The sequence below is a fragment of the Prochlorococcus sp. MIT 0603 genome, from assembly GCF_000760215.1.
In the GTDB taxonomy this organism is placed as follows: Bacteria; Cyanobacteriota; Cyanobacteriia; order PCC-6307; family Cyanobiaceae; genus Prochlorococcus_E.
The window spans coordinates 227,079-279,607 of the sequence record NZ_JNAW01000002.1; the positions used below are offsets into that span (position 1 = coordinate 227,079).

Here is a 52,529-nt window from a genome sequence, read left to right on the forward strand (position 1 = left end):
AATCAAGTTGCTTATTGTTGGATAAGTGCTTAAGAAGACTCGTCCTTCGCCACCTTTATTGGTGACGAGATTCACAGGAGCGCAATCTGGTAGATGCTCCTTAAAGGCTTTTTCTGCTTGGTTAACAAGGGCAGTTCGATCGGCTAAGAACAAGACTCTTTTGACCCAGTTGCATCGAATTAATAGATCACAGAGACTAATAACAGTTCTTGTTTTTCCTGTCCCTGTCGCCATGACAAGTAGTGCTTTTCGTTTCTTTAATTCAAAGGATTCAGTTATACATCTAATGGCTCTTTGCTGGTAATCCCTTCCAGTAATGCTTTTGCTGATCTTTGTATCTTTAAGTGGCTTTAGGCTTTCTCTTCTACGGATCAATAGCTCCAGTTCATCTTTTTTGTAGAAACCTTGAACATCACGACGCGGATAGTTGTGGTCATCCCATATCAAATGTCGATAGCCATTGGATAAGAAGATGATTGGTCGTTGACCAAATTGAGTCTCTAAGCAATTTGCATATAACTTTGCTTGCTGTTGTCCGATGATTGGATCTTTGCTTGTCCTTTTGGCTTCTATTAAAGCAAGTGGCTTTCCATCGTCACCCCAAAGAACATAATCAACAAAGCCAATACCTTCATTGTTTGGCATTCCACTAACTTCTACTTCGTCAGAGCGACCCTTGCCTAGTTGCCACCCTGCTTCTTCTAAGTAGTGATCGATATAGAGCTTGCGAGTTTCAAATTCAGTGATGTCTTCTTCTGGTTCTTGCGTCGCTTTATTTGCCTTCTTGATCTCTGCTAGTTCTTTACGTAAACGCTCTAATTCGTCTTGATGAGAAGTGTTTTTAGCTTGTGCTTCTCGCAGTTCTTTATCTCTTTGGCTTAATTGATCAGCAAGAGTGGCTATTTGTTGTTTGCTTTGTTCAGGGACTTCATTGCCTTTTGGTAAAAGGTTTTTATCAAACTTAAGTCCTTTAACAGCTTGAGGGCTTCGCCCATAGGTAAGAGCAAACCAACGAAGAATTTGAAAGAGTTCTGATGCTGCAAGGACCGCATTCCCTTGACTGATTGGGTCGTTTCTATGAACTGCCTTATTCCCTAAATCCTTTAAGAGCTTGAATTTTCCTAGCAGCTGTTCCCCAACTAATTCTCTGAAATCAAAGGCATGAATCAGATTTGATAGTGATGATTCATATGGACGTCTAAGTGTGTTGTCGTGTTCATAAATCCATTCGATGACTAGTTCTGTTGTACGACGAGAGTAGAAACATGCTGCTCTTGGGTCTACTAATGTATTTTCATTTACTTTCGAAACTGATTCTTCAAGCCAAAGGAAATCATGTATTAATGGTTTTAGTTGATTATTCATCTTATTAAAGAGCTATATAGGCTAGAGCTAAATTCTTTATTTAACTGAGATATAGAATCAAGTTTGGCTGATAACTCCCTACAAATAAAATATATATTTGATATTTTATTTTGAATATTCATTGGTGGAAGAATTACAGGTAATCTCAAGACGCCCTGTTGATCTATTGTTGTCATTGTTGATGTTTTGGATTCTGAAATTGCAATTTTTCGCATGAAATTAGTCCTCAGCCATAGATTTAGAAAAACAGGGTTTATTTTTTTTTGGTCGACTCTTAAACGAATTGTATGACATTCAAAAAGTGCATTTCCGCTATCACCTAGATAAATATTAGGAAATGCAATTCCCTCCCTTTTTAGAGATGATCTGCAAAATAAAATATCTCCATATTCCAAGGAAAACTGATTTACCTCCTTGTTGTTTACATTAATATAAGGACACTCATTGGTGTTAATTGCATAATCTGTAAAAAGATTTTTAACCCAAACGACTGGTAATCCTTCTTTGGTTTTTAAATATTGGTGATTCTTTTTAAAAATCCCATTACTTAATTTACTAGTTGCAACTTCTTTTAGCGGTATTAAATTCCAGTTCCAATTGTTTGATGTGCAATCTCTTGTTACCTCACCTAAGTAGCTAAATATAGATTTAAGGAGAAGACTTTTCCTTTTAAGATAGCTTTCTTTTGATTGATTTGTTAGGTCCAAAATCTTCGCAATTCGCCGCTGCTCATCGAGCGGGGGGAGAGGTATTTCTAATTTTGCCAATGCATTTGGTGAAATTCTTGGAAGATTTGCACCAGTTGACAAAGAGTTAGCAATGGCAACATATTTAGGATGAAGAAGCAAATATCTTAGGAATTTAATATTCAAATCTTTCTTTGCTCGTATTGGCAAAATATCCGTACTGCAAATACCAAAAACCCCAGGCAAAGCTACTTTGGCTAAATAAGGTCGTAATTTTCCGAAAAGAATATGTTCAGGAGAAAATTTAAACTTATTGCTTGCTAGCTCACCATTTTCTACTTTCTTCCCACCAAGGAATTTCCCACCACTTTCAATATGTTCTAATCCTACATAAAGTGTGTGATTAGAGATTTCACTAGGACATATCGATTCCCTATCAATAGTTGCTACATCTTCTAAAGGCACTAAATCCCAATTCATCTCAGCATCTCCTCTAGCTCATCCATACCTTTTGAAATCTCAGATTCAAGTTCTCTTAATTCAGCAAGCAGTTCTAATGGTGGACGATGCTCTACTTCTTCATAGACGATCTCTTTATAGCGATTCAGGCTTAAGTCATACCCCTGTTCTTTGATCTCCTCTTTGCTGACACAAAAACTCTGTTCTGTTTTGGGTCGTTCTTGTTCTAATCCTTTGCGCTCTGCCCAACGCTTCAAGCAATCAGGGAGATTGTTTTTCTTATGTTCTCCTTCTCCTAGCTCAGTCTTTGGAGTAGGTCCAATCTTTTCAATTGGCAGTAATGGATTGCGCTTGTCATCCAAGCTCCATCCATCAGCTTGCATGTCATAGAACCATACGCTCTCTGTTCCACCCTTTCCTGTTTTAGTGAATAGCAAGATTGCAGTGCTGACGCCTGCATAAGGACGAAAAACACCTGAGGGTAAAGACACGACTCCTTCAAGAAAATGATCTTCTACTAATGAACGTCGTAGCTCTTTATGAGCTTTTGATGAACCAAATAAAACTCCATCAGGAACAATGACAGCTGCTCTGCCACCAGGCTTGAGCAGCTGTAAGAACAAAGCGACAAATAACAATTCTGTCTTCTTTGTTTTGACAACTCGTTGAAGCTTTTGAGAAGTCGCCTCGTAATCCAATGACCCTGCAAAAGGTGGATTGGCCAAAATCAAGGTGTAACGATCTTCTCTGTCAGAAACCTCATCAGAAAGAGAATCGCGATAGCTGATATTTGGATCTTCAACACCATGGAGCAACATGTTCATGCTGCCAATACGCAGCATTGTTGAATCAAAATCAAACCCATGAAATAACCCATGGTTGAAGTGATTCCTTTTTTCCGGATCAGTTAAAAGAGTTGGATCGGACTTGCGTAAATATTCACCTGCTTGAACTAAGAATCCTGCTGTTCCACTGGCTGGATCACATATGACATCTTTAGCTGTTGGCTGAGTCATCTCAACCATTAACTGGATGATGTGACGCGGCGTACGGAATTGACCGTTGGTCCCTGCGGTTGCAAGTTTGCCAAGCATGTATTCATAAATATCCCCCTTCGTGTCTCTCTCTTGCATCGGGACCGCATCAAGCAGATCAACGACTTTGGAAAGCAATGCAGCTGTTGGGATCGTGAAGCGAGCATCTTTCATATGCCCTGCGTATGTACTGCCTTCTTCCCCTAGCTCTTGCAGAAAGGGAAATACTCGTTCTCCCATGATGGAGAACATCTCAGCAGGACTTTTTTGTTTAAAACGACTCCAGCGAAGATCGTCCCATAATCGACCTTCTTCATTTTTACCTTCCGGAAAGATTCTTCGCTCTATTGGTTTCCCCGTTCTATTTGCTTTGTTTTCTTCTAGAGTTTGTAATTCATCCAATCGACGAATGAAGAGTAAATACGTTAATTGTTCAAGAACTTCTAATGGATTTGATATTCCACCACTCCAAAAGGCATCCCAAATGCCATCGACCTTATTACGAAGATCGCCTGTAAGAACTGATTCTGCTGTTACCCCTGGGGCTAGTTGCTCACTCAAGGAAGTTAATTAAACATTGTCTATAGCTTGCCTCAATATTCACTTTTTGTGTGTTTTTTGTCTTTAGACCCTATACCCCCTATGTAGGAAAAGTCCTTGCTCCATAGAGCCAAAGTGGTCTTCCTCCGGCTGATGGCTTCTTCTCTCTTGCAATTTCTCCTTCAAGAAAAAGCTTTTTGCAAATACGCCTTGCATGTTCTGGATTAGATCCAATAGCTAATGCAATTTCATTAGCAGTTCTCTGCTTTCTATCTGAATCAAGAAGCTGAAGCTCTAAAAAGCTAAGCTCCTGCTTTTCTTTCATAAAAAAGACAAGGGGCCACCATAGCCCCTTGTCGCCTTGTCCTCAGTGATCCCAATCACCCAGTATTAGTAAGCTTTATGCTTTAACTGCTTCTTTCTCGACTGGGGATAGTGCTTTGAGCTCTTTCTTCAATTCAGTTTCACGTTCATCAAGAATTTTGATGCGTGATTGATAGTTAGCCTCAAGATGCTTGCGTGATTCAACGAGGTTGTCGAGTTCTTCTTGATTCTGCTTCTGCTTAAGCTCCTCTAATTGACTATCAGAGACGACATAAACAGTCCGATGAGGAGCAAAGAAAGAATCAGAAAAGAAGCTATCAAAGAGTGACGTATACATGGTGGCCTTTGCGAAGTACATAACTACTTTGCACCGAGTTGTTCGAATCAAGAAGGATGTAAACCGAAAGTTTCTATTCGGTCTCTACTACTTAGATCGGTTGCTACTACTATAATGTTGGGTTTGCCGAAACGATGATTGATTTAATGATCTAGATGACTCTTCTTTAACCAAAAGCTTCTTTGGATGCCCTTAAAAGTTGTTTGATGATTTCTGATTTCTCTCCCAATTCACTTTCGGTAATCCTTAGTCGATATTGTGAGTATCTCTTGGAATACTCTAAGCTAGTTATGCCAGCATCATTAATAGCAGTATCGTTTTCTTCTGTTTTAGGTAACCTAACTTCAAAAGCTATAAATCCTTTTTTTGGGCTAAAGATTGCATAATTATTGGGCCTTCCGTTTACCTTTAGCCCTATATAAAATTTGTTGGAGTTCAGCTCTGCTCCAGTCTCAAATTCCAAGATATAGGAAGGTAAATTGTCTGCTATTGCAACTATCTGAGGAGTACCGCGCTTTAACCAATAATCTCTATTTGTTACCTCAGCGATTTCTTCATCCTCATCTAATAAACCAAGAGTCAGAACGTCCAAAACTTTGGTGAAATCAAGACCTACTCCATCACTGGTCTCAATCGCTTTTACTTGAAGGGCCATTAAGGGGATAGAACCATTAAATAAGCTGATGACATATAAGAATCTGCTGGTTATATCCTCGGCAATGATCACTGCTGTGTGGTTGTATTACGGGTAGCGTTTCCTTTCAATATCCCAATATTCAATTGTTCTAATAATGTGAGATTCATCAGTTGTACCTAATTGAATTTCCACCTCATATCTTCCGCTACCATCTGCATCCTGAAGCAAAAGATCCAATCTTCCTGCACCTTGATGGATTCGCTCTTTGTCCTTGAGGATTATGTCTCCTATGCCCAAAATGCATGGGTTGTCAGCAATGATGTCTTGCAACCATCTTTCAGTAAGCTCAGGATGGTTTTAAGTTGAGTTGTTTTAATTGAACGTGCTTCATTTTTGGCTGGCCATCTCATCTATTTCTCAGGTGTATCATTCTCACCCTTCCTAACTAATAGGTTTTTATGGAAAAACGTAACTAAGCGGCCAAAAAAAATAACTCCCTAGCAAGATAAATCCTCCACCTAAGAGGTAAAGAGGATTGGCTTGTATAGAGGTTGCAAATATCTGGGTCATTTGCCGATTAAATATAATCAGGCTCATCCCCATAAAGCTTCTTTTTAATTGATCTAGCTTTTTTATAGAGTTCCATTGTCTCTCTTCTGCCTAAAGCCTCAGCGGCTTCATTCATGGTCTGCACATACTCTTTATTTAATTGTTTTGTGGTCATTAAGATTCCTTTTTGATTGATTTGTTTGTTAATGATTTGGACTTACCAATATCACTGCTGCTTGAGAGTTATGTCCCTAGCTGATCTCGTCTGAGATTAAAAGAAGCTAACACATATTGAGCAAAGAAAGGGTGTTGACAATACCCAGTTATTCTAATTAGTATATCTGTACTACTAGAGAAGAGACATGACTTCAATCTCCTCACCTTATGCAGTATTCCGTGCATCTGATTGGATCCCTGTAGCAGCACAACCTATTGGTCTAAGGCAATGCTTAAGAGTTCAGCCCAAAAAGTTCTACCCAAAAAGCGATATGAAGCAGAGGGTTGGGACTATCTCGAAGAAGGGACTCTCAAGTTGTCACGTTCAGCTTGCGTTTGCGTGACATGTTTTAACTTCCGTTGTTCCTGTGACAAGCATTGCCACACTTCTCTTAGTTGTTGTTCTCACCATTGCCTTGTTCTGCAAGGAGCGAATTTAACTAGTAAATGTCCTCTATGGCATAAAAACTATGAGGATAAATTTGGTTTCTGTCCTGAGGCTGCTTAACAAATGACAAAAGATCAACTTGCTCTCAAAATATCCATAGCAATGCATAAGTCTCCCAATGCACGCTTAGACAACGTTAACGCATATCTCAATACTTATCAGTGTTTGTCTAATTATTTTAAGGAACTTTCGATGGGTGATGTCGAAGGAATTGCAACCCAGTATGGAGTAAAAGCCTAGTCGTTTCACCTCTGTCATGACAGAGGTACGGTCTTCGATTTGATCTATATGCCTTATATGTGGTAGAGATAGAGGTTCGATATCAACTCCAAATGTCTCAACTAAAAATTAATGTGTCTCCAAAAGCGGAGGCAATGATTGCAACATTACAGAAGGAGATTTTTAACCGTCGTCGTAAGAAAATCACTGCACAAGGTGTAGTTGAGTCTCTTGTTGAAAGCGGAGCTAAGTCTCAATCTGACAAGCGTTATGCTTCTTCTTGGAAGAACCTAATCAAGGATATTGAGAAGGCTGCTAAACAAACAGAAGTGCATGGCAACAAGCCATCGAATGTAACTGCAGAAGAGTGGGCGATGCTTGTAGCACATCGCACACGTAAGGGCGCTACTGCTAAGAAAGCAGCTCCTAAGAAGGCTGCTAAGAAGGCTGTAAAGAAAACAACTGTTAAGAAAGCGGCTGCTAAGAAGCTAGCCGCTAAGAAGCCAGCCGCTAAGAAGGCAGTTGCTAAGAAAGCTGTAGCTAAGAAGGCTATACCTGCAAAAGCCGCAGCTCCAAGAAAAGCTAGACGAGCAAAGAGAGCTCCTGCTAAGGCAGTAGCAGCTAAGCTTGCTTAAGCTTCTCTTTGTAGTAATCAATGATCTTCTGAGCGTTCTCGTTGGTCAGACAGCTAATCCTTGAGCTGGCTGGTATGTCTAATAAGACGCAGATGGCAATTATGTCGTCTGCGTCTTTTTGTAGTTGCTCGGACAGTTCTAGGACTCTTAGTGTCTTACTCATTACTCGGAATCATTGGCTTTGTTTGCTATGTCTTCCAAATTTTTTATTTGTTCTTTGGTCTGTCTTGTACGACTTGGTGTTTTAAAATCAAACCATCCTTGTTCTTTTATTCCTCGTTGAATCGCAGCCGACATCGCACCAAAAAAGAAAGTTGCTATCAGCAAAAGAATCAACCTATAAGTATCAAAACTTTGGCCGTTTCCTGCTATTGAATTAAGAGGGTCAAATGAATCCATTAGGCTTGTTGAGAAAGAAATTTATGGCCAATGGAAGAACTAACCAAAAGAGTGGAAGAGCTTGAGAGGAGAGTCCAACATTTAGAAGCAGTGCTGCGATACCAAGCAAAGAAAAGCAAATAAGCTCTTTTCTCATTTATACACTCCAATATTCGTCTTTAGACAAATGGAGCTAGCCAATGCTCCATTTAGATCGACTCTTAAGTTCATCCTATGAAACTAGAATAAGAATTTCTTTGTTGTTGACCGAAAAAAGCTAAATAGTACATATCTCTGTAAGAATATATAAATCAATGGAGTTTCTTTCTTTAAGGCTTTTTCTGCATATGCTGCTCGTTTTAATTTGAGGAATTCAATGAAAAACTTACTCGTCTTATTGTTTGGGGTAAAACAACATCTGTTGATGCAAAATTGATTTATGGAAAATGACTTTGCTGCTGTTGCTCAAAAATATTTTTTGTATATACTCGTGGGCATTGCTCTCTTTATAGTAATTGGAGCAGTTGTCTTCTTGATCTCTTCAATCCTATAAAGCTACATAATAAAAATATGACCCTTGAATTAACCGATTTAGTAAAAGATTTTGTAGCAACAGAGCTTCTTTCAAAAGTAGAACTCGATTTCTTAGAAGCTGAGTTATGGGAAACTTTTCAGCACATCGGAGAATTAACTTCTCTTTCTATGGCTCCTTCCAACATTTCTAAAAGGCTGGATTTAGCAGATGGGGCAAGTTGGTCTTTATGTTGCGCGGCTGTCCTTGACGTTGCAAGGCCTTTGGATGATTCTCGGGTGAATAAACTATCTAATTTAATAAAGGAGCATTCGATTCAATAGTTCTTAATTGGGTAATTAACTTGACTTGAATCATGGCGTTGGTACCACTAGAAATAATCATTTCCTGAAGCTCCCTACTGGTTACTGATTGAAACTGTGGTTTGATCATCTGCTTTACTGCTTAGACGTTGCTTTGCTATTGCCCCTTTATCTATTTCTTTTAGGACACTTCTTGTTAGAGGCTTTACTTTTTTCAAAAGTTTGTCGTCTATATCTAACTGAACATGATTACAAGGTTTGGGTGTCTCTGAGCAGTTTTCATGCCATGGGTTTTCTATTCCCAAATCACCTAGTTTTTCGTTTGCAATCTCCTTGAGTTTCTTTTTTGCTGAGAGATCTTTCCATTCAAGCCACATGTCACAGAGCATTAGTGTTTGGCTATTGCTTCCTGCTCCCTCTTCAAGCAATTTGATTTGATAAGGCTTGAGGCTGGGGTTCAATTGCTTTAGCTCCTCTTTCCAGTTCTCATCATTCATAGTGAAACCTTTTACCTACATTAATGATCGTGCAAATAGTCAGCATGGCAAGTGCTGCTTAAAAGTTTTGACTCTCTGTGTTCTGGGATTATTAGGTCACATGTCCTGATCCTGCCGCTCCAACTGCTTCTTAAAAGCTTATTCATATTTAGAGCTTTCCCTTGGCGATCAGTTAGAAAGGGAATATGAAATGCTTATTACTTACATTTTTAAATATCTATGAAAGAGGTATTCAAACTGGGGATTTTTATGAAGAGCCTTTAGGTGATGATTTTGTTTATCCAGATTGGTAATGAATTATCAACTATTACTTGAATGCCATGCTCAAGGAACGCAAATTACTAGACAAGAAGCAGAATTATTAGATCTAGAGCTTTACTCTCAAATCGAAAGTATTAAAGTTTCTCGAACGCAAGGTTGCCTACAAATTGCTCCAGATCATATTTGTAAGATTTCTCTTGTCTGTAATGGGAGTAATTGGATTACTTGCCTAGCTGCTGTATTAGATCAGTTGCTTCCAGCCACAATCGGTAAAAAAGCAAGAGGCGCCCAAGTTTTTGATGAGTTGGTAAGGAATGGTTATTTTCAGTGAGAATGCTTAAGTAAGAAAGTCTTTAATGAGTTGGAAAAACAATCGTTATTTAGCAATTGTTTTGGCAAGATGGGTAAATTAATGACTATCAAGTTGACGACATGTGGCAGCCAACAGATGAACAAGTCGATAAAATAATTCTTCCTGCCATGAAGGAGATTGCCCAGCAATGTGTTGGTTATAGGAATGAACTGCAATGCCCTCCTGAATTTATATCTCTAATGCTTAGAGATATTGCAGATGCGTTCGAAAACCCAGTATCTGAAGACAATGACGATTGTTCTTGTTGCTAAAAATGCTTTTAGTTAATCAGAGTTTTATAGAACTATCTTGGCTTTTCTTTTAGATGTTAAAGAAACTGGGTTTGAACTCATCGCTAGAAAAGAGAGAGGCATTTAAATTTTATCGCCTCAACTTTGGACGTGTGGCATGAAAGCGTTAATAAAAGGGCCCCCTAAAGTTTGACTATTTGGAATCTCCGAATAAGAATTGGAGAAAAGATTTGCAATGACTGATAGCCCCAGAAAGGACTTTATGAACAAATTTTTTGATCTTTGTCGAAAGTATCAGGAGGACTTGCCCCCAGAAGTGATTGCTGAAATTCTTAGAGACTATGCGGATAGGTTGGACAGCTAATGAATTTAAAAAAAATACTGAATCTCAATTCTTATGAATGGTGGAGAAATCATAGAAGATTTGTCATGCTTGGAATTTTCATAGCTCTCTTTGGCTCTTATTTAAATCCAGTCATCAAAGTTTCAAAACACAAAATCATTTGTGCTCGATGGGAAGCTAATGAGATATTTATTGAACAAGCGAATAAACAACTTGGCTTGGATTCAAAGAGCCTAATGACGGCTGAGTATTGTGAAAACTTTAAATAAACTGTCTAAGTTGTATTCTAGGCCTACATTTCAATATTTATGATTGCTATTCCCAATTTTTCTTTCGGCCAAAAAATAATTGTTTTAAGATTGTGGAGGTGATTTCCTCTCATTGAGTTTTGAAAACAATAGTCATGCTATGTTTTAAATTATTTATAATTTTGAATCATTTTGCAAATTAAGGACAAATTAAAAAAATCTTCTTTTTATACAATTGTAGGTTTAAATTTAATTTTTCTTTTAGTTAGCCTTGAGTTTTTTTTAAGAGCTTATAAGTCTGTTACCTATGATGGACTCATATGGTTGAAGTCACCGTCCGTTAACAATGTAATAGATAAAAAATTAGGATGGATAAGCCCAAAACTTAGATCTTATTATAAACGAGATAAGGTATATGGTAATGGTACTGTCTCATATAACTCTAAAGGGTTTAGAGCCCCAGAGTTCAATAAACAGGATGATTGGGACTTTGTGGTATTTGTAATAGGTGACTCTACTATGCAGGGTTACCAGATCCCTGACGGCCAAATATTTTCACATATGTTAGAAGATAAACTACGTAAATATTATAAAAAACCTTATGTATTACCATTGGCAGTAGGAGGCTATGGCACTATTCAGCAATATCTTTTGGTTAAAGAGATTTCGCGATCTATTAAACCAGATCTTGTGATTCATCATTGGTCAGAAAATGATATCTACAATAACTCATTTGCTCTTGAGAGATATTCACCATCTGCTAATAATATGAGAGTTAAGCCATACTATGACCTTGAAAAACAAGAAATAGTTTATAAAGCTCCTTATATATTTAATATATCACCTAGAATCGATAGCCTTATGATTGTAAAAATGTTAAATCATTATTCAAGGAAATATTTAATTAATGATTTAGAAAACTCAGAATTATTGAGGTTAAGAAAGCAATCTTATAAGGTTACGGATATTTTTATAGGTAAAATAACTCGTCTTTTCCCATCTGATACGCCTAAATATGGGTTATATGGTCATAAAGGTATCCTTCCTTTATATCAAAAATATGGGTTCAAATCAGTTTTTAGCTTGGTTCCAGATGAAATGAGGGGTTTGCCAAGAGATAAACACCCTAATCCCCAAGGTCACAAATATATGCTTGATTCCTTATTCCCTAAAATAGAACAATTCCTGTTAAAGAAAAAATCAAATAAAAATTAAAATATTAATTACTACACCAAAATTTATAATTTTGTAGATTAATCTATCATTAAAATTTTAAATTATATACTTATACAATTATCTAGAGTTTTACCTATAGACTATTGAGATATATAGCTGATTCGAGACTTACTTGCTAAGCTTTATTGCTTTTATATTGATGTTTTATTTCGAAATTCTCAGATTTCTATAATAGGGAACCCTTAGGTAAATATATTTATTAGAAGTACAGTAAATCACATATGAAACATTTCCTCTTTTTATGTCTCACGGCCATAATATTTTTGCTGGACCCGTTTTTGCCATTGGCCTCTGCTGCAGATTTATCACCTTCTCTCTCTGGAATAAGTAAGGACTTTTCTGAAAGATTCTGCGCGTCTATTGGCAATGGAATGACTCCTCAAAAAGCCGGAGAGGTTTCAGCAGTTCAATTGTCAAAAGGCTTATTGTTTTCTTCTGCTCTAAAAGAAATAACTTCTGCTCCAAAAGAAACTTTGGTTGAATCGTTATCTAATAATATTTTTGTAGAATGCGGTGATGATCTTGGTGATACTAAAGGAGATATTGATAGTTATCTTTCACAATTAGTAAAAAAAATCCCAAGAAACTCTTCTTACAGCTTGCAGCTTCCTCCCACTCAACAGAAACCTTATAAATAATAAGTCCTGTTTAAAAGGATATTTGTGTATGTGTGAAATTCGCTAATAAATATTGTATTTATAACAAAATCCCTGCTTTTTAGATTCAACGAGTGCCGTAATATAGAAACATGATTGCGGGAACCTTCCATTAACCCAAAAAGCAAAGTAGATATCGCTTTGCTTTCCTCTACTTGGAATAATTGTAATTTTCTTTGGAATGAGTTTTGGGTGTGAGTTCCATATTTAGAGAGAAACAAGAAAAAGAATGAATTTATTTGCTGATACTTAATGATTCAAATATGCTTATTGGACTAGTCATGTATAGATGATCTCATTCATAACATTCATTTTTGGTTTGAGTATTGGATGGGTTTTAGCTTTTCAACGTCTAACACAACTTGAGAAACAAAGAGAGAAAAGAAAATTTAGTGATGAGATAGAACTAAGAGCCACACCTGATACATACCTTTCGGAATTTGACTTGATAAGGAAACGGTATTACGAAGCTAAGTTTAAACAGATGACTGGTCCCATGCTTCATAGAAAAGGCATCCCAATGACAGAAGAGGAGATTAAATTAAGACAATCATCAGAGAAAAATAATTAAGCTCTCTGGAAATTCAAGGCACTTCAAAAGTTTTATTTACCAGTCCTTCTCTTTCCGATTATTTGGACAAAACAATCTTCTAAAAGGCCAATTCTTTCCCATCTAATAGCCTCTTCCCCTTCACTAAGGTCGTTTTGATGAGAATTGATTTGAGAAGGCGTTAGTCTTTGCTCAAGTGGATCATCGGCAAAACTGTTTTTGATTCCTGAGTTTTTGTAAAACTTGTTTTGTTTAAAACTAGCCATTAAAAAAATAGTTCAAAATCACTCTCGATCCAATTTTTTCAAGAAAGAATCTAATCGAGGGTTTGGGGATGATCCTCATGTCATTGGGATTGAGGCTGATTTACAGACATGAGTTAATAATCAGCCATGATGGCATTTTTATAGCAGAATCAGTGACCAATAACCACTTTGTTACACTATCTATAGTCATTTTCCAACCTACTCACGCTAAATACAGTGTTTTTGCCTATGCCAATTAATTAGGTGAAAAGACGGATTCGCAACCAAGCCTTAGTTGTTAAGTTTGGTGCCCTCACAAAATAGCAATGACAGAAAATCAGATTGAGATGGCTATGGAAAGCCTATTTGTTGGAGCTGAAAAAGTCAGAGCAAAGAAGCATGCAAACACCTTTTCCAGAAATGTTCACAGACAATGTGCCGCTCGAATTGCTTCTCAAATGTGGGATGAAGAGAAAAGGAACTTTAAGGCTGCTTAGACCCACTTTAGAAGCAGCCTGATTATTAACTTTATTTATTCCGGTGTAATTTATTGCCCTGACTACTTTTTGACCATTGGATTGTGAATTAATGCCTTTAGGCTCTTCCTTTTATTGTTTGGATAACATTTGTCCATTTGTTATTTAACAGTCTTCAACTTTGGTTCATAAACTGCTCCATTGCAAATGCCTACAGCAAGAGATTCTTTGGCTTTAGTACTCCAAATACTAAAATCTGGTTTTTCATTAATCCATCCAACGGTACTATCGATACATCGGTTCCAGTATGCAGCTTGCCTGGATACTGGTATTAGTTCGATTGCTATGCAAGAAACTCCTAGCGCAATCACTCCATAAAAAGCTTTTTGCAATGAATCACTCATGTTTTCTAAGTGGAAAAATTTGTTAGGGCAATTTAAGCGTATTTGAGCCCATAAAAGTTAACTAAACGCTTGATAAAGGATTCAGTCATCTAAAGTTCTTTTTGATGTTGAAGTTTTAGCTATTGTTGATATCCAAGTTACTAGGCCTAATAGTAGTTGGCCAAAAGCTGCTGCTGTTTTCACTAAGTAAGACTCTTATGTTTATTTCTTGCTATCCAAACCGAGTAGGAGCTCTATTTGGGGAGAATTAACTGACATGCGAGACACTTCCTGCAAAATTAGGCTCAAGCATTCTTTTAGGAGAAATGTTTTGAGAATGGTTTCCCTGTAGCCATTTTGAAAATGAGGTCATTGTTATATCCAGCTCTTTGGCAATGATTTTTAGTTCTTTTAGATTTGCTCCATACCCAGTTCTTTCAATCCAGCTGGCCATAGTGCCAATGTCGTGCTCGATTAGATTTATAAGCCTACGGGGAATCATGGAATAGCGAGCTGATTGAGAATCATTGCGTTTAATTTTTTGCCAAAGAGCTGCCATTTCGCTCCCAGTCATCTCTTCTCCAGCGATATTTATTGCCTCTCCCAAAAATCTATGTGGATTTTTAAATACTGCCTTTGTCCACAGCCCTACATCATCTACTGCGATGGTTTGCCAAACTTTATCCTTGTGAACTATTCCAGGGAATACTTTTTCAGAGATCTTTACCCCAGGTAGATTGCTATTGAAATTTTCGAAGTAGCTAACTGGTCTGATAATAGTTGTGAGCTCTTGCAGCCCATTAAGCAAAATATATTCTTCAATACTCCATTTGCTTGAAAAATGACCTGGGGCTGGTTCATTCTTTAGAGGGTCTTTGGGTTTGCAAACTGAGCTAAAAACAAAGTGCTTTAAAGTCCCTAAATCGGCTAATTTTTTGATTACGTCGACTAAAACTCTTCCTTGTGATATCTCATATTCGCGAACGATACTTCCTCGGCCTAAAATCCACCCTTTGGTAGGAGTGGTATTACCAAATATTCCGTAAACTCCTGAGAAACATCTTTCCAAGCTTTTATAGTCCAGGAGGTCACCATTCCATATTTCAACATTTGGCAATTTCGCCAAATGTACTGAACGATTACTAAATGGTGTGCGAGTAATTGCTCGAATCTGAAATGCGCCAGTTCTAGATAAATGATTTACCACTGCGGATCCCTGCCTGCTTGTTGCCATTGTCACTGCAATTAGAGGCTTAGGCCTTTTTAGAGGTAGATCCTTAGATCTGTTTACACCTCTTTTAGAGAGATTTGCTTGAAAGGAAGAATGCAATTGATAAGAAAAGCCGCGCTTAATATTGCGAAATGTAAACCATTTTTATTTAAAGTGTGGCTTCGATCGAATTCCGCAGTTGATATAGTCGAGAGTTCTTTCTCAAAATTTGATTTCTGAGATCATCTAAGGGAAAGAAGGATTTATGAATTTGTTAATCATTAGGAAGGCTGCTTTAAAGAGGCTTTTTAAGGACATATCCTTTGGATTGGTTTCGGCTCAGGAGCGTATTTCGGAATTAATCAGGGGAGGCCTCGCTGAAATAATTGTGTGTTCTTATTTGCTTATTAAATTTAGAATTACTGTCAGTATCAAGCTAATTAAAATGCAAGTAATCACTGGGAAGTAAAAAGTTAAATTTTCTCCTCTTATAGCTATATCCCCTGGTAATTGTCCTAAACGTATCCTTTTTATATAGGGATAAAGTATCCCTATATAAGTGATTAACAAGCCAATAATAATAATAATTTTTTGCATTAATAAATTAGGACCTTATTGTTTTTGGACCCAATGTCACCTTTTCTTGCATGCACTCAGTTGGGTATGAGATGACATCTCTTGAAGCAAAGCCTATTCCAATTGCTACTAATCCAATTGAAAAGAGCCATCTTGCTCTTTTGTTTGAAAGAAGGTGCTTCATGGTTACTTTCGATTTCTTAATTCTTCAACAATAGAGTCCCATTTCCTTCCTGCCTCTTCCTCCTCGCGACTTTTTGCAATTCCTGACTTGGGTTTGAAACGTCCCCACCAAATGAATTTGCTAAACAAAGCTATGGGAGTTAAGAGGACTATCAATCTGATAGTTAAACCACTTCTGAAAATTGATGATGCAACCAGGCCCTTGAAAGGCAGTTTGTTGAAGAGAATTGCCTGATAGGTTTCCCAATTTTCGTGGTTGAAAATTACATTAATAAGAACAAGCCAAATAGCAGCAAACCCAACATTGATAGCAAAGCGAGAAAACTTATTGATTGGGAGTAGTAAATGTTTCATATATGCATAGTGCTGGCAAAAATCTTTTTGTCGCTAAGGACTTGGATTCGAATTCTATCGTTCATAATTTAGAGTTTCAAAAAATTATTTTTTCTCCTTCTCTATAAGTTATTCCTTAACAAGGCTTTTCATTTAATTTCATGAGAAATTAGCAATTTTCAAACACTTCTAATTATGAATTTGAAAGATTTCCATATATATCAAAGCCTTGAGCGGATAAACATAAGGTATATATACCTAAACGAAAATATTAAAAATCATCTGTATTCTTTACATTTATAGACTGGAAATCAAACTCCTGCTAAAAAGTATCAAACAATACTTTTTTGGACCTGATCACATGATCAATGAAAACCTTGTTGAAATCCTTTTGGCAGCAATCCTTGTTTCAAATACCTATGACAAAGATCAGCCTGTTATAAAATGGGGTGGAATCGTGATTGCAGTTGCAGGTGTTGCTTCAGCTTTATTTGGCTAGATATCTATCCTTTATGAGTTGACTAGAAGTAATTTTTTAAACTCATTAATTTTATTTAGATAGGCTGCATATTATGTGCGGCCTTTTTTATGTAATGGAAAATACAATAAGCTTAAGATTATCTGGTGTCCTTATATACACATAAAGAGTATTTGCGCCAATTTCAAGCTTTAGATATATAGCTATGTATTAGATAGAAGATTCCTTGCCTTCTTAATGAATGCTGATCAACAGTTAAGAGAGACCTTGCAGACAGTTCTTAACAGCGCTGTTTCCAGAATGGAAACACTCCAAGATCCTTCTGATCGACGTTGCTTGTTTTATGAATACAAGGAGTGGTTGGGAGGTGATATTAATGATGAAGTTTGGGCTCTTCCTTCAGAAGTTTTTCAAGACGACTATTAGTAAATGAATTAAGCAAAAAGAAAGGTTGATTTTAATTGTGCATAATTTAAATAAAGACTTTCATTATGGATCGGCTTCAACTCAAGTTTCTATGGCCTGTTGTCTTAATTGTTATTGCAGCTTTTGTGATGATGATTGGAGTGATAGGAGGTTTTATAGACCCCACGTCTCTAATGGTTTGATTGAAGATTTAGCGTGAAAAAAAAGCCTTTAATAATTTCTACTATTGTAATTTTGGCTTTTGCTGGAGGAATGATTCTCTATTACGAGAATTACCCTTCATCTGAAACAAGGCGGCATATATCTACAGATGGGATGTTTCTTGATTAATGAAATGCTTATTAAGGTTTCCTGAAAAGAATATTGTGCTACCGAATCAAAGCTATTTATCAAAATAAATTCTTATAATGACGCGTTAAGCCTTCGTAGGCTTCTGGGGTTCCTATCTTAAGCTCCGATTGGAGGGAGAGGCCGTTGCTAAATAGGTTACGCTCACTCTGCCATTTCATGGAAAAGTTTAACCAAGGCTATTGATAGTAATTATGTAGTAAATAGCTGTTCCAAGAATCAATGCAATAGCGAGAACTCTTGCCATCTTTGAAAGGTTTATTTGATATAAGTTTAGCTAGAGCTTGACTCCGTAGCTACTTGCAATCCCAGCTATATCTTCTAAAGAAAGTTCTTGAAAATAATTACTCAAACATTTGTATGTATTGAAGTAAGCATTTAAGGTCTCTATGCGCCCCTTAGGAGGCTTATGCATTGCTATGGATATTTTGAGAGCAAGTTGATCTTTTGTCATTTGTTAGGCAGCCTCAGGACAGAAACCAAATTTATCCTCATAGTTTTTATGCCATAGAGGACATTTACTTGTTAAGTGAGCTCCTTGTGGAATAAGTCGAGTATGAGCACGACAAGTAAGTAGTGTGTGACAACGTGTATTGCATGAATAGCGAAAATGAACACATGTCATGCAAACGCAAGCTGAACGTGACAACTTGAGAGTCCCTTCTTCGAGATAGTCCCAACCCTCTGCTTCATATCGCTTTTTGGGTAGAACTTTTTGGGCTGAACTCTTAAGCATTGTTTTAGGCCAATAGGTTGTGCTACTACAGGACTCCAATCAGATGCACGGAATACTGCATAAGGTGAGGAGATTGAAGCCATGTCTCGTCTGTAGTAGTACGTATATACTAATCAGGACGGCCGGGTATTGTCAACACCCTTTCTTCGCTAAGTATATGTTAGGTTTTTGCAATCTAAGACGAGATCAGCTAGGGACATAACTCTCAAGTAGCAGTGATATTGGTAAGTCCAAATCATTAACAAACAAATCAATCCAAAAGGAGTCATAATGACCAGAACACAATTAAAGAAAAATTACGCAGACATAATGCTTCAGGCAGATCAGGCTTTAGGCAGAAGGGAAACCACAGAGCTTTATAAGAATGCTAACTCGATTTAAAAGCGCCTATATAAAACTGAAGCTGACTGTCATTCACTACATAATTTAAAATTGATCTTTTACACGCCTAAGCTCTATTTACTCAATAGAGCTTAGGCGTGTAAAAGATCAGCTATCTATGCTTTGGTAAGAGATAGTCTATAGCTAAGAATTCATTTTAGAAAATCACTTTTTCGTTAGAGCTTTTGCAGCTTTTTAGGTGGCTCGCAGCCATGAATCAAATTGGATTCATGGCTTTAACAAAAACAGAATTGCTAACGTCAATGCAAAATTAGATTATGTCACAGATTACAAGTAGTAAACGTATGGCTATAAACTCTTCTGGTTCATCTTTAAATTTGTAATACCTAACTAGTTAGGTAATGGCGTAGAATTTTCAATCTATTCAATAAGTAGATGAGATCGTGGCTATCCTAGGGAGCATTAATCTCTTGATCGGCCGCATTGAATTTTTTTGACTAGATCCTATTCTTTTCGATGCAAAACTAAATACATAAACCCCATCCAGATTTAAAAAGAAACACCTCGTCTTATTGCTATTTATAGTATTTAATCAAATCGTAAACCAAATAAATCAGGATGATTCCGATTATTAGGTAAGGCAGTGCCGGATATTTGACTAAAAGACTTATTGAATCAGGTTTGGATCTTTTCTTTGCTGCTTTAGGAGCCAATCCTTGCTCTTTTCGTCTTTTAGCTTCTCCCACTGCACTGATTGATTGATTCCCTTATACTACCAATTTCAAAATATTGTTATTTAATAAACCTGATTTACTTTTAGATTCCATGAAAAAGCCACTCGCTGAGAGTGGCTTTAAGAAGATCAACAAGATTAATGATCTCAGAACAAATGTACTTTAAGCAAGCTTAGCAGCAGTTTTTGCAGGTGCTCTTTTTGCGCGTCTGGCTTTTCTTGGTTTGGTTGTTGTTGCTGAGGTCGCTTTCTTTGCTACAACCTTTGCAGCTGCAGGCTTCTTAGCCGCGGCTTTTTTAGCTACTGTTTTTTTTGCTGCTTTTTTTGCAGCAGTTTTCTTAGGTGTAGATTTCTTGGCTGGAGCCCCTTTACGTGTGCGGTGTGCAAGGAGCATCGCCCACTCTTCTGCTGAGATATTCGCTGGCTTATTGCCATGCGCTTCTGATTGCTTAGCAGCTTTTTCAATATCTTTGATTAGGTTCTTCCAAGAAGAAGCATAACGCTTGTCAGATTGAGACTTAGCTCCGCTTTCAACAAGAGACTCAACTACACCTTGTGCAGTGATTTTCTTGCGTCTACGATTAAATATCTCTTTCTGAAGTTGGGCAATCATGGCTTCTGCTTTTGCAGAAATCTTTATAGTTAGTTGAGACATGAGTAGTTAACTATGTATATTAACCTCTACCATAAATAGGGTATCAATATCAAATCGAAGACTGAATATCTGTTATATGGATGCTCTATGAACAACTAATTGTACGGAAAATGAACCTTCCTACAACTAATACCAAGCAACTTTTTGGCAGTTGAATTCAGCTGAAATTTGACCTGTGAGAGCTCCCATCGCAAAAAATATTGCCTTGGAAAGACTAAATGACTTTTTAGAGCTCCTAGCCACCTTCTTCCTTCTTGCCTTTAACCTCTATTGCATTGGTGGGTATCCCTACGAATTATCGGTCTAGCATATGGCCATTACTTTTTTTACTCAAACTATAAGCAATAACTAGAAAGGATATAGGATATATAGCCTAACCCTTTTGAAGTTACGGTAGCCGAAATGGAGCAAAAAGGTTTTCTCAAAAAATTTGGGAAGTGGGCCCCCATAATTGGTGGGGCTTGGATCCTGTTGAATATTGTCCTTCCTCTAGCCTTGTTGCGTATCCCAATGGTTCAGCATTACTTAATAGCTTTGGAGGACAAGCTCCCCTTTGATATCCCAGGTGTTGGATAAAGGAAGATGTAAGTCAGATAGTTCATATTTCTTGGCATAGCAGCATCCCTCCTAAGTGAAGCTCTCTTCTTTATTTACTGTTGCTTATTCCATTTCATTTAGAAATCTTTTGACAATAAATAAAAGAAGTTTGTAGAAGCCAAAATCATATTGACCAGTTTGGGGCCAGTCTTTATGTATTTCTCTTAAGTCACTCTCCCTAGGCTTGAATTAGTAGTGTCCTCTACCGAGCTTTTGGGGTTGGCCTATTGCCTCCTCAATCATATATAACGTCAAGAGGTAGGTTTTTAAGGGGTTTTTTGAATACAACGATCTTGCCCTTTGAGATCAGAAAATCATTAATACTTCCCTCCTGTTTTTTTTGGCGCATTCTTTTAGATATTTTTGGAACGGATACCACAAGTAATCTTCTGCTTTGATCATGATGGTTTGAAATGTTTAAGACTTTATTCTTTTATGCAATTACAGCGAGTAAAAAAAATCACACTCTCATAACACTTCTTTAGTAAGCTTTTTGTATGCTTTTCTCAGATTTTTATATAAATAATTCATGGCAGGCAATTCTCTTGGATATGAATTTTTGGCTCCGAGTCAACCTTTGGGAATATTGATTTTGGTAATTGGCGGCCTGTTCACTGCTACGACCTTATTTGTTTTTATAAACGTTAATCAAAATGACGAATCTAATGCCGATCGAAAGAGAAAGAAAGTCGCCAAAGAAGCACAATTAAAAAAGATAGCGAGGCTTTATCCTAAGAAGAATCGGAAATGATGGAATAATCCCAAAAATTGCATTATTTAAAAAGATGACAGCACCTGCGAGACTTGCCTTGGCTCTTATTTACAGGATGATTAGAAAAACGGAGAGGTCACTGTATGAACGATGAAAACTGGAAAGAAGAGTTCAAGAAATGGAAACCTACACTAAAGCCTTTCCAAGTAAAGCTACTTGAGGATGGACCATGCAGCCAAAGTCAGACACTAATGCTTTGTGATATGTGGTGTGAATGGAAAACTCTTGCACTCAAGAGAGACCTTAATGAAATTCCTGACCATTTGGATATTGCAGATCCATGGGATGAGACTGACGCTGAAATGTCGGCACCTTATAGATAAGCGTCTAATAATTTTCTGCAATCTTGTGATAGTGCTTTTGGGCTAAAAATATAAGGCGAGCTTTTATAAACCGCTTGGTATTTTTTAGGCTAATAATTACAGGCAGTATATAAACGATTAGCCTTTTGCTGATCTTCGCACTTCTTGAGTTTATTTTCCAGATCTTTCATTTCCTTTTCAGCTTGATCTATTAGCTCCAAAGACCATTGCCAATTGCGTTCTGAGCAATGTTTTCGAGCAGACTTCCAATCCATAACTAAGAGTTTACGTGGGCATTTATTTAAGCATTAATCCTTTCTTGTATGAATCCATCCAAAGTGCTTCAACATCTTTTGATGGATATAAAATTTCGTCGTAGCATTAAAGATTAAAGGTTCATTTCGTTTGTTTCTAAAAATTTGTAGGGCTATATAGATTTGAATCCCTAGAAAAGCAAGAAGAAGTATAGCTATACCAATCATTAGGGAAAGATATGTATTGGTTTAATCTAGTGAAATTTGTTAATTGCTGTGAGGGTAAGCTTTGTACGATCTAGCCCTCTCCTCTTAGAATTATTAGTGGTTGGCAGTCGACTCTTTGATTAAAAAACAACCGCTTATAAATAGACGGCTTTCTTGCTTTTCCTATCTTTCCTAATGATTTTTTTTTATGACAGGCTTTTTGTTTTTGCTCTTCAAGCCAATGCTGTTCTTGATTCTAAAAAAGTTTTTCAAGAAACAAATGAAGGCTTGGATCGTCTCCGCTTTGGAATGGCTTGCTTCTCAAACAGATAATGACATCGATGATGCAATTGTGAGGAAAGTTAAAAGTGCTATGAAGATAGGTGTAGTTTGATCTTTCAGCACATAAAATGTCTGTGAATATATGGCACTGTTATAGGGTTCTTCTTTAAAATATTTTGATTAACTACATACTTTTGTTGCTAATATTTAACTAAAAGCAATAGAAGCTTGTGATCTTTCTTAAGTCTTCTCGTTCTTGCCCGATAGATCTGTGAAGACCATCTCCCATTGATTTTGCTAAGGGAATTTTGGTTGCATATATGAGTACTAGGCGTAATAGATTTATAAATGATAAATGCGACTTGGTAAGTTTTTAAAAAGCAGGAATACTAAGCTCCTAGTAGCTTATGGATTAATATTAAACTAGCTTTAAGTGGAGTTGAAATACTTGGATAGGGATGTCTTTTGTGTTTCCAACTGAAAAGCAGGTGTTTTTACTCTTATCGTGGAATCTTCTTGTCTTTAACATATAAATGTGAGTCCAAGCTCATAGAAGGAAACAATAAGAGCTGGACTCAAAGGGGGGCATCGAAATACGCCCCCCTTCTTCATGCTTGGAAAGCGGTTATTGCAGATGCCTTAGTTATTCCTCTTCTATGATCCCATTATGGTTTTAGCAAGCAAGCAAGAATGAATTCTTTTCAGAAACTAATTATTGATGTACCCTTCAATGCACTTGATAAAGAAGAACCTCTAGCTAGAAATAAATAAAGACATTTAAATAATGCTTTATTTTATTGAACTTGAAGGCCTAACACTTATTTTGATTGCTATTTATATTCTTTATCGAAGCACACAGCCTGAAAAGGGTTTATGGCGAATTACTTCTCATAGGGCGAACAAGCTTAGGAATTAATCTGTTGCATTGCAGTTAAAGAGAGAGGTCTTCTACCTATTTTATTGATGAGTTTTTCAATAGTTTATGCTGAGCTGAGGCTTCAGAATCATAAAATTTTCAAGATGTCCTGGTGCCACTAAAGATTTTAGTCACTAAAACGAGCCCTAGAGATGAAATGCGACCTAGAAAATAGGTGTAAAGACTGACTTGAATCATTTCCTATGAAAGTTAGCCTTGTTTAATTGCTTTTTTCTAATGTCTACAACAGAATTTGATGCCATTATTGACGATTGTTTTTTAGATGGAGCAGCTAGATCTATAGGAAGGAAGTATCAAGATAGAGTTAACCTAAGAGCAGTTCAAATAGTTTCAGAGATGGTGGATCAAGATAAAAGCGATATAAAAGCTGCATGACTTTTTGCTACTTAGTAAGTAGAGAAACAATAAGTTTGGATATTTTTTAATAACCAGCTCTACTAGCATTGTATTTTTATTGATAAAATTCAGCTTTGACTTATCTGTATTAACTAGTTAACTCAATATGACAACTGAACTTGAGTTTAGCGAGGTTTACAAAATCCTCAATTCAATAAAGCAAGGAGATGAAACTAAGAAAGATTTGCTAGATTCTATTTTAATTGATTTCAAAGAAGGAGATAAGGCAGAAAGCTTTTTACACCAATTAGGTCAAATCTATCTATATATTGGCATAGAGGAATTATTTAAGTATGTAAATTCCAAAAATATAAAATTTATAGGTCAAATAACGAAAGAAGAATGGGATACTTTGGCAAAAGAGAAAAATTGTGATCTTCCTATTCATTTAGCAAATTCAATGATTGCTTTCTTAGAAGATAAGAAACTATCATATAAACTATCAGCAAAATGGAATATCCCTAAAAGAGAAGTAGATAAGCACATAATGCCAATGGCAAGATATATAACAGAAGGCATTATAGATGTATTAGAATAATAACACCCAATTGAATTAATCCTTCCTAAGATATATATCATCCATCTAACTTAGTTCGCCTTTCATTGCTTCACTGAATAATGTAATTATTCCTTATGTCAATTAGATATTCTTCTGAATCGATATAGTCAACAGAAAACATCATCTAATAATTCAAGGTAATAACTCTTTTGATGGTATTACTTTTAATGATTTAAATAAACTTGTATGTTCTTACAAGTTTATTTAAATCATTATAAACTATATATCAACTTTTTATATCTTCAGAAGATAGTCTTGTATTTGCTTTATCAGCTTTGCGAATAATTTTCTTTGCCTCTTCTCTTGAGAGGCAAATCTCAGCTTGAGTTTGTAACTTTAGGAGTTTGGCATGTTGCTTTTTGGGATTCATAAACTTTCTTAATGCAAGAGTTGAAATTCAAAAATCATACAAGATACTATTGAATAAGACTAGTAACTATAATAATCATCCCATTAATCTAACATGGAAAAAGCTTGACTTAATTAATTTAGGGTCACTTTAGCTTCTGCATATCTTCAGGTAACCGGGGAAAGATATAAGAAGTTTACCTTCTTGACTTAGTTCGAAATAAAAAGATTAATCTCTTCATCATTATTTCGTTGTTTTTGTGATTGCTATCAATATTAGACTTATGGCTTTGAGTTGCATTCATAGTAAATTCATGAGAAAAAATGAGGTAAATTTATGCCTAAGATCTTATGATAGGAGATATGCTCATATCTATAACGCTTTATTTGCTCTTTTAGGTGATGTAAAGCGAATGAAGAGATTGTTGGTTATGACTTGAATCATTGAAAGATTGGCAACGCATACATAGGTTGCTCGAGAGCCATACTTAGAAATCTTTTTATGATCCTTCAGAAGAGCACCTGAGATCTTAAATGCGAAATCTAAATTCTATGGTGATTTAAACGGATTTTATTTTACTCGAAGATTAATTATTTTGAAGCTCTTGGCATTACGCAAGCTGTCCGATATAACTTGTTAAAGCAGCAAGGTTCATTATGTCCACCTTCGCGCGCATGTCTAGATCTGAGATCATCCATGGTCGTATTGCCATGTTGATAATCATTGTTTTGTTAATAGCTAAGAGCTATTTTTAATATGGGTCCCAACATTAATGAAACGGAACCCTTAGATGATTTTACTGACGAACAAATAGAAAATTTAGGAAAATCAATTGATACCTTAGAGCTAGAAAATCAAATGATTATAGAAGATGAAATAGAAGTCGCGAAAATAAGACAATCTCAGAAGAAGCCTTTTAGGAGATTGAGAAAATCACCGCTTGAGATTATTAATAGATTGCTTTTCCTAGTATTTTTAGCCAGCTTTCTTTGTACATTCGTTCTAATTAACGCTGTAAATAGTTGGTGGTGTCTATTTTATATAATTAGTTCTTTTTCTTGTGTTTTATACACGCCAAACAGGAAGGCCCTTAAAGAATTAATTGCTGCTTGGCCTAATATTGAGGAACTTATAAAAAGTGGTAAAAAATAGCAGTAATTTCTGATGCTTAAGCTTTAGGTCTTAACATCTAAAACAGCTCTTCCCTTGAGCGCCCACGATCTTTGGAAAAACAAGGTTGTTCAAATTCCACTTGAAACCCTTAATCTTTTAGGACTAACGATCTCAAAGAGTCCAAACGTTTCATTTCGATTGATGATTAGGCCTCTCTTTGCATAAAAATAGGTAACCCCTTACCTTAAGAGCCTTTAAGTAATATTTTGGGCCTTGAAAAAGCAGGAGGATTATATTCCATTTGTACTCTATCAACTTTGTCAGTTGGTAAAGGCCCGACAAGAAATCAAGAGAACCTTATGACAGTGAATATTAATCGATGAAACGATAGCTTTTAGTAAGCCTAAACACTGTTTTCGAGAGAAGCAAGAGAGCAATTAAATTAGGGATAGCCATTAATCCATTTAAGGTATCTGCTACAGCCCAAACAACTCCTCTGTCTCCTGCTACAGAACCAATTACTACAACAGATACCCAAATTAATCTAAAAGGAAGTATGGCTTTAATTCCAAATAAATATTCAGTGCATCGTTCACCATATAAACTCCATCCAAGGACAGTAGTGAAAGCAAAAACTACTAGACCAACAAGTACTATCCAACCAGTTCCCGGTATACCACTATTAAATGCACTGATGGAAAGATCAGCTCCAGACTTGCTTGATTGATAAGCTCCAGTTGTAATAATTACTAAAGCGGTCATTGTGCAAATAATAATGGTGTCAATAAAAGTTCCTAACATTGCAATAGTGCCTTGTCTAACAGGATCATTTGTTTTTGCAGATGCATGTGCTATTGGAGCACTCCCTAGACCTGCTTCGTTGGAAAATATTCCCCTTTTAAAGCCCATAAGAACAACCTGAGCAAATGTTCCGCTAGCAGCAGCTTTCCCTGTAAAAGCATTTGAAAAGATAGTTGAAAAGGCTGATGGAATTTCCGAGAAATTACTAAGGATAATGATTAAACAAGCCAATACATATAAAAGCGCCATAGAAGGAACAATCGCAGATGCTGCTTGGGCTATACGCTTAACACCACCAATAATTACTGAAAACACAAGAATGCCTAAAATTACTCCGGTTAAGAGTTTTGGAACTCCTGCTAATGCAAGTGCACTAGATACTTCAAAACATTGAACCCCATTACCAATTCCAAAACCGGCTAACATGCCAAATAATGCAAATAAAGAACCTAACCAAGTCCATTTATTGCCAAGACCATTTTTTATATAGTACATAGGCCCACCTACATGATTACCTAGAGAGTCGACTTCTCGAAAGTGAACAGCTAAAACTCCTTCGGCGTATTTAGTTGCAATTCCAAAAATTGCTATTAACCACATCCAAAATATGGCCCCAGGTCCGCCAATTGCTATTGCAGCAGCAACCCCTGCAATATTGCCAGTACCAATCGTTGCTGAAAGTGATGTCATCAATGCTTGAAATGGGCTTATTTCTCCTTCTCCTTGATTCCCACCAGGGTTATTAAGCAAAATCCTTAGTCCATAAGGAAGACGAACTAGGGGCATAAAGCCCAGCCCCAGCATTAGGACAATCCCTGTTAAGGCTATTAGGACCACTGTTGGCCAGCCCCAAGCAAAACTATTTATAGGATTATTTATAAGCTCTATTGCTTTTTCTATTCCCCCTGGAGCTTGACCAAAAAGATTTATTAGGAAATCATTTTCATAAATAGTAAACACTTTAAACTTCTTGAAACTGTCCTTGATAGTGTCACATGGTTAATAATGTTGCAACAAATCAGAGGTAAATATTTCAATCTGACACTTCTAGTGCTTTTGATTGAAATAACTTATGAATAAACTCTTGAGACTTAATTATGGGGATAGTCTCAATTAATATAATTCTAGTTTCTATTTTCAATTTTATTGACCCTTTTCACTCATAGCTTTTCGGTCTATTTGTTTGGTGTAACGTCACTTATATTTAAACCTTTTATCTAAATATCATTGTAGAAAAAATATTTTGATTCTGCTTACTGAACACTTGATTTAATATAATCATTCTGATTATTAACTAATAGCCAAAATAATTATACTGTAAGTATAGCTTTACTAGGTTAGCTTAATACCTTGAGAAAAATAAATATACCTATGCAGAGTTAGCAATATGTAATCTCAGCATAGTTTATGCTTAACTTTTCTATTCTAACAGTGTAATTAATTACTCTTTATTGACTTTTATTTTCTTGGGTTAAGAGCTTTCAGTTCTTTTTTAGTTCACTTTCTCTTTTGTCTAGAACCTTAACTCAACTCTGATAGCTTTCCTCAAGACTCTTACGAGATGATTCAACATTCTGAAGTTCATCCTTATGCTGTTTGAGCTTCACTTCTTCTAGTTGACTATCACAGATAACGTAGACAGTTCTCATAGGATTTACGAATGATTCCATGAAGATATTTTCGATCATTTAGTTGTACATGATGCCTTTGATTTATTAGAACCCTATTAGTCTGACGTAACCTTTCAGAAGCTAAAATGATGTATACCGAAGATGTTGATACGGTAAATATCACTTATTCCGGTTGCTAATGTTAAAAAGTCGTGAAACCCTTAGGTGTAAATAGTTGTCTTAAGGATTGACCTGTAAGCCTTTTACAGTAGTGACCTAAAGACGCAGAAATACTTCTACTTTTTGCATTTTTATGTATGTGTCTGAATAGATAAAATCTATTTCAATAGAAAAGAATTAGAAAAAAATACTAAATTACAATCTAAAATTGATTAGTAAAAAGTTTACATATGGTTTCATTTTCATTATTTCTGCTGAAAGCAGGGACCTTGCCCTTTTAATTTTTACTATTCCAGATCACCTTGATAATGTCTCTCTTATAAGAAACTCTAAAATGATGTACCAATTGATAATTGCAACCCCTTTTGGGACTCAACCTGCTATAGAAAGCTTTGAGGCTTTGAAGCTTATTTCAATAATCGGATTGGCAGCAATTTCTGGCCCCTTATTCATTGGGGGATTGATTTTCGCTTTGAAAAAACGAGGATAGAAGTTCAGGGCCGACTATGAAGTAGGCATTGAATTTTGGGTTTTATTCCTCTGTAAAATTGTGGCCTTAATATTTTGCGTTTAGCTATTTGTTCTCCCGAATTACTGACATTGTAAATCTGTAACTGTTTTGGATGGACATTTCTTGTTATAGCTGGAAGAATCACTAAACTTAAATCAAGCTTCTCTGTAAAACTGATGTTAAAAAACATATTTAAAGAGGCATGGTTTTTTGTTATATCTCTTGCAATGATTGCTTTTAGCATCTTAATAGGACCATTTAGCTCCCCTGCTTTAGACCTCCCGAACTTCAGCGAAGAAACTTTTGCGGATGTTAACGCTAATATTTCAAGTAAGGGTGATATTGGTCTTAATACCTTTGAGAATGATGACGTGGTTGAAGAAACTGATGCTGCCCCGACAGATACAAACAACATCAGTGCGTATCCTGATTTAGGAGACGATCAGGTTTTCCCTTTTGTTGCAGGCTTGGATGCTTACGAGGCAATGAAGTAGTTATTGCCTACTTAATTGCTATCGGTTTTGCAAATAGGTAGATGAAAAAAAATTAAAAGAACTTATGCAGAACCTCCCACCGGGCACTTATTCCTTGGCTGTTTTAGGAGCCTTATTTTTTTTGCTACAGGCTTACTGGATTTCTATTACTTTAAGGGATCTTAAGAGCCAGGGAGTTTTTGCAGATAAACGTGATCAAATAGCAGAAACTAGAAAGAAATTAGAAAAGCTCCTGAACAAATAATAAAGAGGACTGCTTGAGGGTGCTAATTAAGGCTTGTTTTTGGCTTATTATGCTTAATATCATAATTTTAATTGATACTTAAATTCTTTATAGATAGAATGACTAATTAAAAATACTTTTCTGCTCTTCGCATTGCTTTTATGGCGCCTTTATAATCTCCAGAATTGAATTTTGATTGACTTATCTTTTCGAGTTTATCGATAATTTCTAGTTTCTTTGTATCATTTATCTTTCTTTTATAATCTTCAATTAAATCGTACTTTGATTGGATGCCAGTTGCATTTTTTACTAAAGCTTTAAATTGAGCATTGCAATCACAGATTTGTTTTGCTTTGCTTCTATCTATAAACGCCCCTCTGTGATCACCTGCTTTGTACTTGTGCTCACTTGCTTCAATTAAAGCGCCTGGAAGAGTTAGTGACTCCTTTAAATCTTTCTTAATACGCATGTAAGCTATCCTTCAAAAGAAAAAATTGCTTGCTTTCTTCTATAGGCTATCAGTTTAAAGGATAAAAAGTATCTGGCACTTAGCTTAGATAGATTGCTGGGGCTATATTTTATTATGGCTTTCTTTTCTTTTTATTTCCTGGAGAATTAGAATATGGCCATGGTAACTTTCTTATCATAAATGTTACCAAAATCTATCAGCGAAATACAGGTTTTAATTAATGGATTATTTCTTGCCTAAGGCTTATTTATTGATAGCTAGAGTTTCTACTACCTCATTAACTATTTGGGCAATGATTGTTTTTCTTGCAGTGCTTGTTGGCGCTTTGGGGTTTGCGGTTGTTAAGGAGCTTAAATCGCGTTCGCAGGCTCTTCCTCCTAGGCATGAAGAAAAAGGGCCTAAAGGCTTTTAAGTATATTCCTTAAAAACCTAGTTTGCTCAGTGTTATAGACCTTTCATCTTGATTATATTTAATATATATGAAATATAATTGGTACTTTATTGCTATTGCCGTTAGCTAATTGTCTTTAGAAGCTCCTTATCAACTGTGCCTAGACAAGAGCCGTTGGGAGAGTGATTTCTCTCACATTTGCCTTGAAATCAAGAATGTTCTGCGGGATTACAGGAATAAAAATTTGCAGGAGAACAGCTATCAAGCAATCGCTCTACTAATTATGGTGCCATCACTTGGCTTGTAACATACTTTGTTCCATATATAGTGTTAAGCCTTGTTGTGAGTTCCTTTAATTTTGCTAAAGTAATCTTAACTGGGTGATGGGAAATTCTCAGCTAATAATCAAGTCTCCTTTTTATAGGAGGCTTTTTTATTATGTTTCGTTTGAATAATGAGCTGCATTATTCATTTCTCTTATTTTCAGTAAAAACAATTTCCTTATTAAAATAATTTCAATGGGTATATTGACTAATAGCAGACGACTAACTTCTACCGCTTTATTAGGTTCATTGCTTTTTAGTTGTTATCTTTACTTTACTCCTTACCTAGCAATTTTGGGTTTTAAAACCGCTATAGATAAGAAGGAATATAGAGAATCAGAAAAATACATTAATTTCATTTCACTCAGGGAAAGTCTTAAAAGTCAATTATTACCGGTGATAAAAGATAGAACACAAACAGGGTTTTCTAATTCTCCATTAGGAGGGCTAAAAATTATGCTTGTAAACTCATTATTAGAAAAAGCAGTTGAAGCAACACTTGACTCAACTATTACTCCATATGGGTTACAGCTTCTTTTGAAAACAGGTGATCTAACACAAAAAAATCAGAATAATCAATTAACTCCTATATCTTCAGATAGCGCAAGAGGCGCTTCTAAAATAAGCCTTTATTATAAAAATATAAATGTATTCGTCTTAAGTAGAAAATTGGAAGATGATCAAGGCGTTGTAAATTCATATTGGGAAAGAAAGTCATTAACACATTGGAGACTAAGATCTATTGATTTACCATTAAGAACAATTCGCAGTATTAAACCATAAGTAACAAGGCAAAATAAGCTTTACCTTTTAAATAGAATTTAATGCATCAATTTTTCAGGTGAAATGACCAGTAAATAATATTATTTATTCAAATTATTGTAAATCTAAATTTAAAGCCTCATTAACCACTCTCTATTTTGTTTATCTAGCCGTATTTTTTTGTATTTATCTATTTTGATAACGCATAAGGCAGCTAAGCCGAAAAATATAAAAGAAATATAAAACAACCAAATGCTTATACTTCCACCAGTGGTAAAGAGTATCATTCCAATTGTTGATAAAAGCCAAGTTACCTTGATTTTTTCTAGGAACCTGCTTGCTTTCATAAAAGGCTGTGATCCCATTTGCATCAGAATTGTTTTAGGATAAGTCTTCCTATAGTTTTATTTTTAACAGTTGAATGCTTTTTTATCAAGATGGCCATTTATTTTCATAGGATATAGTTAATAGATTGGTATATTCAAGCAGATTAGTTTCATCTCTGATTTCTCAAGCTATTCATGATTTATTTAGATTTATATAATCATATGAAGCTTTTTCTCTTCCATAATTATGGTATTACATTGCTTTCTAAATAATGAGAATATGGATTTTATTGGATGTTTAGCAATATAAATACAAGCTGGGCCCCGCTCTCTTTGGACGCTATATCTAGTGTTAATCATTCCTTACGGATTTGTTTGTCAGCTCTTTAACATTCTTCTTTAATTCAAATCTTAATAATTCTCAGATCCATTGACCTGATTATCGTTATAACTACTTCAACTTTTTCAATCGATCACTACCTCTTGCGTCGCTTTCAGTAGGCGTTAGAAATTAATTCCACTCAAGAATGATTTATGGATAAAGATGCTGCATCATCATTGGCAATGAGTTTAATTCTTGGTTATCGCAAGCAAATGCAAGCGACTGACTCCATTAATGAATTCTTAAAGATTGAGGAAAAAGAGATGGATTTAAAAGAGTCGCTCATAACATGGTTACAGGATGAAGTTAAAGGATGTTATTAATGCGTATAGCTTTTTCTTATATCAAAATCGAAGCTTTCAGTGAGTGGATAATATCTGCTAGAAGAGTTTTCTTAGAGAAAATCAATTTGCAAATTGCACAAGCTCTTTAGAGCCATCAAATGCGCGCAATTTTATTCTGTTTTAATTCATCCTTAATTTCCCATAGAAAAATCAAGGTAAAGGGGCAAAAGATAACCCCCAGTATTGGAATTATGAAATAAGTTAAGGACATGCTTTTTTGCTACTACTATTATTGATAGCTAGATAAAGATTTTTTGTAAATGTAAGATTTACTTAAATTTTTTATTTTAGTTACTTTCTTTTTCGTTTAAGTTGCACATAAATAATTAAGCACAGTAAAACAGTTAGATCGAAGCCAATATGCCAAGTGCTTAAGAAAGCATTGCTCATTTATTTGATCTTTTTAGGGAATAATATTTTCTAGTTAAAGCAAAGCTCTTTGATTGCTGCAACAAGATGGGCCATTGATATTATCTTTAGAAAATCATTTTTTAGCTTTTATTTATAGAAATTGCACCTCAGGTTTATGTTCTCCCATAATCACTACAAAAATAAAATAATTTTCTAGTGATCTAATTAAGAAGACCCTAGACCAATCGTCGAAAAGAGATTGAATTAATAAGTCTTGGGTCTTATTGCTGCTAGAAGGACAATAAGTCCGAGCCAGCCATAGATGAAAAAGAATTCGATCATGAGTGTTTTTATTAGTTAAGAGCAAGAGCTACCCCAAATCAGCTCTTTAGCCGCTCCTGAAAGAGCTGAATAAGATTCATTTTGCTAGATATTGCTAAGGTCAAGGCATTTAAAATATGAAAAATTAAATGACCTAGACCAACCCTGAAGAAGAAGGGAAGCTCTTCCAGTATAGTACATATGTTCTACGTCAAAGGCAAGCTTTCTTTGCTATGGAGAAGCTTTAAGGTGGTCGACCGATTTTATTTTGCAAGATCTTCCTCTGGTACTTTAGTTGATTCACTAATACGGTTTCTTGCGTCTTTGATTAGTAAACTCGTTAAATCCTTCATGCTCTCAATTGAGTATTTCTGAGTTACAAATGCGAATCTTATAGCTTCCTTGATCTCGTCTTTGTATCTACTATTCGTGCTTATAGCTAAATAAGCGAAGCCAAAGTTAACTATGAAGTATGCGATAAGTAGTGCTCCAATAGTTTTTATTACTTTCATTGCTATATGGCGACCCCTTTATCGTTTCTATAACTTTGTCGAATAGCCTTTGATTTCCACTTGATTTCTGCTGACTCTATTCTCATTAGATCTTCTTCGTACATAGAGGCCCCCCCTAATAGAAGTTCATCTATATTCAGAAGCCGAGCTATTGCTTTATTCCACATTGACTTAAGGCCTCTCTTCTGAGATGGTTGGATGGTTACTTTCTTAATTAACCTTAGAAAGGTTATTAATGCTATAAGTAATTCGGTTTAATTCTTTTTGCGTTATGAATCTTGATATTTGCGATTACACTACATCCTTTTATTGCTTATCTTACTGACTCGCATTAACACATATAGCCATACAAAAGCGGTGATTTAAGATTATGAAAATATGATTTTCATGTCTAAAAACTATAGCCCTCAAGATTTCTTGTACGATCTTGCATATATTGCAGTCCTAATAGGAATTACCCTATTTGTCATTGGATCTTTTCCAGGTTTTTTGGGGAATATATCCCAAATATTTAAACCTTGAGTAATGGACTTATCATCTTTCTCAATGATTAAGGTTAATTCCAGTCTATTATTGACTTTTTTTTTCTTAGCCAATTTATTTATAATATATTTTTTAATTCTCACTCTTAAAAAAAATGTTGATAGACAAATAAATAGTCAAATAGATAAGATGATCCCTTTAAAAAGTCTAAGAGATAAAGTAAGAATTCAGATTAAATGGAGGTAAAATATCAACTTGTAAGAATTTTTACCATATTACTTTAAAATCTAATATGCTTAATAATAATTATTTGCTTGTAATTCTTATTCCATTATTTTCTTGAATCTATAGCTTATTTTTTAGAGCATTAAAATATTCCAGAGATCATCCAGGGGATTGCAATAACTGAAAACGCTAGTAGCAGACTAGTACTTCTCATGAATTTACTCCACAGGACTATGGTTTTTTCCCTTGAGCTAGAGATTATCCGATCAATTACAAACGAAATTAAAAATAGCAAAATCGAAATAGATTCTCCAAGATATTGATACCAAGTTAATTGAGTAAACCAAACAGATAGACGAGAAAATATCAAATCAATCATTTGAGCAATGTTAGAACTAATTTATTATAGTAAACATAAAATTTAATATTATTTGGCAAGAAAATATTAAATCCCATGTAATATTGCTAAGCACATTTAGCTTCAGGAATTTATACTGCCTAGTTATCAATTTCTAGTGTTTTCTTTCTCTATGTTTAGTCCATTAAGCTGAACTAGTCTCTCCCATATGCAGTCCTAAGATTTCCCAGGAATTTATATTGCTCCTGATTTGAACCAAGATTTTGAATAAGCTTGCTTATTGCAAATTGGGACTGCCTTGAGAATTTAGAGCGAACTCTAATAGGAGATGGTGCTTTTGTTGCTGTAGGCATTTGCGAAATCGTTTCTAAACTATGTTTTAGCGCATTTATTATATGAATACATAGAGAATTTATGCCCATTTCCCTTTTTCACTATTTTTGCTTCTTCTTTTAAAAATCCATTCCTCTCCGCGCTCTCTTTATAGCTAATGTTATCAATCCAAATAAATTAAATGTTTTTCAAGTTATACTTAGCGATACTAAAATTAATCTATTGATAAAGGCAAGCTCTACCATCAAATATTAATTTGAGCGTTGTCTTAGTCAATATAAGAAGATTTAAAACACTCCCTTTAAAGATCAAATGAACTTAGCGCGATTTTTAATATTGGATACTGTCTTAATATTACTAACATTAATTATTTACATTAACTTTAAAGATAATGAGCATAAACTCGCCACAGATTTCAATGTAAATGCTGAAACACTTCCTTCTCTAGAAGATATTTTAGAGATGGAAAATCTTGCTAAAAAAAATGGTAGTGGAATTGAGATTGACTCATTACTTGGGCATTGGCAATTCGTTTCCGTGTGGAAACAAAATGCAGATAAAGAAGATAAGCTTTCGAGCTCATTATTACGATTATTTTCAGCAAGTTTAGATTTACGAAAACTAACATCAGATAAAGATTTCCCAACTCTTTCGCTTTCTAATACTATTGAGTTTGGACCTTTGCTAATCAGGTTTCTAGGTTTAGGAGGAATTAGAGGCAAACAACCTCTTTTACCTTTCTTTTTTGAAAGAATAGAACTTAAATTAGGCAAACTTGTTCTTATAAATCGGCTCCTTAATGAACCAGATGAAAAAGACATGCCTTTTTTTTCGCTTATTGCTAAATCAAATAAAGACGGTTGGCTTGTTGCCAGAGGTCGAGGAGGAGGAATTGCTCTTTGGTTAATGAGCAATAAATGAGTCCTTAAGACTTGATTTATGCAGTTTTCTTTCGACTTGATATCGTCCGAAATAAAAATCTTTTACTAAGATAAGTAGAGATCACTTAGTATTCAGTGATATGAATATGATCGCCTTGGACGTTCTCTAAGTATTTAGCGGGGATTTTGGAAGACTGGATATAAGAGAATGGTGAAATACGAGGAAAAGCTGATGCACTTTTGCAACCTTATAACTTTTTAATTCCCTTTTATTGCAATTAAAAGACGATTGCGTAATTTTTATAACATAGATTTTTTTTTAAATGCAACAGATCAATTTTAAAGCAGTCAACTTTGCTTTAATGTTTGGACTTTCACTTTTAACTGCTTATTTCACTTTGCAAAATACAGCTTCAACAACTGTGAATCTGCTACCAGGTGTTTCAGGATCGCTTCCTATTGCCGCATTGGTAATCATCTCCTCAGGAATAGGTGCTTGTGGAGCTTGGTTTTTTGCTAGTTGGACAGATAAGTTGAGAGGTGATGAGATAAAAGAACTACAAAATACTAAGAGTCGAATCAAGGAATTAGAAGTAGATTTAATTAGGCTTAAAACAAAGCAGAACAACATATTCCCTTTCACCAGTTTCTCATCGGATAAATTACCTGCTCAAGATCACGAAGCAGCCTAATGATTTCTCTTGACAACTTTATTAGTCAGTATCTGTTTTAATTGGTTTGTATTAATTTGCTTTTATTTTAAATTCATAGTGATTAGGTTATAAAAAAATATATTAGATAATACTTTATTAAACTTAAAGTCAAGTCAAGTAACTTTATTCCCTTAAAGATCATATCTCTTATATTAAGCACTGCTAATGTTTTGGCAATGCTTAATATTTGTTTTAATAGCTATACGAAAAAATCAAGATTGGGATCTTCATCTGGAAGATCAAATTTAATATCATGTTCTCTTTTTAATCCATAAGCATCTGTGACCTTTATCATTAATTTTCCTAAAACTTCAGACCAAACTTCCTCTGTACTCAGCCACATTTTCTGACTAAATTCTTTATTAAAAACTTCATCACTTGCTCTTTTCTTATCAATTTCAAAAACCTTTTTGAGGCCTTCTTCGCTTAATAATGACTTTGCTTTATAATAACCCATCATCATCATTTTAAGACCAACCTTTTGTTGTTCATCCTCATATTTACGTAGAGCATCCTCCCTGCATTCCTTTGCAAAATCAGGTGTGATTTCCATTGCAATAAACATATACACTTATTAAGTATAACTTGCAATTTTTTAATCTGTTAGTTCAGCTATTAAAGATGTATAATTCTCTTCTTTTTTCTTTTATGCTTTTTTAAGAGGGACTATTGACTTTATATTCATTTTAGCTTTTTTGTTTATGCTTTCTCTTGCTTTCTCTTGCTTTCTTGAGGGAGTATTATCAATTAGGACTTAGACTATTATCTTTTAATTGATATATTAATTCTGTTGAGTCTATTTTCAGATAATCTGAAATCCTCCTAATCATACCTATTATAAATACCATCTCAGGTAGATTTTGCTGTTGGGCCTCTTCTAATGCAATTAATCTTTCCTTAGGAATATAGAGATTCTTAGAAAGTGATTCAATGGATAAGCTATCTTTTTCCCTCGCCTCCCTAATCATCTGGCCAATCTGCTTTAGGACTTTAAATTGTTTTTCATTCATCTAAATTATAGCTTATAATTCAATTATCCTTTTTTAGCAATTTTATTAACTTATTTCAACCTATTGTATATTAATATACTAAGTACTTTTGCAAAGTCAAAATCAATTCTTAATACCGGAGTGGCTTAAACCATTAATTCAATTGATTTTGAGGTAAACGAATAGCGATTAAATCCTTATACAATCAAAAGTAAACTAATTAGTTTCTTCTGAAATTAACTAATATCTTTTAAACTATATAAAAAGTCCAAAATGCATTACCACATTAAAATAGGCCAATTGAAAATCGGCCTATTTTAATGTGGTAATGCTTGAATTTATATTGATTAATTGTCCTCAACGTCAAATTTAGATAGGTTGGGCCCTGCAATGGCACCTACAACAACAAAAAGGATTAGGGAAACAGCTCCAGCTGCAGCTGCAGAAGGAGTGAATCCACCTATTGCGAAAGAAGCTAGAAGATTCATAAATAAAATGGAATATCAGGAGAGCATACAAACTTACTGTTGCATGGTAGGAGATTTATCTTAATTTCTTCGTATTTAGTTGGATTTAAAGAGGATGCCAAATAAAGCCTTTCTATAACTTTCCTGGATGGCTTCCTCTTAACTCTTCCTTTCTTCATCAATGCAATATTTAGAACAATATATTTCTTTTGCAATGATCCTGAAACTTATATAAATCCTAAAGAACCGGCAGTAAAGCCAATTGCCACGAAAAAGGCAAATTCGATTAAGTCCCTACTTCCAGTTGGAATAGAAGCTAATGCAATGCAAATTCGTTGAGCCATTTGATCCTTGTACTCACAGGAAAAGAGAAACTAATTAAAAATTTCTAAATCTGTGAGCAATAAGAGCAAAATTGATCAAAACATTATACTTTTTACTGATTTTTAAATAGGTTTCTTGGGTCACTGCGCCTACTAGCTAAGATTTTCATCAAAATCAGCACATCTATTTCTTTGAAGAAATTATTCAGAGGAATTTATAAAATAAAAAAAACCGCCCTAGGGCGGTTTTTTTCGTTGAGCTCAAAAAAGTGTTACCTAGTTTCCACTTTTCAGAGGCTCGCTCCTCACATAAGTATAATTACGTAAGTATTAGTTTTTGGCAAGCAATTAACTCGAGAAACTTCTTATTTCTTGGAATGCTGACAATTGAGACCCCTTTGTTCCTTCAAGTTAGTCTCTTTAGATCGTTTATAAAAAGAGAACTATTTTTTGATGTTCTATTGCTATAAAGCCTTTATGCTAATTTTTCAGGAATAATTAGAGAATAGTGATTCAGATTGTATTCTCATGAGCAATTTATAGATTTTCAAAGTCATTTTGCTATTTTCAGATTTACGAGACAAAAAAAATGGAAAAAACTAGGCTGATAGACTTAGATTATTAAAGTGATTCTTAAATGAGCACGAAGCTTGTTTTCCTTTACGACGGTCAATGCCCATTTTGCAATAAGTTTGCAGAGCTACTCGAATTAAAAAGCTCTATTCCGAATCTTTCCATTATTGATGGAAGGACTCACCCTAGAGAAATTAATGACTTATTGAAAAATGGTTACGACCTTGATAATGGAGCAATTCTATTAAAAAACAAAGAAATCTTGCATGGATCTAGTGCTATTAATTGGATCTGTTCCCAGATTGAAAACCCTTCAAATTCATTGCTTAAAATACTTGCCATAACCTTCTCTTCCAGCAAAAGAACTGATTTTATATTCCCTTTTCTTCTGATTGCTAGAAGAACACTACTTTTTTTTAAAGGTGTCCCAAATAAGATTAGGTTTTGATGTCATCAAAAATTGTTTAGTTAAGAGCTTTAATCTTATTTTTTCTAGCAATTACAAATGCTATTAATCCTGCAGCTAAATGAACTGTGAATTTTGTTTTTTCATTTAACATGACTGGAGGGTGTATATAGCCTGCGATAAAAATCACTGTAAAAGGAAGCACTGCAAGCTTTAGTGAGCTTTGACGGATACCCCAAAAGATACATGAAAGAGGTGAAGTTAGTATTGTAATTATTCCTATGAATAAGGGATTGCATTTTCCTCTGCGATAAGAAGATATAGATAGGTCTCTTTTGCATTCAGAAAGCTGTTGCTTGTCTAGTCTGAAGTATTCAGTTTGAGGAATTCGCGCATGCTTATATTTTTTATGCAATTTTTTTTCTAGCTCTTCATATTCATCTATTTTTAATACCTTTAATATTTGATCTGGTTTGAGAACTTTCATACGGTGATTGATATTTCTGGTAACCCCAATCTTAAAAAGATCTTTATTTCTTATAAGATAAATGTGACCAGCCATTTGCCTGCCAAATCTATTTCAATCTTAGGCCTTTCTTTTTAGTAAATTGACCCTATCCTAAACTTTTAATCAACCCATTCCCAAGGATTCGACAGAGCTATTCTTGATTCCTTAGGATTTGGTATTGACCTTAAAGCTTTCAGGCCTCTTTGGACCTTATTTGGTTATATAAGATTGTCGTTCATGTAAAAGTTACTTTATACAGATATTTTTCTCCATATAGCGATTTCAATCACCAAAACAAGAGGGCAAGGCTAACCAGACCTCTTAAAAAAACGAGTAAAAATTAGGCTTTAATCTTTGGCAACATATACATCCTTTGCGTAGAAACTTGTATAGCCCTCTTTAGCTCTCCAACGGAAAAGCACTATGTGAACAGGGATTACGAACAAGGCATGGAAAAAGGTAAGTAGGTAAAAATCCCAAGGAATACCTGGTTGGCCATACATTGCGAAAAGGTTTGATAAGTGCATTGAGCCTGATAATTCATTTATTCCTCTATGATTTTGCCTGTAAACATCGTTATTAGTCCCATCAATATTTAAAAATTAATACCTATTGAAAAGTAATTGTTGCTTTTTTAATTAATCCAACAAACGAAACTCAAGCAGCATTGCCAATATATCCAGGTGAAAATACATGGGATCCTGTCCCGTCACCATCTTGATCGTTGTCATCATCATCAAATCCAGAAACAAGTGCGCATAATCCTCCTAGAGATAGAACCGCAGAAAAAACTATGGTAAAGAAATCTGACTCCACGATGAAAAAAAAATTTCTCCGACCTTAATTGATTTTTGACTTATCTGTGACAAGTCAAATCCAAGAGAATATTTTATATCCACTCAAGAGAACCAATAACCAAGAAATAGATAATGTTTTAGCCGAGTAAATATTCTCTTCGATGGGATAGATTTAATCTTATTTCGTTGTTCTCAGCTCCTTTTGGAAATGAATGCTGTTTTTGCTGTTTTGGCACCAGCAATTAAAACTTTTTTATTTGTTGTTGCGATAATGGGACCTGTATGTATTGCAGCCCTGATTTTGTTTTTGAAAAAGATTGAAAAGAAAGAACCTGGACGTATTAGATGGCGCTAGGGGCTGGCGTGTTGTTCAAAGTACTTATGTTTAGGGCTTTGAATAGTTATTTTGTGGGAAGCCATCCCATTAAGATCTTGTTTACTACTAATTCAGCTTAATTATCTTGTTAGCAAATGATTGATATGTATCTGGATCACAAGTAAGGAGAATTATCTGTAATCCTTTATCAGCTGCTTGAAAAAGCATTTTTTTAACAAGTGGGATCCTTTCTGGGTCGGAATTAGTAAAGGCATCGTCAAAGATGATAGGTAGGCATCCGTTGTGATCATTTTTGAGGACTTCGGCCATTGATAGACGCAATGCTGCTGATAATTGTTCTTTCATTCCACCGCTTAATTCTTCGAAATCGTATAGCTCTTTCCCTCTCTGTAATTGAATTGAATTAAAGCCAGTGGATTGATCAAAACTTAGTTTTGCAATTGGATCACTTGAGAGTAATGGCTTCAGATATTTCCCGATAGATTTCCCTAAAGGTTGGGTATAACGATTGGAGAGCTCTGATTGAGCTTTGAGAAAAAGCTCTTGTAGCAGTTTTTGTGCTTCAGTTAGTCGCTTAAGACTGTCATGGTCATTTTTGACTGCTTCCAGATGCACTATTGCTTCTTCAACGGCTGCATATGGGTTGTTGCTACTTATTGCTTCACAATTCCTCTTGGCTGCTCCTTTTTGTGCAAGTAGAGTTTCTTTTCTCTGATCAAGAGATTTAAGCTGGACATCTACGTTATTTAATTGACTCGCAATATCTAGTTGCGTAAATGATGTGACTTTGTGTTTTAAACTAAGCAAATGATCTTCTAATTTGCTTAGTTGCTTTTTGATTGATTTCAATTGATTCTTTTGAGTTTGTTGACTCCCATGCTCTTTGTAAATAGTGTTTAATTGCTCTTTCGAGAAAAGAAGTTCACTATCAATTACCTTCAAGTTTGTATTGGCTTCAGTTTGAGAGATCCTGAAACTCTCTAGATTGGTTTGACCTAATTGCATTTCATTTTCTGCGTTTTTCAAAGCAGAAGAAGCGTGAGAAAATTTTTCCTGGCATTCCTTTTGAAGTTTGCTAAGTGTATGAGGATCTTTTATAGGAGAAAGCTCTCGATATGTATTTTGGTGACGTTCTTTAAGGGCTAGCAGATGGCTTTCTATGTCAATCGCTCTTGACTTGAAATCATCTAATGACTTTTGCGTATTTAGAATATCTTGCTGGCTATATATACCGAGAACTTTTAGTTGTTGTTCAAGTTGGGATCTCTCCTCAAACTCTTTTTCGGCTACTTCCAAAGATTTCAATTTAAAAGCAGATAATTTTCTCAAAAATTCTTTTTTAGTATCTTGATAGGCCTCCTGTAAACCGTTCAGTGCATTCCTCCCCCCAGGTGTGATTTCCAAAGAGATGTCATCGCCTATTTTTATTTCAAAAACCTCATTGAAGCTTTTGCTTCCCTTCGGTCTAATTTCTTCCCCATTGATAAAGATGTTTTGATTGGATTGCAGAACTTTGACATTAGTTGACATTGCCTCTAACCGTGTGTGAATATCCCTAATCTTTTGATTTAGATTTTGTAAGTTCTCTAAATCGCCACGTTCTATTTTTGATAATAAAGCTATGTTTTCGTTAATTTGTTTGCGATCCTTTAAAGCTTTATTCATTATGTTTAGATCAGAAGCTAATCTCGCTATCCTTTCTTGAGTAGTTAATTGTTCTGAGATTGCTTGTAGGAGAGAACGTTTTTGATCTAAGGATTGAAGATTTTGTTTGAGACTCTTCAGATTTTCTTGTTTTATTTCCAGCTCATTGATGAAAACTAGTTCTTTTGCTTTTTGCTTGCTCACATAGCTGTGCAAATTTTTTTGTTCTTCTTCTTTTATTTTGATTTTTCCTTGAAGTTGATCAATGCTTAATAAGGCTTTTTCTATTGTTTGGTGTTGCAGCCGAATTGGTTCTAATTCCTTTTCAGTAGGATTGATGCTTGCTTTTAGTTTTTGATAGCCGTCTTCTTGTATCGATAAGATTCGTTTTTGTTCTAGTAATTGTTTTACCTCTTTATTTTGAAGATTTTCAATTTCCTTGGTGACTTCAACAAGTTCTTCGCTGGACTGTTCATATTCTCGTTGTCTTTCGCGTGCCAACCTAAGTGCCGTTTCAGCGGTGTTTAATTCTTCTTTGCGTTGATAAAAAGGAGAATTTTTTTTAATACCACGACTAGAGAAATTTTCGTTAATTGCGTTCTCAATTTGTTTTACGACATATTGGTCATGGGACGATTGCTGAACAACAGTTCCCCCTTTCTTTTCTAATTGAATTAGTAGTGAATCGAAGTCGTAATAGCTTTTAGGGTTTTTCAGAAGGTCTTTACTTGACGAGCCTTGCGTTACCCAAAGATGCCCCCAGCGACTAGGGAGAAGTTTCTTTGCTTGACGACTACTTAGAGACTCTTTGACTCCTAGGATGCTTGCTAAGCACTCTTCTGCCTGGGCACCTAAGAGTTGTTCCCCATTGGCTTCATTAAGTAGAGTTATCTGGCCAGATGTCCCAGTAAAAGATTTCCGCAAAGTATAAATCTTATCTTTAGCTTCGAATTGGAGTTGGATTGTTGGATGACCTAAATGCAACCTTGATCTAAGGACTTCAACAGAAGCACCAGTTGCTGTTGCTTTTAGAAATAAGGTCTTATGCAGAGCTTCTATCAGTGTACTTTTTCCTGTTTCATTCGCTCCACTAATTAATGTTATACGTGGTGAGAAATCTATACTTAGGTCGGCATGCAGCCTTACATTTTGAATTCGACAATTAATAAGACGCATTGTATCTAATTTTTCATTGCCATTCTATGCAATTCGCAAAGAGCAATATGAGTAATTGAATCATGGCTTCCGCTTTTGCCTCCCTCTGCCTTCAAGCGCTCTTGCAACTGATTTGCGACTTGAGCAATTAGTGGATCTTCAAAAGAGTTTGTTAGTTGCTCTATTTCTTCATCTTTAGGGATCTCTTGGCAGTTGTCTTTTATTTTAAGCCTTATTAATTTGTTTTGAAGATCTTTTTTTAGCAATTCATATCGTTTGTAGCCAGACAAACTAAGTCGACCACTTATTGCAATGCTAAGGAGATCTCGTGAAATACGGCTAGAAGTAAGTTTATCTACTTGGCGTTCAAATCGATCTAAATCTTTGTCACTGCTAAATTCAAAACTCATGTTGTGCCATTGTATGAATCCTGTTGGGAGTGGGGTCACTTGTGGAGTTTCACCTCTAGATACTTCTACTTGTAAAACTTGACCACGTTGATTATCCTTCCCTTGATTAAAGCGATCTGGCTCTGGTGTCCCTGAATACCAAGCCTTTTTGCTTACTTGCTTTAAATTGTGCCAATCACCTAATGCAATGTAGTCAATTTCAGTATCAGGAAGATCTTGTAAATTAATTATTCCGTTGCTTATAGGCATTGTTTTGTTTTCTAAACTATAGTCCTGGCCTTTGAAATCATGAACTCCACCATGAGCAAGAATGATACGGGGCTTTGTCGATGATAAAGTTTTCCAGTCTAGCTTCCTTATCCATATAGTTGGATCACGACTATCTCTATTCCTTACTAATGGACATGGAAGAATAACAGCATCTGCAAGTTCAACTGGTTTTGGCTCAAGTAACAATATAAGGTTAGGAGCTATTTGTGGTTGGTATTTTTTGAAATTCTCGCTGTGCCAAACTGTTCCAAGAGCTCCATGGTCATGATTGCCAGGAATAACAATTACAGGAATATTTATTTCTCTTATGCTTTCTAGTACTTCTGCGACAGTGGAAACCGATGGCGTTGGAGAGTCGAATAAATCTCCTGCTATAAGAACAAAATCCGAATCAAGTTCCTTTGCCTTATCTTTAATGCGAGCTATGACATTTAAGCGCTCTTGCCTAAGCTTGAATCGCTTTTGTTCATCAGTTACTTTTAAATATGGCTTGCCTATTTGCCAATCAGCTGTGTGAATAAAATTTGCCAATTTTAATATTTCTCGAGGTTGTATCTATGTGTTTTTCATTATCCGGCAAAGCACATGTAATTGCAGAATTGTAGCAACAGTAGTTAGCCTAATTTTTCCAATGATAGCTCTTGGTATCCAAAAGAGATGAGTGTTTTCTCTCTAGTACGTAAGTATTATCCTGGTGTATGTATGTCCCCTCCGTTGTCTGGCGAAACTACTTCCACTGAAGATTGTTCCTTTAGCTTCCTCTCTGCTAGGCCTGGGGATATTGTGGCTATCTCTTCTTCACGAGATTCCCTGCTGGATTGGTGGGCGGGGCGAATAATTAGTCGAGTGGGTAGTTCAATTGACCCCACTGCGAATAGCCTTTTTCAAGTAATTGATATTGACACTGGGAATGTCAAAATTGTTAATGCGGATATTGTTAGAGGCATTATTCAACATGCTATTTGAATAAAACCTATAGGAGAGCTACTTAAAGACTTCATGGACGCCTTTCAGTAGAAATGAGTATCGATTAAAATAACCGTATGAAATTCTCTGCTAATCAACCTTGGCGTTTATGGCTTTTCGTTATTGCGCTAAATTTAGTTGCTTTTATAGGCTTGTTCTTTTTAAAAGCAAAGGGAATTGACTTGTACTCTTTTAGGGGTGGTAGCTAATTGAGAAGTTGAATAAATAATTAAGTGGTTTTAATTCTTCTCAAGAAAATTTCTGTTTCTAGGGTTTAGTCGAAATAACAACAATTAGATGTATGAATTGTTGGCTTGATGGTTTGTTTTGATCTCTAAAAAAGGTTGTCATCATCATTATTAAAGGAGCAATAAATGCAAAAACAGCTATTAGTGCAAAGATCTGAGTAGGTTTAACTAATGGCTTTCTCTCTAATGGATCACCACATTGTGAACAGATCAAAACGCCATCTATTCTCTTCTGATGAGATTGATAGTTAGGTGAGCAATAGGGGCAGTAGTAACGACTCACTGTAATTAGGTTTTAGTGTTATGGAATGGTGTTATTTGACCTGTAGTAGCTAGGAAAATCAAAGAACTTTTTTTGTCCTCTAACTTTAATATTAATAATTTTGATAGTTTGATTAGTTCATCAATTGGGAGTATTTTCTTGTTTAGAAAGGTGACAATATCTTTTTGTTCTTTAATAGGTGGTACGGGGATTTTTATTTGTTGGAAATCTTCTTTTCGGAAAGAAGGCTTAATATATTTTGGTATTCTATCTTTTTCTAATTGAAATATACCTTTAAGGCAATATTCCAAATAACTCATAAGGCAGGAGTTATCTTTTGACGAAATTATCATACAGTTTTGAGAAAGACTAAATCGCCCTTGAATGCGCCTCACACTCATTGCTTTTTCCCCAACAGTAGTAGAAAGGATAACTCCTTCTTTATTAACTTCAAATTCATATTGATTTATAGATGCCATTATTCCATTATTCTCTGTTTGTCCACTGTATACTGGATAAGGACCTTTATTTTTAGAGCAAAACTCTTTTGTTAACTTATTAGATCTGCTTCCTTTTTTTGTTCTTAATAAGAGAGATAAGCTTTTTAATTTCCAGTGCTTAGGAATATCACCTAGCAATCTTAAACCTGAATATTTCATGGATTTATTAGGCTCTAAGCCTTTTGTAATTGAATTTAGAATCAAGACATTTCTTTTTTCTTCTAGTAACGTAATTAGTTTGAGATGTTTGTCTATTAATAGATTAATAGGATTAATCTTTTCATCTAAGAATTTGTATATTAAATGTTGCTCAGGCTTAGATGGGAAAGGGAAACTAAGTGATTTTATTGTTGTAATATTAATATTTGATTGTGCTCCTCCCATCGCCAATGAAAGAAGGAATTCCCTCATCGCAATAAAGGTGTAAAAGATAAATTTTGATTCATATTGATTTGAAGGTGGTAATACACAGCATGCTTGATTTACTGTCGCGGGGAATTTTAAAAGAGAGACTTTTCCTATTGTTGCGCCATACATTGCAACAACTATTGAATTAGAAGGATAGACTTTCAATGCAGAGTATTTGTTTAATGTGTTATCTGTAATTAGATGTTGGCATTCCTTTAATTCATCATCATTCAAGTCACCTGTTAATACCCAAGGAATACTCCCTTCAATAAGACCATCCTTAATATCTTTAATTGGTGTTGTACCGCTCCCAATCCCTTTGCAAAATCTAGTTAATTGCTTGATTTGCCAGTGGGAAGGTATCTTTTCAGCCCATGGAATATTCCTATTATTATAAGAGCTATATCCTTTGTACTTCACTGCAGAATGTCTTCTGTTATTTCAGCAATAGAGCAAGCTAAATCTTTTATCTCTTTGTCCAATTCTTTCAATGACTTGTGGCTTTTGACTTTATAGAAGAATCTATTAAATAAGACTTGGTAGCCAATCTTTGTTTTACTCTTTTCAATCCAGGCATCAGGGTGATTAGGTAAAACTTCTTGTTCTAGGTGCTTTTCTATTTCTTCAGATAAAGGAAGAATCTCAATCTCTCTTAGATCTCTATCAGCTTTAGGTTTGTATTGCTTAGTAACGATTGGTTTGCCACCATTTATATTGATGGGCCTGTCTATTGTGATTGACCTATAGCCGAAATCTTCATTGTTCAATATTTTGCAGATTGATTTGCCGTCTTGACTGGTTTCTTTAAAAGATTTGAATATTTCTGAGATCTTGGAGATATGAAAATCCTCTAGTGTTTTTCTTTTTTTGCCTAAACTTTTACTCAATTTAGTTGAAAAACAACTTGCATCAATTAACTGAACTTTCCCAGTACGGTCAGGTGATTTTTTATTGGTAATAATCCAAATATAAGTACTAATGCTTGTGTTATAGAACAATTCTTCAGGTAATTGGATAATTGCTTCCACTAAATCATTTTCAAAAATATGGCGTCGTATTTGACTTTCGCCAGACCCTGCTCCACCAATGAACATTGGTGAACCATTTAAAACAATTGCAATACGACTACCTCCATTGCATCTTGGCTGCATTTTTGAAATCAGATGCATTAGGAATAAAAGGGACCCATCGCTAATCCTTGGTAGACCTGGACCAAAGCGACCGGTAAAGCCTTTCGAAAAGTGTTCTGCCTTTACTGCCTCTTGGGCATTTCTCCACTCAACTCCAAAAGGAGGGTTGGATAACATGTAGTCGTATTTTTGAGTACAGTGCTGGTCATTGGAGAGTGTGTTCCCTAGAGAAATATTTTTAATATCTTGTCCTTTAATGAGCATATCTGCTTTGCAAATTGCATAGGCTTCAGAATTGATTTCTTGGCCACACATCATAATTTGAATTGAAGGATTAATACTTCTTAAATGTTCCTCTGCTGCACTTAGCATTCCTCCTGTTCCAGCAGTGGGATCGTAGAGCTTTCTTATGATGCCTTCTCTTGTAGTAACTTCGTTGTCTTTAATAAAAAGAAGGCTCACCATTAAGCGAATTACTTCCCGAGGGGTGAAGTGCTCTCCTGAGATTTCATTAGATAGCTCTGAAAACTTGCGAATCAGCTCTTCAAAAATCATTCCCATCATGTGATTGCTAACAGTGTCCGGATGCAAGTCGATTAGGGAAAATTTCTCGATTATTAAGTAAAGGAGATTTATCTTTTGAAGATGCTCAATTTGGCTGTCAAAGTTAAATTTCTCAAAAATGTCTTGAACCTCATGATTGAAGGATTGTATGTATGCTCTTAACTTTCTAAGAACAAGGAGTTCGTTCGAATTTTTTGTTAATTCTATAAATGTGCTTTTTATATTTTGAGTGGTAAATTCCTTGCCCTTATCAAGAAGAAGCGATTTTGGATTAAGTCCATAATCCATATGAAATCCATTGAATTTTACTGCTGATGAATTAGCAGCTTGGAGCACACAATCAAGACGTCTTAATACTGTGAAGGGGAGAATGATTTTGGCATATTCAGATTTTTTGTAATTATCACGAAGCAAATCAGCTACTGACCAGATAAATGCAGTGGGTAAGATTCCTGCCAAAGTACCTGCAAATTACTAATTAGAGTTTGACGTGCTTTCTTTAATCTTGCTTGGACTTTCTTTACATCATGATTTTGTGGTCTTGTTCTATCTTGAAAATCGAGGTATTCATCAATGAAGGTTATGTCCCTAAAGAACTTTATATTCTAATTTGAAAGTACAGCTTAGGTAATTCTAGAAACTTGGATTGTCAGCTAAATATTTTTCACGTAATGGTTTATGTACTTGTTTACGGATATACGAATCTAATTGGTTTGGGTTAATTCTTTAGCTAAAGTTTATTTGCGCGGGTGTAGTTCAGTGGTAGAACGTAAGCTTCCCAAGCTTAATGTCGCCAGTTCGAGCCTGGTCATCCGCTTGATCTTTTCGTTATTGGGTTATAAAAGTCTATTATGTTCAACTTGGCTTAACAACTGAAGCGCTAGAGTTTTGCAGTTAAAATAGAGTAGCCATTCAAAGGTATTTTTATTTAGTGCAATGATATTGTTTTAAGTATCAGTGTTTGATGATACTCAATTAATTAAATCTGAAGTAAAGCTTACAAAAAAGTAGTTGTTGTAAATAATTAGCTAGTAATTAAATAGCCTGATATATAGAGATGGTTGCTTTTGCTAGGGCAAGAACAAGATCATTGCTTTCTAAGCTATGGCCAATGATAGTACCTGAGAGGATTCCTGATAAGTTGAATCAACCTGATTCAGAACAATTTAATGAAAGTAGAATTGATCAGAAAGAATCATTCTTTAATGCGATAAAAGATGGAGGTATATGGTTCTCTTGAAGTATGAGGTGATTCAGCATAGATACTTGATTTAACAATTGTTTGGATTCTGAAAGTTGTTCTCAGCCCACATCGGTTCCTTTTCAAAGATATCCCTTTTTGATGAAGGCCTATAACTATGAAGTTTTTCAATCTTTTGAGCCCATTCACCAGAGAACCCTTTTAAACCTTTAACTATGGATGGATGAGAAAAATTTATTTTCTTTCTTGTTATTAATAAACTTAGGACTCTTTCAAATAAATTAGGCTCTGCATATAAGTCTATCCAGAAATCATAGATTTCTTCTAACACTGTGAGTGGAAGGTCATATGAAATTCCTTCAACTGGATTTTTTATTTTATATCCATCACTCCTACAGGCATCTAAAAGGTTCTCAATATTCATTTCAATTGCTTTTAAGATTTCCTTGGCCGCCATGATCCCAATGAGTTCTTTTCTGTAGCATTCAAGGAAGTATTTATTTTCGTTTAAAGGGTCAGCATTAGGAGAGAAGCTAATTTCCCAAAAACCTTCACCTTCTTTTTCCCCACTGACCAAGTATAGGAATTGAGAATCGTTCACGTCTATTACACCCATGAAAAATAAAGGTTGACAGTCTCTTGAATAGAATAAAATCTAATATCTTTACTTATGTTATAGCTATAAGAGATGAGGCATTAAATAATTCTGCTAATGGTCATTAATATAAATCTTAAAAAGTACTCTTTTCATTTGTTTTCCAGAATTAATCAAGGAATTGGCGTGCTTGAGAAAATCGATCTTGTTTAAAATATGATTTAGAGAGTTTGGCTAAATTTTAATTAGATCAATTTTTAGGTTATGTTTGACATATAGATGATTCTTTTCTGCAATGGCCTTCTTTAAGAAGGTGATCGTATTTGCATTTACTTTAATATCTATTGGCACTGCAATTACATCATGTAGCTCCTCAGATGGATCAAGAATCCGCCTCAATGGTGCTGGGGCAACATTCCCATCGAAAATTTACACACGCTGGTTCTCTGATTTGGCTGCTTTAGATGGCCCTAGAATTAATTACCAAGCAATAGGTTCTGGATCTGGTCGAAAAGCCTTTATTGATCAAACAGTTGACTTTGGTGCATCTGATGAACCAATGAAAGAAAAAGATATTCAAAAAATAAATCGAGGCCTTTTGCAAATTCCAATGATTGGGGGGACGATTGCTTTTGCTTATAACTACAAGTGTGACTTGGAGTTGACTCAAGAAAAAGCAGTGCAAGTTGCAATGGGTAAAATTAATAATTGGAGAGATCTTGGATGCCCTGCCGGGAAACTTACATGGGTTCACCGTTCTGATGGCTCAGGTACGACCAAGGCTTTCACTAATTCAATGCAGGCTTTTTCCGAAAACTGGACTCTTGGAACAGGTAAATCTATTAAATGGCTTGCTGGTGTAGGTGGGAAAGGAAATGCAGGGGTGGCAAGCTTTATTCGTAATACGCCAGGGGCTATTGGATATTTAAATCAGTCTTATGTAAAAGGTGGGATAAAGTCTGCTGCAGTTCTGAACCTTTTTGGGGAATTTGTTAAACCGTCTTCAGAGGCAGGTGCAAAAGCACTGTCTTCTATACAGTTGGATTCTAATCTTGTAGGAAGTGACCCTAACCCAAAGATTGAAGGTGCATATCCCATAGCAACTTTAACTTGGCTTCTTGTATATAAAACAGGAAATGGTCGGAATCTTGATAGCATTAAAACAATGATTAACTATATGTTAGGCGATGAGTCTCAATCAAAAGCAACTAGCCTTGGATATGTCCCTTTAGAAGGGAAAATACTTGAGAAATCCCGTATGAGTTTACTAGAGATTATCAATTAAAAGCCAAGAACTTATACTTTTCGGAAAGTATAACCATTTATTATTAAAGTTATTCGATGTGTGCTTAGTCTATCGAAAGTTTAAATATATCCAGCTGAAAATTTTTCTTTCATTCTTATGACATCGACCTTAGGTCTAAGTATATAGGATATATGGAAGATTTACTAAATACTATAAAACACCCGATTGAAGGGTGTGCTTACCTAGCTTGCATAGGTGTATTTGTACGCTGGCAATTTCCTAAGACGTGGAATAAATTTCTTGACATGATTTCAGCAAAACAACTACATGACTGAAAAGCCTATCGAAAACAAGTATCTCCCATGATCCTTATCTTCCCAAATGTGCCTTTATAAGCTCTTCTGCTTAGGAAGAATTTTGGAGGGACAGATAAGGCTACTTTTAATGGAGTTCCTTTCCCATTGCTTTGAATGATAACATTCTTAGCGCAAACCCAGGCTTCATTCCGTATTATCCCTGGCCAGGAAACCCATAAACCACCTGCTACACCTAAAAAGACCAGGTACAATCTCTTAACCATACATTTCAAC

General features: G+C 35.4%; 75 protein-coding genes and 1 tRNA gene (1 of these 76 only partly in view). 36 read left to right on the forward strand and 40 right to left on the reverse strand.

Annotated elements, in window-relative coordinates:
* The 8 genes from EV07_RS02990 to EV07_RS09560 form a co-directional block, all read right to left on the reverse strand.
* Positions 1–1,365, reverse strand: partial view of a DEAD/DEAH box helicase family protein gene (locus tag EV07_RS02990; RefSeq protein WP_036917215.1) — the 5' portion only. The gene continues 2,058 nt to the left of window position 1, outside the view; 1,365 of the gene's 3,423 nt are visible here — the first part of the coding sequence; the start codon lies at positions 1,363–1,365; its stop codon lies beyond the left edge, outside the window.
* On the reverse strand, positions 1,362–2,531 hold the full coding sequence (locus tag EV07_RS09225) for a restriction endonuclease subunit S (protein WP_052043965.1): 1,170 nt from the start codon (positions 2,529–2,531) through the stop codon (positions 1,362–1,364). The genes EV07_RS02990 and EV07_RS09225 overlap by 4 nt, the downstream gene beginning before the upstream one ends.
* Positions 2,528–4,105, reverse strand: a complete 1,578-nt coding sequence (locus EV07_RS03000) for a type I restriction-modification system subunit M (protein ID WP_052043966.1) — start codon at positions 4,103–4,105, stop codon at positions 2,528–2,530. Before EV07_RS03000 ends, EV07_RS09225 begins: the two co-directional genes overlap by 4 nt.
* Before the next feature lie 79 nt (positions 4,106–4,184).
* A complete protein-coding gene (locus EV07_RS03005) occupies positions 4,185–4,409 on the reverse strand; it encodes a hypothetical protein (protein ID WP_036917217.1) in 225 nt (74 codons plus the stop codon).
* A 75-nt stretch (positions 4,410–4,484) separates the two neighbouring features.
* Complete coding sequence (locus EV07_RS03010; protein WP_036917219.1) at positions 4,485–4,745, reverse strand: hypothetical protein; 261 nt, start codon at positions 4,743–4,745, stop codon at positions 4,485–4,487.
* A gap of 166 nt (positions 4,746–4,911) precedes the next feature.
* Positions 4,912–5,400: a hypothetical protein gene (locus EV07_RS09745; RefSeq protein ID WP_193742755.1), complete on the reverse strand. Its 489-nt coding sequence runs from the start codon at positions 5,398–5,400 to the stop codon at positions 4,912–4,914.
* 87 nt (positions 5,401–5,487) lie between these two features.
* A complete protein-coding gene (locus EV07_RS09750) occupies positions 5,488–5,712 on the reverse strand; it encodes a hypothetical protein (RefSeq protein WP_193742756.1) in 225 nt (74 codons plus the stop codon).
* A 247-nt stretch (positions 5,713–5,959) separates the two neighbouring features.
* A complete protein-coding gene (locus tag EV07_RS09560; protein WP_152557666.1) occupies positions 5,960–6,106 on the reverse strand; it encodes a hypothetical protein in 147 nt (48 codons plus the stop codon).
* Positions 6,107–6,376: 270 nt separating this feature from the next.
* Between EV07_RS09560 and EV07_RS09755 the strand changes: the two genes are divergently transcribed.
* From EV07_RS09755 to EV07_RS03025, 3 genes are all read left to right on the forward strand, one after another.
* Positions 6,377–6,655, forward strand: coding sequence for a galactose oxidase (locus EV07_RS09755; RefSeq protein ID WP_072013308.1), 279 nt, complete (start codon positions 6,377–6,379; stop codon positions 6,653–6,655).
* 3 nt (positions 6,656–6,658) lie between these two features.
* Positions 6,659–6,835 (forward strand): hypothetical protein, encoded by a 177-nt coding sequence (locus EV07_RS09570; RefSeq protein ID WP_152557521.1) that lies wholly within the window; start codon positions 6,659–6,661, stop codon positions 6,833–6,835.
* A gap of 92 nt (positions 6,836–6,927) precedes the next feature.
* On the forward strand, positions 6,928–7,449 hold the full coding sequence (locus EV07_RS03025) for a hypothetical protein (RefSeq protein WP_036918164.1): 522 nt from the start codon (positions 6,928–6,930) through the stop codon (positions 7,447–7,449).
* Here EV07_RS03025 and EV07_RS09575 read toward each other — a convergent pair.
* Positions 7,436–7,612, reverse strand: coding sequence for a translation initiation factor IF-2 N-terminal domain-containing protein (locus EV07_RS09575; RefSeq protein WP_072013309.1), 177 nt, complete (start codon positions 7,610–7,612; stop codon positions 7,436–7,438). The genes EV07_RS03025 and EV07_RS09575 overlap by 14 nt on opposite strands.
* Positions 7,612–7,848 (reverse strand): hypothetical protein, encoded by a 237-nt coding sequence (locus EV07_RS03030; protein ID WP_036917223.1) that lies wholly within the window; start codon positions 7,846–7,848, stop codon positions 7,612–7,614. Before EV07_RS03030 ends, EV07_RS09575 begins: the two co-directional genes overlap by 1 nt.
* A gap of 549 nt (positions 7,849–8,397) precedes the next feature.
* Between EV07_RS03030 and EV07_RS03035 the strand changes: the two genes are divergently transcribed.
* Positions 8,398–8,682, forward strand: a complete 285-nt coding sequence (locus EV07_RS03035; RefSeq protein ID WP_036917224.1) for an inward rectifier potassium channel — start codon at positions 8,398–8,400, stop codon at positions 8,680–8,682.
* A 74-nt stretch (positions 8,683–8,756) separates the two neighbouring features.
* On the opposite strand, the gene EV07_RS09760 is transcribed toward EV07_RS03035, so the two are convergent.
* The gene (locus tag EV07_RS09760) at positions 8,757–9,158 is read right to left on the reverse strand and encodes a hypothetical protein (RefSeq protein WP_072013310.1); all 402 of its coding nucleotides are present in this window, start codon (positions 9,156–9,158) and stop codon (positions 8,757–8,759) included.
* 292 nt (positions 9,159–9,450) lie between these two features.
* On the opposite strand from EV07_RS09760, the gene EV07_RS03045 reads away from it, so the two are divergent.
* The 6 genes from EV07_RS03045 (at position 9,451) to EV07_RS03070 (ending at position 13,076) form a co-directional block, all read left to right on the forward strand.
* A complete protein-coding gene (locus EV07_RS03045; protein WP_036917227.1) occupies positions 9,451–9,750 on the forward strand; it encodes a hypothetical protein in 300 nt (99 codons plus the stop codon).
* Between the two features lie 101 nt (positions 9,751–9,851).
* On the forward strand, positions 9,852–10,043 hold the full coding sequence (locus EV07_RS03050) for a hypothetical protein (protein ID WP_036917229.1): 192 nt from the start codon (positions 9,852–9,854) through the stop codon (positions 10,041–10,043).
* 342 nt (positions 10,044–10,385) lie between these two features.
* Positions 10,386–10,634: a hypothetical protein gene (locus EV07_RS03055; RefSeq protein ID WP_036917230.1), complete on the forward strand. Its 249-nt coding sequence runs from the start codon at positions 10,386–10,388 to the stop codon at positions 10,632–10,634.
* Between the two features lie 171 nt (positions 10,635–10,805).
* Entirely contained in the window at positions 10,806–11,828 is a 1,023-nt protein-coding gene (locus EV07_RS03060; RefSeq protein ID WP_036917233.1) for an SGNH/GDSL hydrolase family protein, read from the forward strand.
* Positions 11,829–12,112: 284 nt separating this feature from the next.
* Positions 12,113–12,487 carry a hypothetical protein gene (locus EV07_RS03065; RefSeq protein ID WP_152557523.1) on the forward strand — a complete coding sequence of 125 codons (375 nt, stop codon included), beginning with the start codon at positions 12,113–12,115 and terminating at the stop codon, positions 12,485–12,487.
* A gap of 307 nt (positions 12,488–12,794) precedes the next feature.
* Complete coding sequence (locus EV07_RS03070; protein ID WP_036917236.1) at positions 12,795–13,076, forward strand: hypothetical protein; 282 nt, start codon at positions 12,795–12,797, stop codon at positions 13,074–13,076.
* Positions 13,077–13,108: 32 nt separating this feature from the next.
* Here the strand turns inward: EV07_RS03070 and EV07_RS03075 are convergent, their stop codons facing one another.
* A complete protein-coding gene (locus EV07_RS03075) occupies positions 13,109–13,321 on the reverse strand; it encodes a hypothetical protein (protein WP_036917239.1) in 213 nt (70 codons plus the stop codon).
* A 305-nt stretch (positions 13,322–13,626) separates the two neighbouring features.
* Between EV07_RS03075 and EV07_RS09765 the strand changes: the two genes are divergently transcribed.
* Complete coding sequence (locus EV07_RS09765; RefSeq protein WP_193742691.1) at positions 13,627–13,797, forward strand: hypothetical protein; 171 nt, start codon at positions 13,627–13,629, stop codon at positions 13,795–13,797.
* A 140-nt stretch (positions 13,798–13,937) separates the two neighbouring features.
* Here the strand turns inward: EV07_RS09765 and EV07_RS03080 are convergent, their stop codons facing one another.
* The 4 genes from EV07_RS03080 to EV07_RS03095 form a co-directional block, all read right to left on the reverse strand.
* On the reverse strand, positions 13,938–14,180 hold the full coding sequence (locus EV07_RS03080) for a hypothetical protein (RefSeq protein WP_036917241.1): 243 nt from the start codon (positions 14,178–14,180) through the stop codon (positions 13,938–13,940).
* A gap of 247 nt (positions 14,181–14,427) precedes the next feature.
* The gene (locus EV07_RS03085) at positions 14,428–15,489 is read right to left on the reverse strand and encodes an NmrA/HSCARG family protein (RefSeq protein ID WP_241433989.1); all 1,062 of its coding nucleotides are present in this window, start codon (positions 15,487–15,489) and stop codon (positions 14,428–14,430) included.
* A gap of 276 nt (positions 15,490–15,765) precedes the next feature.
* Positions 15,766–15,966 carry a DUF2905 domain-containing protein gene (locus EV07_RS03090; RefSeq protein ID WP_036917244.1) on the reverse strand — a complete coding sequence of 67 codons (201 nt, stop codon included), beginning with the start codon at positions 15,964–15,966 and terminating at the stop codon, positions 15,766–15,768.
* A gap of 165 nt (positions 15,967–16,131) precedes the next feature.
* Positions 16,132–16,482: a hypothetical protein gene (locus EV07_RS03095; protein ID WP_036917246.1), complete on the reverse strand. Its 351-nt coding sequence runs from the start codon at positions 16,480–16,482 to the stop codon at positions 16,132–16,134.
* A gap of 340 nt (positions 16,483–16,822) precedes the next feature.
* Between EV07_RS03095 and EV07_RS09770 the strand changes: the two genes are divergently transcribed.
* The 3 genes from EV07_RS09770 (at position 16,823) to EV07_RS10115 (ending at position 17,695) form a co-directional block, all read left to right on the forward strand.
* Entirely contained in the window at positions 16,823–16,960 is a 138-nt protein-coding gene (locus EV07_RS09770) for a hypothetical protein (RefSeq protein ID WP_193742692.1), read from the forward strand.
* A 216-nt stretch (positions 16,961–17,176) separates the two neighbouring features.
* Positions 17,177–17,365 (forward strand): hypothetical protein, encoded by a 189-nt coding sequence (locus tag EV07_RS03100; protein WP_036917249.1) that lies wholly within the window; start codon positions 17,177–17,179, stop codon positions 17,363–17,365.
* Between the two features lie 195 nt (positions 17,366–17,560).
* Positions 17,561–17,695, forward strand: coding sequence for a hypothetical protein (locus tag EV07_RS10115; RefSeq protein WP_275040928.1), 135 nt, complete (start codon positions 17,561–17,563; stop codon positions 17,693–17,695).
* A gap of 295 nt (positions 17,696–17,990) precedes the next feature.
* On the opposite strand, the gene EV07_RS09775 is transcribed toward EV07_RS10115, so the two are convergent.
* The 3 genes from EV07_RS09775 to EV07_RS03110 all read right to left on the reverse strand — a co-directional run bounded on the left by EV07_RS09775 (position 17,991) and on the right by EV07_RS03110 (position 20,179).
* A complete protein-coding gene (locus EV07_RS09775; protein WP_193742693.1) occupies positions 17,991–18,167 on the reverse strand; it encodes a hypothetical protein in 177 nt (58 codons plus the stop codon).
* A 3-nt stretch (positions 18,168–18,170) separates the two neighbouring features.
* Positions 18,171–18,449: a galactose oxidase gene (locus EV07_RS09355; RefSeq protein ID WP_072013311.1), complete on the reverse strand. Its 279-nt coding sequence runs from the start codon at positions 18,447–18,449 to the stop codon at positions 18,171–18,173.
* A gap of 1,238 nt (positions 18,450–19,687) precedes the next feature.
* Entirely contained in the window at positions 19,688–20,179 is a 492-nt protein-coding gene (locus EV07_RS03110; RefSeq protein ID WP_036917253.1) for a hypothetical protein, read from the reverse strand.
* A 402-nt stretch (positions 20,180–20,581) separates the two neighbouring features.
* On the opposite strand from EV07_RS03110, the gene EV07_RS03115 reads away from it, so the two are divergent.
* From EV07_RS03115 to EV07_RS03125, 3 genes are all read left to right on the forward strand, one after another.
* Entirely contained in the window at positions 20,582–20,755 is a 174-nt protein-coding gene (locus tag EV07_RS03115; RefSeq protein ID WP_036917254.1) for a hypothetical protein, read from the forward strand.
* Between the two features lie 550 nt (positions 20,756–21,305).
* Positions 21,306–21,527: a hypothetical protein gene (locus EV07_RS03120; RefSeq protein WP_036917256.1), complete on the forward strand. Its 222-nt coding sequence runs from the start codon at positions 21,306–21,308 to the stop codon at positions 21,525–21,527.
* 104 nt (positions 21,528–21,631) lie between these two features.
* On the forward strand, positions 21,632–21,871 hold the full coding sequence (locus EV07_RS03125) for a hypothetical protein (RefSeq protein ID WP_036917257.1): 240 nt from the start codon (positions 21,632–21,634) through the stop codon (positions 21,869–21,871).
* Between the two features lie 89 nt (positions 21,872–21,960).
* Here EV07_RS03125 and EV07_RS09780 read toward each other — a convergent pair whose 3' ends face one another.
* On the reverse strand, positions 21,961–22,125 hold the full coding sequence (locus EV07_RS09780) for a hypothetical protein (RefSeq protein ID WP_193742694.1): 165 nt from the start codon (positions 22,123–22,125) through the stop codon (positions 21,961–21,963).
* A gap of 381 nt (positions 22,126–22,506) precedes the next feature.
* Here EV07_RS09780 and EV07_RS03130 point away from each other — a divergent pair, with 381 nt between their 5' ends.
* The 3 genes from EV07_RS03130 (at position 22,507) to EV07_RS03135 (ending at position 24,464) form a co-directional block, all read left to right on the forward strand.
* On the forward strand, positions 22,507–22,644 hold the full coding sequence (locus EV07_RS03130; protein ID WP_193742695.1) for a hypothetical protein: 138 nt from the start codon (positions 22,507–22,509) through the stop codon (positions 22,642–22,644).
* Between the two features lie 1,102 nt (positions 22,645–23,746).
* On the forward strand, positions 23,747–23,905 hold the full coding sequence (locus EV07_RS09785) for a hypothetical protein (RefSeq protein ID WP_193742696.1): 159 nt from the start codon (positions 23,747–23,749) through the stop codon (positions 23,903–23,905).
* A 127-nt stretch (positions 23,906–24,032) separates the two neighbouring features.
* Entirely contained in the window at positions 24,033–24,464 is a 432-nt protein-coding gene (locus EV07_RS03135) for a hypothetical protein (RefSeq protein ID WP_036917262.1), read from the forward strand.
* A 247-nt stretch (positions 24,465–24,711) separates the two neighbouring features.
* Here the strand turns inward: EV07_RS03135 and EV07_RS09585 are convergent, their stop codons facing one another.
* Positions 24,712–24,855 carry a hypothetical protein gene (locus EV07_RS09585; RefSeq protein ID WP_152557524.1) on the reverse strand — a complete coding sequence of 48 codons (144 nt, stop codon included), beginning with the start codon at positions 24,853–24,855 and terminating at the stop codon, positions 24,712–24,714.
* Between the two features lie 635 nt (positions 24,856–25,490).
* Here EV07_RS09585 and EV07_RS10180 point away from each other — a divergent pair.
* Positions 25,491–25,589, forward strand: a complete 99-nt coding sequence (locus EV07_RS10180; protein ID WP_152557525.1) for a chlorophyll a/b-binding protein — start codon at positions 25,491–25,493, stop codon at positions 25,587–25,589.
* A 1-nt stretch (position 25,590) separates the two neighbouring features.
* On the forward strand, positions 25,591–25,986 hold the full coding sequence (locus EV07_RS03140; protein ID WP_036917264.1) for a hypothetical protein: 396 nt from the start codon (positions 25,591–25,593) through the stop codon (positions 25,984–25,986).
* A 333-nt stretch (positions 25,987–26,319) separates the two neighbouring features.
* On the opposite strand, the gene EV07_RS03145 is transcribed toward EV07_RS03140, so the two are convergent.
* A complete protein-coding gene (locus EV07_RS03145; protein WP_036918167.1) occupies positions 26,320–27,648 on the reverse strand; it encodes an amino acid carrier protein in 1,329 nt (442 codons plus the stop codon).
* Positions 27,649–28,274: 626 nt separating this feature from the next.
* Complete coding sequence (locus EV07_RS10050; RefSeq protein WP_241433990.1) at positions 28,275–28,418, reverse strand: hypothetical protein; 144 nt, start codon at positions 28,416–28,418, stop codon at positions 28,275–28,277.
* Positions 28,419–28,746: 328 nt separating this feature from the next.
* Here EV07_RS10050 and EV07_RS10020 point away from each other — a divergent pair, with 328 nt between their 5' ends.
* Both EV07_RS10020 and EV07_RS03165 read left to right on the forward strand, forming a co-directional pair.
* A complete protein-coding gene (locus tag EV07_RS10020; RefSeq protein ID WP_036917267.1) occupies positions 28,747–29,028 on the forward strand; it encodes a hypothetical protein in 282 nt (93 codons plus the stop codon).
* A 197-nt stretch (positions 29,029–29,225) separates the two neighbouring features.
* Positions 29,226–29,543, forward strand: a complete 318-nt coding sequence (locus tag EV07_RS03165) for a hypothetical protein (protein WP_036917271.1) — start codon at positions 29,226–29,228, stop codon at positions 29,541–29,543.
* A gap of 350 nt (positions 29,544–29,893) precedes the next feature.
* On the opposite strand, the gene EV07_RS03175 is transcribed toward EV07_RS03165, so the two are convergent.
* The gene (locus EV07_RS03175) at positions 29,894–30,235 is read right to left on the reverse strand and encodes a hypothetical protein (protein ID WP_036917275.1); all 342 of its coding nucleotides are present in this window, start codon (positions 30,233–30,235) and stop codon (positions 29,894–29,896) included.
* Positions 30,236–30,455: 220 nt separating this feature from the next.
* Here EV07_RS03175 and EV07_RS03180 point away from each other — a divergent pair, with 220 nt between their 5' ends.
* On the forward strand, positions 30,456–30,647 hold the full coding sequence (locus EV07_RS03180; protein ID WP_036917277.1) for a hypothetical protein: 192 nt from the start codon (positions 30,456–30,458) through the stop codon (positions 30,645–30,647).
* Between the two features lie 506 nt (positions 30,648–31,153).
* Positions 31,154–31,732 carry a DUF2939 domain-containing protein gene (locus EV07_RS03185; RefSeq protein WP_193742760.1) on the forward strand — a complete coding sequence of 193 codons (579 nt, stop codon included), beginning with the start codon at positions 31,154–31,156 and terminating at the stop codon, positions 31,730–31,732.
* 110 nt (positions 31,733–31,842) lie between these two features.
* Here the strand turns inward: EV07_RS03185 and EV07_RS03190 are convergent, their stop codons facing one another.
* Positions 31,843–32,076, reverse strand: coding sequence for a hypothetical protein (locus EV07_RS03190; protein ID WP_152557526.1), 234 nt, complete (start codon positions 32,074–32,076; stop codon positions 31,843–31,845).
* A 495-nt stretch (positions 32,077–32,571) separates the two neighbouring features.
* On the opposite strand from EV07_RS03190, the gene EV07_RS09795 reads away from it, so the two are divergent.
* A complete protein-coding gene (locus EV07_RS09795; RefSeq protein ID WP_193742698.1) occupies positions 32,572–32,742 on the forward strand; it encodes a hypothetical protein in 171 nt (56 codons plus the stop codon).
* A 956-nt stretch (positions 32,743–33,698) separates the two neighbouring features.
* Here EV07_RS09795 and EV07_RS03195 read toward each other — a convergent pair.
* The 3 genes from EV07_RS03195 to EV07_RS09805 form a co-directional block, all read right to left on the reverse strand.
* Complete coding sequence (locus EV07_RS03195) at positions 33,699–33,947, reverse strand: hypothetical protein (protein ID WP_036917282.1); 249 nt, start codon at positions 33,945–33,947, stop codon at positions 33,699–33,701.
* Between the two features lie 2 nt (positions 33,948–33,949).
* Entirely contained in the window at positions 33,950–34,114 is a 165-nt protein-coding gene (locus EV07_RS09800; protein WP_193742699.1) for a hypothetical protein, read from the reverse strand.
* A gap of 1,093 nt (positions 34,115–35,207) precedes the next feature.
* Positions 35,208–35,366 carry a hypothetical protein gene (locus EV07_RS09805; protein ID WP_193742700.1) on the reverse strand — a complete coding sequence of 53 codons (159 nt, stop codon included), beginning with the start codon at positions 35,364–35,366 and terminating at the stop codon, positions 35,208–35,210.
* Between the two features lie 292 nt (positions 35,367–35,658).
* Here EV07_RS09805 and EV07_RS03210 point away from each other — a divergent pair, with 292 nt between their 5' ends.
* Both EV07_RS03210 and EV07_RS03215 read left to right on the forward strand, forming a co-directional pair.
* The gene (locus EV07_RS03210; RefSeq protein WP_036917289.1) at positions 35,659–36,267 is read left to right on the forward strand and encodes a hypothetical protein; all 609 of its coding nucleotides are present in this window, start codon (positions 35,659–35,661) and stop codon (positions 36,265–36,267) included.
* Positions 36,268–36,550: 283 nt separating this feature from the next.
* Complete coding sequence (locus tag EV07_RS03215; protein WP_036917291.1) at positions 36,551–36,919, forward strand: LapA family protein; 369 nt, start codon at positions 36,551–36,553, stop codon at positions 36,917–36,919.
* Positions 36,920–37,139: 220 nt separating this feature from the next.
* On the opposite strand, the gene EV07_RS03220 is transcribed toward EV07_RS03215, so the two are convergent.
* Positions 37,140–37,505: a hypothetical protein gene (locus tag EV07_RS03220; RefSeq protein ID WP_052043842.1), complete on the reverse strand. Its 366-nt coding sequence runs from the start codon at positions 37,503–37,505 to the stop codon at positions 37,140–37,142.
* A gap of 178 nt (positions 37,506–37,683) precedes the next feature.
* Positions 37,684–37,950, reverse strand: a complete 267-nt coding sequence (locus tag EV07_RS03225) for a helix-turn-helix domain-containing protein (protein ID WP_052043843.1) — start codon at positions 37,948–37,950, stop codon at positions 37,684–37,686.
* A gap of 369 nt (positions 37,951–38,319) precedes the next feature.
* Between EV07_RS03225 and EV07_RS09810 the strand changes: the two genes are divergently transcribed.
* Together EV07_RS09810 and EV07_RS03235 are read left to right on the forward strand one after the other, a co-directional pair.
* Positions 38,320–38,481 carry a hypothetical protein gene (locus tag EV07_RS09810; RefSeq protein WP_193742762.1) on the forward strand — a complete coding sequence of 54 codons (162 nt, stop codon included), beginning with the start codon at positions 38,320–38,322 and terminating at the stop codon, positions 38,479–38,481.
* 875 nt (positions 38,482–39,356) lie between these two features.
* The gene (locus EV07_RS03235) at positions 39,357–39,740 is read left to right on the forward strand and encodes a DCC1-like thiol-disulfide oxidoreductase family protein (protein WP_036917295.1); all 384 of its coding nucleotides are present in this window, start codon (positions 39,357–39,359) and stop codon (positions 39,738–39,740) included.
* A 16-nt stretch (positions 39,741–39,756) separates the two neighbouring features.
* On the opposite strand, the gene EV07_RS09230 is transcribed toward EV07_RS03235, so the two are convergent.
* The 3 genes from EV07_RS09230 to EV07_RS09815 all read right to left on the reverse strand — a co-directional run bounded on the left by EV07_RS09230 (position 39,757) and on the right by EV07_RS09815 (position 41,022).
* On the reverse strand, positions 39,757–40,260 hold the full coding sequence (locus tag EV07_RS09230) for a GIY-YIG nuclease family protein (protein WP_052043844.1): 504 nt from the start codon (positions 40,258–40,260) through the stop codon (positions 39,757–39,759).
* Positions 40,261–40,553: 293 nt separating this feature from the next.
* Entirely contained in the window at positions 40,554–40,733 is a 180-nt protein-coding gene (locus EV07_RS09360; protein WP_036931458.1) for a hypothetical protein, read from the reverse strand.
* A gap of 130 nt (positions 40,734–40,863) precedes the next feature.
* Positions 40,864–41,022, reverse strand: coding sequence for a hypothetical protein (locus EV07_RS09815; RefSeq protein ID WP_193742703.1), 159 nt, complete (start codon positions 41,020–41,022; stop codon positions 40,864–40,866).
* A gap of 189 nt (positions 41,023–41,211) precedes the next feature.
* Here EV07_RS09815 and EV07_RS09820 point away from each other — a divergent pair, with 189 nt between their 5' ends.
* The gene (locus EV07_RS09820; RefSeq protein WP_193742701.1) at positions 41,212–41,358 is read left to right on the forward strand and encodes a hypothetical protein; all 147 of its coding nucleotides are present in this window, start codon (positions 41,212–41,214) and stop codon (positions 41,356–41,358) included.
* 87 nt (positions 41,359–41,445) lie between these two features.
* Here EV07_RS09820 and EV07_RS03250 read toward each other — a convergent pair whose 3' ends face one another.
* Entirely contained in the window at positions 41,446–44,160 is a 2,715-nt protein-coding gene (locus EV07_RS03250) for an AAA family ATPase (protein ID WP_036917300.1), read from the reverse strand.
* Between the two features lie 5 nt (positions 44,161–44,165).
* Positions 44,166–45,350 carry a metallophosphoesterase family protein gene (locus EV07_RS03255; protein ID WP_036917302.1) on the reverse strand — a complete coding sequence of 395 codons (1,185 nt, stop codon included), beginning with the start codon at positions 45,348–45,350 and terminating at the stop codon, positions 44,166–44,168.
* A gap of 126 nt (positions 45,351–45,476) precedes the next feature.
* Here EV07_RS03255 and EV07_RS03260 point away from each other — a divergent pair, with 126 nt between their 5' ends.
* Complete coding sequence (locus EV07_RS03260; RefSeq protein ID WP_081936934.1) at positions 45,477–45,785, forward strand: DUF3104 domain-containing protein; 309 nt, start codon at positions 45,477–45,479, stop codon at positions 45,783–45,785.
* 267 nt (positions 45,786–46,052) lie between these two features.
* On the opposite strand, the gene EV07_RS03265 is transcribed toward EV07_RS03260, so the two are convergent.
* From EV07_RS03265 to EV07_RS03275, 3 genes are read right to left on the reverse strand one after another with little or no spacing between them, the layout of a single operon-like run.
* Positions 46,053–46,316 carry a hypothetical protein gene (locus EV07_RS03265; RefSeq protein WP_036917303.1) on the reverse strand — a complete coding sequence of 88 codons (264 nt, stop codon included), beginning with the start codon at positions 46,314–46,316 and terminating at the stop codon, positions 46,053–46,055.
* Between the two features lie 5 nt (positions 46,317–46,321).
* A complete protein-coding gene (locus EV07_RS09235; protein WP_052043847.1) occupies positions 46,322–47,623 on the reverse strand; it encodes a restriction endonuclease subunit S in 1,302 nt (433 codons plus the stop codon).
* Entirely contained in the window at positions 47,620–49,356 is a 1,737-nt protein-coding gene (locus EV07_RS03275; RefSeq protein WP_036917306.1) for a type I restriction-modification system subunit M, read from the reverse strand. The genes EV07_RS09235 and EV07_RS03275 overlap by 4 nt, the downstream gene beginning before the upstream one ends.
* A 286-nt stretch (positions 49,357–49,642) precedes the next feature.
* On the opposite strand from EV07_RS03275, the gene EV07_RS03280 reads away from it, so the two are divergent.
* Positions 49,643–49,714, forward strand: a tRNA-Gly gene (locus EV07_RS03280).
* 240 nt (positions 49,715–49,954) lie between these two features.
* Positions 49,955–50,137 carry a hypothetical protein gene (locus EV07_RS03285; protein WP_036917308.1) on the forward strand — a complete coding sequence of 61 codons (183 nt, stop codon included), beginning with the start codon at positions 49,955–49,957 and terminating at the stop codon, positions 50,135–50,137.
* 31 nt (positions 50,138–50,168) lie between these two features.
* On the opposite strand, the gene EV07_RS03290 is transcribed toward EV07_RS03285, so the two are convergent.
* Positions 50,169–50,699: a josephin gene (locus tag EV07_RS03290; protein WP_152557529.1), complete on the reverse strand. Its 531-nt coding sequence runs from the start codon at positions 50,697–50,699 to the stop codon at positions 50,169–50,171.
* A gap of 289 nt (positions 50,700–50,988) precedes the next feature.
* On the opposite strand from EV07_RS03290, the gene pstS reads away from it, so the two are divergent.
* Positions 50,989–51,978, forward strand: coding sequence for a phosphate ABC transporter substrate-binding protein PstS (gene pstS / locus EV07_RS03295; RefSeq protein ID WP_036917310.1), 990 nt, complete (start codon positions 50,989–50,991; stop codon positions 51,976–51,978).
* A gap of 301 nt (positions 51,979–52,279) precedes the next feature.
* On the opposite strand, the gene EV07_RS03300 is transcribed toward pstS, so the two are convergent.
* A complete protein-coding gene (locus EV07_RS03300) occupies positions 52,280–52,519 on the reverse strand; it encodes a hypothetical protein (RefSeq protein WP_036917313.1) in 240 nt (79 codons plus the stop codon).
* Between the last annotated feature and the right edge of the window lie 10 nt (positions 52,520–52,529).

Excerpts from the sequence above, each read along its gene's own strand:
- EV07_RS09770 (WP_193742692.1), top strand. The coding sequence starts at position 16,823 with ATGATCAATGAAAACCTTGTTGAAATCCTTTTGGCAGCAATCCTTGTT.
- EV07_RS09810 (WP_193742762.1), top strand. The coding sequence starts at position 38,320 with ATGGCACCTACAACAACAAAAAGGATTAGGGAAACAGCTCCAGCTGCA.
- EV07_RS09795 (WP_193742698.1), top strand. The coding sequence starts at position 32,572 with ATGGATAAAGATGCTGCATCATCATTGGCAATGAGTTTAATTCTTGGT.
- EV07_RS03090 (WP_036917244.1), bottom strand. The coding sequence starts at position 15,966 with ATGCAAAAAATTATTATTATTATTGGCTTGTTAATCACTTATATAGGG.
- EV07_RS09775 (WP_193742693.1), bottom strand. The coding sequence starts at position 18,167 with ATGACAAAAGATCAACTTGCTCTCAAAATATCCATAGCAATGCATAAG.
- EV07_RS03165 (WP_036917271.1), top strand. The coding sequence starts at position 29,226 with ATGTTAAAAAACATATTTAAAGAGGCATGGTTTTTTGTTATATCTCTT.
- EV07_RS09360 (WP_036931458.1), bottom strand. The coding sequence starts at position 40,733 with ATGCACTTATCAAACCTTTTCGCAATGTATGGCCAACCAGGTATTCCT.
- EV07_RS03190 (WP_152557526.1), bottom strand. The coding sequence starts at position 32,076 with ATGGGATCACAGCCTTTTATGAAAGCAAGCAGGTTCCTAGAAAAAATC.
- EV07_RS03070 (WP_036917236.1), top strand. The coding sequence starts at position 12,795 with ATGATCTCATTCATAACATTCATTTTTGGTTTGAGTATTGGATGGGTT.
- EV07_RS09805 (WP_193742700.1), bottom strand. The coding sequence starts at position 35,366 with ATGCCTACAGCAACAAAAGCACCATCTCCTATTAGAGTTCGCTCTAAA.
- EV07_RS03215 (WP_036917291.1), top strand. The coding sequence starts at position 36,551 with ATGCAACAGATCAATTTTAAAGCAGTCAACTTTGCTTTAATGTTTGGA.
- EV07_RS09780 (WP_193742694.1), bottom strand. The coding sequence starts at position 22,125 with ATGGATTGGAAGTCTGCTCGAAAACATTGCTCAGAACGCAATTGGCAA.
- EV07_RS09745 (WP_193742755.1), bottom strand. The coding sequence starts at position 5,400 with ATGGCCCTTCAAGTAAAAGCGATTGAGACCAGTGATGGAGTAGGTCTT.
- EV07_RS03125 (WP_036917257.1), top strand. The coding sequence starts at position 21,632 with ATGAACGATGAAAACTGGAAAGAAGAGTTCAAGAAATGGAAACCTACA.
- pstS (WP_036917310.1), top strand. The coding sequence starts at position 50,989 with ATGGCCTTCTTTAAGAAGGTGATCGTATTTGCATTTACTTTAATATCT.
- EV07_RS10050 (WP_241433990.1), bottom strand. The coding sequence starts at position 28,418 with ATGGAATCATTCGTAAATCCTATGAGAACTGTCTACGTTATCTGTGAT.
- EV07_RS09800 (WP_193742699.1), bottom strand. The coding sequence starts at position 34,114 with ATGTGGAATAAAGCAATAGCTCGGCTTCTGAATATAGATGAACTTCTA.
- EV07_RS03260 (WP_081936934.1), top strand. The coding sequence starts at position 45,477 with ATGAGTGTTTTCTCTCTAGTACGTAAGTATTATCCTGGTGTATGTATG.
- EV07_RS03030 (WP_036917223.1), bottom strand. The coding sequence starts at position 7,848 with ATGGATTCATTTGACCCTCTTAATTCAATAGCAGGAAACGGCCAAAGT.
- EV07_RS09230 (WP_052043844.1), bottom strand. The coding sequence starts at position 40,260 with ATGGCTGGTCACATTTATCTTATAAGAAATAAAGATCTTTTTAAGATT.
- EV07_RS09355 (WP_072013311.1), bottom strand. The coding sequence starts at position 18,449 with ATGCTTAAGAGTTCAGCCCAAAAAGTTCTACCCAAAAAGCGATATGAA.
- EV07_RS03225 (WP_052043843.1), bottom strand. The coding sequence starts at position 37,950 with ATGAATGAAAAACAATTTAAAGTCCTAAAGCAGATTGGCCAGATGATT.
- EV07_RS09585 (WP_152557524.1), bottom strand. The coding sequence starts at position 24,855 with ATGAATCCCAAAAAGCAACATGCCAAACTCCTAAAGTTACAAACTCAA.
- EV07_RS03110 (WP_036917253.1), bottom strand. The coding sequence starts at position 20,179 with ATGTCTCAACTAACTATAAAGATTTCTGCAAAAGCAGAAGCCATGATT.
- EV07_RS03220 (WP_052043842.1), bottom strand. The coding sequence starts at position 37,505 with ATGTTTATTGCAATGGAAATCACACCTGATTTTGCAAAGGAATGCAGG.
- EV07_RS03100 (WP_036917249.1), top strand. The coding sequence starts at position 17,177 with ATGAATGCTGATCAACAGTTAAGAGAGACCTTGCAGACAGTTCTTAAC.
- EV07_RS09560 (WP_152557666.1), bottom strand. The coding sequence starts at position 6,106 with ATGACCACAAAACAATTAAATAAAGAGTATGTGCAGACCATGAATGAA.
- EV07_RS09575 (WP_072013309.1), bottom strand. The coding sequence starts at position 7,612 with ATGAGTAAGACACTAAGAGTCCTAGAACTGTCCGAGCAACTACAAAAA.
- EV07_RS03115 (WP_036917254.1), top strand. The coding sequence starts at position 20,582 with ATGGAGCAAAAAGGTTTTCTCAAAAAATTTGGGAAGTGGGCCCCCATA.
- EV07_RS09785 (WP_193742696.1), top strand. The coding sequence starts at position 23,747 with ATGTCTACAACAGAATTTGATGCCATTATTGACGATTGTTTTTTAGAT.
- EV07_RS09760 (WP_072013310.1), bottom strand. The coding sequence starts at position 9,158 with ATGAATGATGAGAACTGGAAAGAGGAGCTAAAGCAATTGAACCCCAGC.
- EV07_RS03120 (WP_036917256.1), top strand. The coding sequence starts at position 21,306 with ATGGCAGGCAATTCTCTTGGATATGAATTTTTGGCTCCGAGTCAACCT.
- EV07_RS03025 (WP_036918164.1), top strand. The coding sequence starts at position 6,928 with ATGTCTCAACTAAAAATTAATGTGTCTCCAAAAGCGGAGGCAATGATT.
- EV07_RS09225 (WP_052043965.1), bottom strand. The coding sequence starts at position 2,531 with ATGAATTGGGATTTAGTGCCTTTAGAAGATGTAGCAACTATTGATAGG.
- EV07_RS03250 (WP_036917300.1), bottom strand. The coding sequence starts at position 44,160 with ATGCGTCTTATTAATTGTCGAATTCAAAATGTAAGGCTGCATGCCGAC.
- EV07_RS03300 (WP_036917313.1), bottom strand. The coding sequence starts at position 52,519 with ATGGTTAAGAGATTGTACCTGGTCTTTTTAGGTGTAGCAGGTGGTTTA.
- EV07_RS03130 (WP_193742695.1), top strand. The coding sequence starts at position 22,507 with ATGATTTTTTTTTATGACAGGCTTTTTGTTTTTGCTCTTCAAGCCAAT.
- EV07_RS03175 (WP_036917275.1), bottom strand. The coding sequence starts at position 30,235 with ATGCGTATTAAGAAAGATTTAAAGGAGTCACTAACTCTTCCAGGCGCT.
- EV07_RS03095 (WP_036917246.1), bottom strand. The coding sequence starts at position 16,482 with ATGAAACATTTACTACTCCCAATCAATAAGTTTTCTCGCTTTGCTATC.
- EV07_RS03005 (WP_036917217.1), bottom strand. The coding sequence starts at position 4,409 with ATGAAAGAAAAGCAGGAGCTTAGCTTTTTAGAGCTTCAGCTTCTTGAT.
- EV07_RS09570 (WP_152557521.1), top strand. The coding sequence starts at position 6,659 with ATGACAAAAGATCAACTTGCTCTCAAAATATCCATAGCAATGCATAAG.
- EV07_RS09765 (WP_193742691.1), top strand. The coding sequence starts at position 13,627 with ATGACAGAAAATCAGATTGAGATGGCTATGGAAAGCCTATTTGTTGGA.
- EV07_RS03075 (WP_036917239.1), bottom strand. The coding sequence starts at position 13,321 with ATGGCTAGTTTTAAACAAAACAAGTTTTACAAAAACTCAGGAATCAAA.
- EV07_RS09755 (WP_072013308.1), top strand. The coding sequence starts at position 6,377 with ATGCTTAAGAGTTCAGCCCAAAAAGTTCTACCCAAAAAGCGATATGAA.
- EV07_RS03010 (WP_036917219.1), bottom strand. The coding sequence starts at position 4,745 with ATGTATACGTCACTCTTTGATAGCTTCTTTTCTGATTCTTTCTTTGCT.
- EV07_RS03210 (WP_036917289.1), top strand. The coding sequence starts at position 35,659 with ATGAACTTAGCGCGATTTTTAATATTGGATACTGTCTTAATATTACTA.
- EV07_RS09820 (WP_193742701.1), top strand. The coding sequence starts at position 41,212 with ATGAATGCTGTTTTTGCTGTTTTGGCACCAGCAATTAAAACTTTTTTA.
- EV07_RS03035 (WP_036917224.1), top strand. The coding sequence starts at position 8,398 with ATGACCCTTGAATTAACCGATTTAGTAAAAGATTTTGTAGCAACAGAG.
- EV07_RS03235 (WP_036917295.1), top strand. The coding sequence starts at position 39,357 with ATGAGCACGAAGCTTGTTTTCCTTTACGACGGTCAATGCCCATTTTGC.
- EV07_RS03180 (WP_036917277.1), top strand. The coding sequence starts at position 30,456 with ATGGATTATTTCTTGCCTAAGGCTTATTTATTGATAGCTAGAGTTTCT.
- EV07_RS03055 (WP_036917230.1), top strand. The coding sequence starts at position 10,386 with ATGAATTTAAAAAAAATACTGAATCTCAATTCTTATGAATGGTGGAGA.
- EV07_RS03140 (WP_036917264.1), top strand. The coding sequence starts at position 25,591 with ATGGGTCCCAACATTAATGAAACGGAACCCTTAGATGATTTTACTGAC.
- EV07_RS03285 (WP_036917308.1), top strand. The coding sequence starts at position 49,955 with ATGGTTGCTTTTGCTAGGGCAAGAACAAGATCATTGCTTTCTAAGCTA.
- EV07_RS03080 (WP_036917241.1), bottom strand. The coding sequence starts at position 14,180 with ATGAGTGATTCATTGCAAAAAGCTTTTTATGGAGTGATTGCGCTAGGA.
- EV07_RS03050 (WP_036917229.1), top strand. The coding sequence starts at position 9,852 with ATGTGGCAGCCAACAGATGAACAAGTCGATAAAATAATTCTTCCTGCC.
- EV07_RS03135 (WP_036917262.1), top strand. The coding sequence starts at position 24,033 with ATGACAACTGAACTTGAGTTTAGCGAGGTTTACAAAATCCTCAATTCA.
- EV07_RS10180 (WP_152557525.1), top strand. The coding sequence starts at position 25,491 with ATGTCCACCTTCGCGCGCATGTCTAGATCTGAGATCATCCATGGTCGT.
- EV07_RS03045 (WP_036917227.1), top strand. The coding sequence starts at position 9,451 with ATGAATTATCAACTATTACTTGAATGCCATGCTCAAGGAACGCAAATT.
- EV07_RS03195 (WP_036917282.1), bottom strand. The coding sequence starts at position 33,947 with ATGAAAGTAATAAAAACTATTGGAGCACTACTTATCGCATACTTCATA.